Annotated in this window: 53 protein-coding genes, 1 tRNA gene and 2 pseudogenes (2 of these 56 only partly in view); 15 read left to right on the top strand and 41 right to left on the bottom strand. The window is 60.7% G+C overall.

Annotated features, from left to right (window positions below; genetic code table 11):
- From M8Q45_RS02385 to M8Q45_RS02360, 6 genes and pseudogenes are all read right to left on the bottom strand, one after another.
- Nucleotides 1-474 carry the 5' portion of a helix-turn-helix transcriptional regulator gene (locus tag M8Q45_RS02385; RefSeq protein WP_249873431.1) on the bottom strand. The gene continues 51 nt to the left of window position 1, outside the view, so 474 of the gene's 525 nt are visible here — the first part of the coding sequence; it begins with the start codon at nucleotides 472-474; its stop codon lies beyond the left edge, outside the window.
- A gap of 4 nt (nucleotides 475-478) precedes the next feature.
- A pseudogene (locus M8Q45_RS02380) lies at nucleotides 479-753 on the bottom strand (hypothetical protein).
- Between the two features lie 388 nt (nucleotides 754-1141).
- Nucleotides 1142-2719, bottom strand: a complete 1578-nt coding sequence (guaA, locus tag M8Q45_RS02375) for a glutamine-hydrolyzing GMP synthase (protein WP_045155136.1) — start codon at nucleotides 2717-2719, stop codon at nucleotides 1142-1144.
- Nucleotides 2720-2845: 126 nt separating this feature from the next.
- On the bottom strand, nucleotides 2846-4315 hold the full coding sequence (guaB, locus tag M8Q45_RS02370) for an IMP dehydrogenase (protein WP_181286984.1): 1470 nt from the start codon (nucleotides 4313-4315) through the stop codon (nucleotides 2846-2848).
- A 294-nt stretch (nucleotides 4316-4609) separates the two neighbouring features.
- A complete protein-coding gene (locus tag M8Q45_RS02365; protein WP_249873430.1) occupies nucleotides 4610-5158 on the bottom strand; it encodes a sugar ABC transporter ATPase in 549 nt (182 codons plus the stop codon).
- A gap of 62 nt (nucleotides 5159-5220) precedes the next feature.
- Nucleotides 5221-5945: pseudogene (locus tag M8Q45_RS02360) on the bottom strand (sulfite exporter TauE/SafE family protein).
- Nucleotides 5946-6206: 261 nt separating this feature from the next.
- Between M8Q45_RS02360 and xseA the strand changes: the two are divergent.
- The 4 genes from xseA (at nucleotide 6207) to ltrA (ending at nucleotide 12358) form a co-directional block, all read left to right on the top strand.
- Entirely contained in the window at nucleotides 6207-7586 is a 1380-nt protein-coding gene (gene xseA / locus M8Q45_RS02355; RefSeq protein ID WP_249873429.1) for an exodeoxyribonuclease VII large subunit, read from the top strand.
- A 3-nt stretch (nucleotides 7587-7589) separates the two neighbouring features.
- Nucleotides 7590-8411, top strand: coding sequence for a peptidoglycan DD-metalloendopeptidase family protein (locus M8Q45_RS02350; protein WP_249873428.1), 822 nt, complete (start codon nucleotides 7590-7592; stop codon nucleotides 8409-8411).
- Between the two features lie 467 nt (nucleotides 8412-8878).
- The gene (gene leuA / locus M8Q45_RS02345; RefSeq protein WP_249873427.1) at nucleotides 8879-10558 is read left to right on the top strand and encodes a 2-isopropylmalate synthase; all 1680 of its coding nucleotides are present in this window, start codon (nucleotides 8879-8881) and stop codon (nucleotides 10556-10558) included.
- 507 nt (nucleotides 10559-11065) lie between these two features.
- The gene (ltrA, locus tag M8Q45_RS02340) at nucleotides 11066-12358 is read left to right on the top strand and encodes a group II intron reverse transcriptase/maturase (protein WP_249873426.1); all 1293 of its coding nucleotides are present in this window, start codon (nucleotides 11066-11068) and stop codon (nucleotides 12356-12358) included.
- A gap of 222 nt (nucleotides 12359-12580) precedes the next feature.
- Here the strand turns inward: ltrA and M8Q45_RS02335 are convergent, their stop codons facing one another.
- The 22 genes from M8Q45_RS02335 to trmJ all read right to left on the bottom strand — a co-directional run bounded on the left by M8Q45_RS02335 (nucleotide 12581) and on the right by trmJ (nucleotide 32015).
- The gene (locus M8Q45_RS02335; RefSeq protein WP_249873425.1) at nucleotides 12581-13000 is read right to left on the bottom strand and encodes a hypothetical protein; all 420 of its coding nucleotides are present in this window, start codon (nucleotides 12998-13000) and stop codon (nucleotides 12581-12583) included.
- Between the two features lie 63 nt (nucleotides 13001-13063).
- Nucleotides 13064-13858, bottom strand: coding sequence for an amidohydrolase (locus M8Q45_RS02330; protein ID WP_249873424.1), 795 nt, complete (start codon nucleotides 13856-13858; stop codon nucleotides 13064-13066).
- On the bottom strand, nucleotides 13846-14994 hold the full coding sequence (locus tag M8Q45_RS02325) for a pyridoxal phosphate-dependent aminotransferase (protein WP_249873423.1): 1149 nt from the start codon (nucleotides 14992-14994) through the stop codon (nucleotides 13846-13848). The genes M8Q45_RS02330 and M8Q45_RS02325 overlap by 13 nt, the downstream gene beginning before the upstream one ends.
- Nucleotides 14995-15140: 146 nt before the next feature.
- Nucleotides 15141-16613 (bottom strand): ribosome biogenesis GTPase Der, encoded by a 1473-nt coding sequence (der, locus tag M8Q45_RS02320; RefSeq protein WP_249873422.1) that lies wholly within the window; start codon nucleotides 16611-16613, stop codon nucleotides 15141-15143.
- A gap of 203 nt (nucleotides 16614-16816) precedes the next feature.
- Nucleotides 16817-17968: an outer membrane protein assembly factor BamB gene (bamB, locus tag M8Q45_RS02315; RefSeq protein WP_030139586.1), complete on the bottom strand. Its 1152-nt coding sequence runs from the start codon at nucleotides 17966-17968 to the stop codon at nucleotides 16817-16819.
- On the bottom strand, nucleotides 17961-18602 hold the full coding sequence (locus tag M8Q45_RS02310; protein WP_249873421.1) for a YfgM family protein: 642 nt from the start codon (nucleotides 18600-18602) through the stop codon (nucleotides 17961-17963). Before M8Q45_RS02310 ends, bamB begins: the two co-directional genes overlap by 8 nt.
- Nucleotides 18603-18642: 40 nt before the next feature.
- On the bottom strand, nucleotides 18643-19932 hold the full coding sequence (gene hisS / locus M8Q45_RS02305; protein ID WP_249873420.1) for a histidine--tRNA ligase: 1290 nt from the start codon (nucleotides 19930-19932) through the stop codon (nucleotides 18643-18645).
- A gap of 22 nt (nucleotides 19933-19954) precedes the next feature.
- A complete protein-coding gene (gene ispG, locus M8Q45_RS02300; protein ID WP_003185136.1) occupies nucleotides 19955-21064 on the bottom strand; it encodes a flavodoxin-dependent (E)-4-hydroxy-3-methylbut-2-enyl-diphosphate synthase in 1110 nt (369 codons plus the stop codon).
- Between the two features lie 3 nt (nucleotides 21065-21067).
- On the bottom strand, nucleotides 21068-22111 hold the full coding sequence (locus tag M8Q45_RS02295; protein WP_249873419.1) for a RodZ domain-containing protein: 1044 nt from the start codon (nucleotides 22109-22111) through the stop codon (nucleotides 21068-21070).
- Nucleotides 22111-22869 carry a type IV pilus biogenesis/stability protein PilW gene (pilW, locus tag M8Q45_RS02290; RefSeq protein ID WP_181287930.1) on the bottom strand — a complete coding sequence of 253 codons (759 nt, stop codon included), beginning with the start codon at nucleotides 22867-22869 and terminating at the stop codon, nucleotides 22111-22113. Before pilW ends, M8Q45_RS02295 begins: the two co-directional genes overlap by 1 nt.
- 12 nt (nucleotides 22870-22881) lie before the next feature.
- On the bottom strand, nucleotides 22882-24030 hold the full coding sequence (gene rlmN, locus M8Q45_RS02285) for a dual-specificity RNA methyltransferase RlmN (RefSeq protein ID WP_249873418.1): 1149 nt from the start codon (nucleotides 24028-24030) through the stop codon (nucleotides 22882-22884).
- A 28-nt stretch (nucleotides 24031-24058) separates the two neighbouring features.
- On the bottom strand, nucleotides 24059-24484 hold the full coding sequence (gene ndk, locus M8Q45_RS02280; protein ID WP_030139592.1) for a nucleoside-diphosphate kinase: 426 nt from the start codon (nucleotides 24482-24484) through the stop codon (nucleotides 24059-24061).
- A 179-nt stretch (nucleotides 24485-24663) separates the two neighbouring features.
- Entirely contained in the window at nucleotides 24664-24861 is a 198-nt protein-coding gene (gene iscX / locus M8Q45_RS02275; RefSeq protein WP_186705400.1) for a Fe-S cluster assembly protein IscX, read from the bottom strand.
- A 14-nt stretch (nucleotides 24862-24875) separates the two neighbouring features.
- Nucleotides 24876-25217 carry an ISC system 2Fe-2S type ferredoxin gene (fdx, locus tag M8Q45_RS02270; protein WP_249873417.1) on the bottom strand — a complete coding sequence of 114 codons (342 nt, stop codon included), beginning with the start codon at nucleotides 25215-25217 and terminating at the stop codon, nucleotides 24876-24878.
- A 3-nt stretch (nucleotides 25218-25220) separates the two neighbouring features.
- Nucleotides 25221-27083, bottom strand: coding sequence for a Fe-S protein assembly chaperone HscA (gene hscA / locus M8Q45_RS02265; protein WP_249873416.1), 1863 nt, complete (start codon nucleotides 27081-27083; stop codon nucleotides 25221-25223).
- A 50-nt stretch (nucleotides 27084-27133) separates the two neighbouring features.
- On the bottom strand, nucleotides 27134-27655 hold the full coding sequence (gene hscB / locus M8Q45_RS02260) for a co-chaperone HscB (RefSeq protein ID WP_030139596.1): 522 nt from the start codon (nucleotides 27653-27655) through the stop codon (nucleotides 27134-27136).
- An 8-nt stretch (nucleotides 27656-27663) separates the two neighbouring features.
- Entirely contained in the window at nucleotides 27664-27987 is a 324-nt protein-coding gene (iscA, locus tag M8Q45_RS02255) for an iron-sulfur cluster assembly protein IscA (RefSeq protein WP_030139597.1), read from the bottom strand.
- A gap of 24 nt (nucleotides 27988-28011) precedes the next feature.
- Nucleotides 28012-28398, bottom strand: coding sequence for a Fe-S cluster assembly scaffold IscU (gene iscU / locus M8Q45_RS02250; RefSeq protein WP_003185157.1), 387 nt, complete (start codon nucleotides 28396-28398; stop codon nucleotides 28012-28014).
- Nucleotides 28399-28441: 43 nt separating this feature from the next.
- Complete coding sequence (locus M8Q45_RS02245; protein WP_030139598.1) at nucleotides 28442-29656, bottom strand: IscS subfamily cysteine desulfurase; 1215 nt, start codon at nucleotides 29654-29656, stop codon at nucleotides 28442-28444.
- Nucleotides 29657-29706: 50 nt separating this feature from the next.
- The gene (gene iscR / locus M8Q45_RS02240) at nucleotides 29707-30198 is read right to left on the bottom strand and encodes a Fe-S cluster assembly transcriptional regulator IscR (RefSeq protein ID WP_030139599.1); all 492 of its coding nucleotides are present in this window, start codon (nucleotides 30196-30198) and stop codon (nucleotides 29707-29709) included.
- Between the two features lie 268 nt (nucleotides 30199-30466).
- Complete coding sequence (gene cysE, locus M8Q45_RS02235; protein ID WP_181287927.1) at nucleotides 30467-31243, bottom strand: serine O-acetyltransferase; 777 nt, start codon at nucleotides 31241-31243, stop codon at nucleotides 30467-30469.
- A gap of 1 nt (nucleotide 31244) precedes the next feature.
- Nucleotides 31245-32015, bottom strand: coding sequence for a tRNA (cytosine(32)/uridine(32)-2'-O)-methyltransferase TrmJ (gene trmJ, locus M8Q45_RS02230; RefSeq protein ID WP_249873415.1), 771 nt, complete (start codon nucleotides 32013-32015; stop codon nucleotides 31245-31247).
- 144 nt (nucleotides 32016-32159) lie between these two features.
- Here trmJ and suhB point away from each other — a divergent pair, with 144 nt between their 5' ends.
- On the top strand, nucleotides 32160-32978 hold the full coding sequence (gene suhB, locus M8Q45_RS02225) for a type III secretion system regulator SuhB (RefSeq protein WP_003185165.1): 819 nt from the start codon (nucleotides 32160-32162) through the stop codon (nucleotides 32976-32978).
- Nucleotides 32979-33774: 796 nt separating this feature from the next.
- Here the strand turns inward: suhB and M8Q45_RS02220 are convergent.
- The 6 genes from M8Q45_RS02220 to queA form a co-directional block, all read right to left on the bottom strand.
- Complete coding sequence (locus M8Q45_RS02220; RefSeq protein ID WP_018607449.1) at nucleotides 33775-34323, bottom strand: glycine zipper 2TM domain-containing protein; 549 nt, start codon at nucleotides 34321-34323, stop codon at nucleotides 33775-33777.
- 117 nt (nucleotides 34324-34440) lie between these two features.
- Entirely contained in the window at nucleotides 34441-35355 is a 915-nt protein-coding gene (secF, locus tag M8Q45_RS02215) for a protein translocase subunit SecF (RefSeq protein WP_249873414.1), read from the bottom strand.
- A 9-nt stretch (nucleotides 35356-35364) separates the two neighbouring features.
- Complete coding sequence (gene secD / locus M8Q45_RS02210; protein ID WP_249873413.1) at nucleotides 35365-37233, bottom strand: protein translocase subunit SecD; 1869 nt, start codon at nucleotides 37231-37233, stop codon at nucleotides 35365-35367.
- Between the two features lie 63 nt (nucleotides 37234-37296).
- A complete protein-coding gene (gene yajC / locus M8Q45_RS02205) occupies nucleotides 37297-37632 on the bottom strand; it encodes a preprotein translocase subunit YajC (protein WP_007982729.1) in 336 nt (111 codons plus the stop codon).
- Between the two features lie 43 nt (nucleotides 37633-37675).
- Complete coding sequence (gene tgt / locus M8Q45_RS02200; RefSeq protein WP_249877255.1) at nucleotides 37676-38791, bottom strand: tRNA guanosine(34) transglycosylase Tgt; 1116 nt, start codon at nucleotides 38789-38791, stop codon at nucleotides 37676-37678.
- 14 nt (nucleotides 38792-38805) lie between these two features.
- The gene (queA, locus tag M8Q45_RS02195) at nucleotides 38806-39855 is read right to left on the bottom strand and encodes a tRNA preQ1(34) S-adenosylmethionine ribosyltransferase-isomerase QueA (RefSeq protein ID WP_249873412.1); all 1050 of its coding nucleotides are present in this window, start codon (nucleotides 39853-39855) and stop codon (nucleotides 38806-38808) included.
- 108 nt (nucleotides 39856-39963) lie between these two features.
- Here queA and M8Q45_RS02190 point away from each other — a divergent pair.
- The 4 genes from M8Q45_RS02190 (at nucleotide 39964) to M8Q45_RS02175 (ending at nucleotide 42675) form a co-directional block, all read left to right on the top strand.
- Nucleotides 39964-40048: transfer RNA gene (locus M8Q45_RS02190), tRNA-Leu, on the top strand.
- 349 nt (nucleotides 40049-40397) lie between these two features.
- On the top strand, nucleotides 40398-40727 hold the full coding sequence (locus tag M8Q45_RS02185) for a hypothetical protein (protein WP_249873411.1): 330 nt from the start codon (nucleotides 40398-40400) through the stop codon (nucleotides 40725-40727).
- Between the two features lie 149 nt (nucleotides 40728-40876).
- Complete coding sequence (locus tag M8Q45_RS02180) at nucleotides 40877-42004, top strand: AAA family ATPase (RefSeq protein ID WP_249873410.1); 1128 nt, start codon at nucleotides 40877-40879, stop codon at nucleotides 42002-42004.
- A complete protein-coding gene (locus M8Q45_RS02175; protein WP_249873409.1) occupies nucleotides 42001-42675 on the top strand; it encodes a DUF4276 family protein in 675 nt (224 codons plus the stop codon). The genes M8Q45_RS02180 and M8Q45_RS02175 overlap by 4 nt, the downstream gene beginning before the upstream one ends.
- A 209-nt stretch (nucleotides 42676-42884) precedes the next feature.
- On the opposite strand, the gene M8Q45_RS02170 is transcribed toward M8Q45_RS02175, so the two are convergent.
- Together M8Q45_RS02170 and M8Q45_RS02165 are read right to left on the bottom strand one after the other, a co-directional pair.
- Nucleotides 42885-43244, bottom strand: coding sequence for a DUF6124 family protein (locus tag M8Q45_RS02170; protein WP_249873408.1), 360 nt, complete (start codon nucleotides 43242-43244; stop codon nucleotides 42885-42887).
- A gap of 670 nt (nucleotides 43245-43914) precedes the next feature.
- Complete coding sequence (locus tag M8Q45_RS02165) at nucleotides 43915-44202, bottom strand: DUF2442 domain-containing protein (protein ID WP_249873407.1); 288 nt, start codon at nucleotides 44200-44202, stop codon at nucleotides 43915-43917.
- A 256-nt stretch (nucleotides 44203-44458) separates the two neighbouring features.
- On the opposite strand from M8Q45_RS02165, the gene M8Q45_RS02160 reads away from it, so the two are divergent.
- Nucleotides 44459-45544, top strand: a complete 1086-nt coding sequence (locus tag M8Q45_RS02160; protein WP_249873406.1) for a sensor domain-containing diguanylate cyclase — start codon at nucleotides 44459-44461, stop codon at nucleotides 45542-45544.
- On the opposite strand, the gene M8Q45_RS02155 is transcribed toward M8Q45_RS02160, so the two are convergent.
- Genes M8Q45_RS02155 through M8Q45_RS02145 form a run of 3 tightly spaced genes read right to left on the bottom strand, consistent with a single transcriptional unit; the run spans nucleotide 45528 to nucleotide 51098 of the window.
- Nucleotides 45528-47876, bottom strand: coding sequence for a TonB-dependent receptor (locus tag M8Q45_RS02155; protein WP_249873405.1), 2349 nt, complete (start codon nucleotides 47874-47876; stop codon nucleotides 45528-45530). The genes M8Q45_RS02160 and M8Q45_RS02155 overlap by 17 nt on opposite strands.
- Before the next feature lies 1 nt (nucleotide 47877).
- On the bottom strand, nucleotides 47878-50229 hold the full coding sequence (locus tag M8Q45_RS02150; RefSeq protein WP_249873404.1) for a hybrid sensor histidine kinase/response regulator: 2352 nt from the start codon (nucleotides 50227-50229) through the stop codon (nucleotides 47878-47880).
- Nucleotides 50230-50264: 35 nt separating this feature from the next.
- On the bottom strand, nucleotides 50265-51098 hold the full coding sequence (locus M8Q45_RS02145; RefSeq protein ID WP_249873403.1) for a response regulator transcription factor: 834 nt from the start codon (nucleotides 51096-51098) through the stop codon (nucleotides 50265-50267).
- Nucleotides 51099-51261: 163 nt separating this feature from the next.
- Between M8Q45_RS02145 and M8Q45_RS02140 the strand changes: the two genes are divergently transcribed.
- The 3 genes from M8Q45_RS02140 (at nucleotide 51262) to M8Q45_RS02130 (ending at nucleotide 54644) form a co-directional block, all read left to right on the top strand.
- Entirely contained in the window at nucleotides 51262-51666 is a 405-nt protein-coding gene (locus tag M8Q45_RS02140) for a DUF488 domain-containing protein (RefSeq protein WP_249877254.1), read from the top strand.
- A gap of 404 nt (nucleotides 51667-52070) precedes the next feature.
- Complete coding sequence (locus tag M8Q45_RS02135) at nucleotides 52071-53042, top strand: IS110 family RNA-guided transposase (protein ID WP_249873132.1); 972 nt, start codon at nucleotides 52071-52073, stop codon at nucleotides 53040-53042.
- 108 nt (nucleotides 53043-53150) lie between these two features.
- Nucleotides 53151-54644: a hypothetical protein gene (locus tag M8Q45_RS02130; protein ID WP_249873402.1), complete on the top strand. Its 1494-nt coding sequence runs from the start codon at nucleotides 53151-53153 to the stop codon at nucleotides 54642-54644.
- Between the two features lie 219 nt (nucleotides 54645-54863).
- On the opposite strand, the gene M8Q45_RS02125 is transcribed toward M8Q45_RS02130, so the two are convergent.
- Nucleotides 54864-55409 (bottom strand): DUF4256 domain-containing protein, encoded by a 546-nt coding sequence (locus M8Q45_RS02125; protein ID WP_249873401.1) that lies wholly within the window; start codon nucleotides 55407-55409, stop codon nucleotides 54864-54866.
- A gap of 176 nt (nucleotides 55410-55585) precedes the next feature.
- On the opposite strand from M8Q45_RS02125, the gene M8Q45_RS02120 reads away from it, so the two are divergent.
- Nucleotides 55586-55867, top strand: a complete 282-nt coding sequence (locus M8Q45_RS02120; protein WP_249873400.1) for a DUF695 domain-containing protein — start codon at nucleotides 55586-55588, stop codon at nucleotides 55865-55867.
- Nucleotides 55868-56026: 159 nt separating this feature from the next.
- Here the strand turns inward: M8Q45_RS02120 and M8Q45_RS02115 are convergent, their stop codons facing one another.
- Complete coding sequence (locus M8Q45_RS02115; protein ID WP_283938996.1) at nucleotides 56027-56371, bottom strand: TIM barrel protein; 345 nt, start codon at nucleotides 56369-56371, stop codon at nucleotides 56027-56029.
- A 265-nt stretch (nucleotides 56372-56636) separates the two neighbouring features.
- Here M8Q45_RS02115 and M8Q45_RS02110 point away from each other — a divergent pair, with 265 nt between their 5' ends.
- Nucleotides 56637-56917: the beginning of a hypothetical protein gene (locus M8Q45_RS02110; RefSeq protein WP_249873399.1), read on the top strand. 769 nt of this gene lie beyond the right edge of the window; 281 of the gene's 1050 nt are visible here — the first part of the coding sequence; it begins with the start codon at nucleotides 56637-56639; its stop codon lies beyond the right edge, outside the window.

Below are 56917 nucleotides of genomic sequence, written 5' to 3'. Positions count from 1 at the left end.
CCCTTCTTTCGCAATGTTGACCCGCAACGCCACCTGGGCCACCTCCATCACATTCTTGGTAAGCGAATAGCTGCCCCTGGCCTGCAGCCAGGTCAGCACGTCTGCTAAATGCCAGATAGATGCACTCCCCTCGTGCACCGGCGTCGGGAAGCTGCCTGGATGAGCCAACATCAGTTTGCGCATGTTCTGCCGAGACACACCTACGATCTCCGCTACGTCAGTCAGCCCGACCAAATCAGGTGCCACCTCGATCAATTTGGCCGACGGCACCGCCCGATGGACATCGGCCAGAGCGCTAAGCACCGCCTTGGCCGCATCAGGCGCATCGCGAGTGAACTCAAGCGCCAGCCGCCCCGGCTGCCCGATGCCGACCAGGGCATCGTCGCAACCCGCTTCTCCCAGCCGCTCCACCAGTTCATCCACGGCACAGCCATCGTCAGCAAGCTGATATTTCAAGGTAAAAATATAGTCCATTGTTCTATTCCTCATCATCGCCTTCAGCGTCGCGCCTATTGCGATGCGCAGTGCAATTGTCCACGACGCGTCGCAATGCTCGCGCGTGGTTGCAGGATTCTTCGGCGTGCTCCATATCGATGTAATACAGAATTCGCCACAGCGGCATTCCGCGTCTTTGTACGGGCAATAAACCCGCCCCCAGGCGTGACTGCCACCAGCGTCTACGCGCCACCCCTGCCCTTCGGCATACCTAAGCGTTTCTTCGATTTCTTTCTTCGGGTGCGTTGGACGAATCATCCGTTATTTCCAGTATTCGCATGATCAGCAAGGTTGTCAAATGACAACCTATGCATCCCCTTCAAGCGGCGCCACTCAGCAGCGTCTCAAACGAGGAGATAGGTTGGTATGTGACAGATCCTCGTGAACCGTACGATGAAATACTCTTGGGGCCATGCCGCCCGATGATAAGCGTTTCCGGAAAACCGCTAAGGCGGGTAATCGTAGCGAAAGGTGACGGCACCGCCCTCCCATTACCGTCACGCTAGGGCACTACGGGCGGAAGCTGACGAAGCCTGGAATTGAGCCAAAATGAAAAAAGCCCCATGGAAGTTATCCACAGGGCTTTTGTTCAAAACGGGCGCCAGGGCCAATAGCGGCCGTCAGCAGTCAGATATCTAAGCCTGACTCATTCCCACTCAATCGTCGCCGGCGGCTTGCTCGACACGTCATACGTTACGCGAGAGATACCTTCGATTTCGTTGATGATCCGCCCGGAAACAGTTTCCAGCAGTTCGTAGGGCAGGTGTGCCCAGCGCGCGGTCATGAAATCGATGGTTTCCACGGCGCGCAGGGCCACGACCCAGGCGTAGCGACGGCCGTCGCCGACCACGCCCACCGATTTCACCGGTTGAAACACCACGAACGCCTGGCTGACCTTGTGGTACCAGTCGGCCTTGCGCAGTTCTTCGATGAAGATGTGGTCGGCGCGACGCAGCAGGTCGGCGTATTCCTTCTTCACTTCACCGAGGATCCGCACGCCCAGGCCCGGGCCCGGGAATGGGTGGCGGTAGACCATGTCGTACGGCAGGCCCAGTTCCAGGCCGAGGCGACGCACTTCATCCTTGAACAGTTCGCGCAGCGGCTCGACCAGCTTGAGGTTCATCTCTTCCGGCAGGCCACCGACGTTGTGGTGGGACTTGATCACGTGGGCCTTGCCGCTCTTGGCGCCGGCCGACTCGATCACGTCGGGGTAGATGGTGCCCTGGGCCAGGTACTTGATGTTGTCCAGCTTGCAGGATTCGGCATCGAACACGTCGATGAAGGTACGGCCGATGATCTTGCGCTTCTTCTCCGGGTCGGACTCACCGGCCAGGTTGTTCAGGAACTGCTCTTCGGCGTTGGCGCGGATCACCTTGACGCCCATGTTCTCGGCGAACATGGCCATCACTTGCTCGCCTTCGTGCAGGCGCAACAAGCCGTTGTCGACGAACACGCAGGTCAGCTGGTCGCCGATGGCCTTGTGCAGCAGCGCGGCAACCACCGAGGAGTCGACGCCGCCGGACAGGCCCAGCAACACGTTGTCGGTACCGACCTGGGCGCGGACCTGGGCGATGGCGTCTTCAGCGATCTTCGACGGGGTCCAGAGGGCTTCGCACCCGCAGATGTCGAGGATGAAGCGCGACAGGATGCGGCCGCCCTGCTTGGTGTGGGTCACTTCAGGGTGGAACTGCACGCCATAATAGCGACGATCATCGTTGAACATGCCGGCGATCGGGCAGCTCGGAGTGCTGGCGAGGATGTGGAAGTCTTCCGGCATCTTGGTGACCTTGTCACCGTGGCTCATCCACACGTCGAGGCCGAACAGGCCATCAGCGTCGACGTGATCTTCGATGCCGTCCAACAGGCGGCTCTTGCCGACCACGTCGACGCGGGCATAACCGAACTCACGCAGGTCCGAACCTTCGACCTTGCCGCCCAGCTGTTCAGCCATGGTCTGCATGCCGTAGCAGATGCCGAAGACCGGCACGCCCAGGTCGAACACGGCTTGCGGGCAGCGCGGGCTGTCGGCTTCGTGCACGGACTCGGGGCCGCCAGCGAGGATGACGCCTTTAGGCGCGAATTCGCGAATCGCTTCGTCATCCATGTCGAACGGATGCAGTTCGCAGTACACGCCGATCTCACGCACGCGGCGGGCGATCAGCTGGGTGTACTGGGAACCGAAGTCGAGGATCAGGATGCGGTGAGCGTGAATGTCGAGGGCCATGGAAGAAACTCTATAAAGCAGTTGCAAGCTTCGAGCTGCAAGCTGCAAGTAATCGGAGGCTGCGCGGTAGCTGTATGAACACAGCCCCGCTTGCAGCTTATAACTTGTGGCTTATAGCTGTCGGCGTCAGCCGACCCGATAGTTCGGCGCTTCCTTGGTGATCTGCACGTCGTGGACATGGGACTCGGCCATGCCGGCGCCGGTGATGCGCACGAATTCCGGCTTGGTGCGCATCTCTTCGATGTCAGCGCTGCCGGTGTAACCCATGGAAGAACGCAGGCCGCCCATCAGTTGGTGGATGATGGCGCTCAGGGTGCCCTTGTACGGCACGCGACCTTCGATGCCTTCCGGCACCAGCTTCTCGGCCCCTGCGGAGGAGTCCTGGAAGTAACGGTCGGAAGAACCCTGGGCCTGGGACATGGCGCCCAGCGAGCCCATGCCGCGATAGGCCTTGTAGCTACGGCCCTGGAACAGCTCGATCTCGCCCGGTGCTTCTTCGGTACCGGCGAACATCGACCCCATCATCACGCAGTAGGCACCGGCGACGATGGCCTTGGACAGGTCACCGGAGAAGCGGATACCGCCGTCGGCGATCAACGGCACACCGGTGCCTTCAAGGGCGGCGGCGACGTTGGCGATGGCGCTGATCTGCGGCACGCCGACACCGGCGACGATGCGGGTGGTGCAGATCGAGCCAGGGCCGATACCGACCTTGACGGCGTCGGCGCCGGCGTCGGCCAGGGCCTTCGCGGCTGCGCCGGTGGCGATGTTGCCGCCAATCACCTGGACGTCAGGGAAGTTCTGCTTGACCCAGCGCACACGGTCGATCACGCCTTTGGAGTGACCGTGGGCGGTGTCAACCACCACCACGTCAACACCGGCGTTGACCAGGGCCGCGACGCGGTCACCGGTGTCCTTGCCGGTGCCGACGGCGGCGCCGACGCGCAGACGACCTTGGTCGTCCTTGCTGGCCAGCGGGTAGGCCTTGGCTTTTTCGATGTCGTTGACGGTCATCATGCCCTTGAGCGCGAACTTGTCGTCGACGATCAGCACACGTTCGATGCGGTGCTTGTGCAGCAATTCGCGGACTTCGTCCTTGCTGGTGCCTTCCTTGACCGTGACCAGGCGCTCTTTAGGCGTCATCACTTGGCGGACGGTGGCATCCAGGCGGTTCTCGAAACGCACGTCGCGGGAGGTGACGATGCCGACCAGGTCGCCATCGTGCAGCACCGGAACGCCGGAGATGTTGTGCATGCGGGTCAGTTCGAACAGATCCCGGACCGTGGCGTCAGCCTCGATGGTGATCGGATCCTTGACCACGCCAGCCTCGAACCGCTTGACCTTGCGCACTTCGGCGGCCTGCTGTTCGATGGTCATGTTCTTGTGGATGATACCGATACCGCCTTCCTGGGCCATGGCAATGGCCAGACGGGCTTCGGTCACGGTGTCCATGGCGGCGGAAACCAGGGGGATATTCAGTTCGATGCCACGGGTGAGACGGGTTTTGAGACTGACTTCGTTAGGCAGTACTTCGGAATAACCGGGCACTAGGAGAATGTCGTCGAAGGTCAGAGCTTCTTGGCTTATACGCAGCATCGCGGGGGCTCCCGAGCGGGAAAATGGAAGCGCGCCATTATACTCATGCACCCCGTCTGGCTCAATGTAAAACTCTGTCTATTATTGCGGGGGTGATTGACGGGGCTAAAACCAACAATTCTTGTTGTACACCAAACCCTGTGGCGAGGGGATTTATCCCCGCTGGGGCGCGAAGCGGCCCTAAACCCAGACCATGCGGTACATCTGGCAGATTGAGTCGACTGCTTGGGGACTGCTGCGCAGCCCAGCGGGGATAAATCCCCTCGCCACAAAAGCATCCTGTGGTGTACCTATCTACAACTCCACCTTCACCCAACTCACCGGCTGATCCAGCCAATCGGCGAATTCATCGATAAAGCCCTGCTTGAATCCCGCCTCCAGCCAGTTGTTGAAGATGAAACCCAGGTTGGAGAAAGCGCAGGGTTGCAGGAACAGGAAGCCATTGATGTCATCCTCATGCCCGCATTCAGGGCAGGTGAAATTATCGGTGCGCCCCGGCATCCAGTCTTCCAGGCTTTCGAACAGCGCTTCGCCAATCTCCTTGCGACACTCGGCACAACCCGCCTCTTCGAGAAAGCCCTTGGCCGGCGTATAGATGCAGCGCTTGGTGATGATCTCCAGGCCGTTGACCGGTTCGCCGAACGGCAACGCGTCGGGATGCAGGACCACGTCGCGGGCACCCGGGGCGATGGCGTGGGCCATGCGATTGCCGGTACGCCCGCAGGTGGTCAGTTGTTCCTCGACGATGTTCTTGCGCACCAGCCAGCGCACGATCGCCCGCGCTCGAGGCTCGTGGACCGGCAGGGTGGAAATTTTCGGGACGATGATGCTTTGCGAATTCATGGCGAGGCCTGGCGGTTTCCCTGCGGATCTAGGCCGGCAGCTTAATCCCTGGCGGGATCAGGTCAAGCACTCAGGTACCGTCCGATCAACGCGAGGCCACTGGCGAGCACCAGCCACGTGACCAGGCGCACGAAGGCCTCTCGCGACATTTCATGGTCAGACGACGCCCCACCCACAACCCCAGCGCCATGGCCGGCATCAAACACAGCGCCAGTACCAATAAGGGTAGCTCGGCATACACGCCCGCGATAACGAACAGGCTCAAGCGTACCACCGTGCTGCAACTGATCAGCGCACTCTGGGTCGCCCGCGCCGCCTCCTTGGACAAACGGCTGTTCAGGTAGATCGCATACAAAAAGCCGCCACTGCCAAACAGCGCACCGAACAATCCGCCCACCGTGCCCATCGGGATCGACCACAGCGCCGATAGCTGCGCCGGTCGGGTCTTTATCAACAAGCTGTAGATCGCATAAGCGCTGATAAACAGCCCCATCAATAGCAGCAACAGATCGGACTTGAGGTTGAGCAGGAAGATCACGCCCAAGGTGCAACCCACCGCCATGCACGGCAATAGCCGCAGCAACTCAGGCCGAGCAACGTCCCGACGCGACGGTAACAGATTGCCGAACGCCGCGACGAAATCCAGCAAGACCAGCAGCGGGACGATCTTCGACAGGGGCATGAACAGCAGCAGGATGGGCGCCGCCACCAGCGCCGTACCGAACCCGGCGATGCCGAAGACGATGTAGGCCAGGGCGATGGCCGAGGCGATCACCAGCCATTGCATCGGGGCAAAGGCCCACTGGCCCAACCATGACAGAAGATCCATCCGGCACTTCCTTGATATGGAGAGCGGGGACTTTAGCCAGATGATGGGGGGACATCCAGCATTTGTGGTGATCGGTCTGTCGCTATCGCGAGCAAGCTCGCTCCCACATTTGATCTTCGGTGCGACATGGATCCCCTGTGGGAGCGAACTTGCTCGCGATGCAGACAACCCGGTCTAATTGTCTGCACACCCTTGGCGAATCCCCTTATCATGCCGCCCATGATTAAAGATCCCTTTGCCCGACTGGGCCTGGACCGCGAGGTCCTGACTGTCAGCCAGCTCAACGGCCGTGCGCGGGTGTTGCTCGAAGACGTGTTCAGCAACATCTGGGTCGAGGGCGAAATCTCCAACCTCGCCCGCCCCGCCTCCGGCCATGTGTATTTCACCCTCAAGGACAGCGGAGCCCAGGTGCGTTGCGCGCTGTTCCGGCAGAACGCCGCACGGGTGCGCCAGGCCTTGAAGGACGGGCTGGCGGTGAAGGTGCGCGGCAAGGTCTCGCTGTTCGAGGGCCGTGGCGACTATCAACTGATCCTCGACACCGTGGAGCCGGCCGGCGATGGTGCCCTGCGCCTGGCCTTCGATGCCTTGAAGGAAAAGCTCAGTGCCGAAGGCCTGTTCAGCGCCGAGCGCAAGGTACCGTTGCCGGCCCATCCGCAACGCATTGGGATCATCAGCTCACCCACCGGCGCGGTGATCCGCGACATCATCAGCGTATTTCGCCGCCGCGCGCCGCAGATTTCCCTGACCTTGATTCCCACCGCCGTACAGGGCCGCGAGGCGACTGCACAAATCGTCCGCGCCTTGAAACTGGCCGATGCCCGGGGTTTCGACGCACTGATCCTGGCCCGGGGCGGCGGTTCGCTGGAAGACCTGTGGTGTTTCAACGAAGAAGCCGTGGCCCGGGCGGTGGACGCCTGCGTCACGCCGATCGTCAGCGCCGTCGGCCATGAGACCGACGTGTCCATCAGCGATTTCGTCGCGGACGTGCGCGCGCCGACTCCGTCCGCCGCCGCCGAACTGCTGGCGCCTGATGCCGGCGACCTGGTGCGCCGGGTCGAGAGCCTGCATCGCCGGCTGGTGATGCGCATGCGCGACCGGCTGATGCGCGATCAATTGCGCCTCGAAGGCCTCACTCGCCGCCTGCGTCATCCCGGCGAACGCCTGCGCCAGCAAGCCCAGCGCCTCGACGACCTGGACATGCGCATGCGCCGGGCCTTCGAACGCAGCCTCAATACCCGCCGCGAACGCCTGATCCGCCTGGAAACCCGCCTGGCCGGGCAACATCCGGGCCGACAGTTGGCCATGCTGCGCCAACGCCTGGACAGCCTCGCCGAACGCTTGCCCCGGGCCATGCGCGAAGGCCTCAAGACGCGACGCGTCCAGCTACGAAACCAGATGCAGACGCTGCACATCGTCAGCCCGCTGGCGACCCTCGGTCGTGGCTACAGCATCCTGCTCGACGAGCGTGGCCATGCGATCCGTAGCGCCGGGCAAACCCGGACTGGCCAGCGCCTGACCGCCAAGCTCGGCGAAGGCGAACTGCTGGTGCGGGTCGAAGACAATCACCTGACGCCGGTCACCCTTTCTTTACTGGATTGATTCATGCCGCGATATCTCGCCTCCTTGTTCCTGCTGTGCCTGACCTTCAACGCCCACGCCGACAGTTACATCACCCGCTTGTTGAACAAACCGGTGCCCGGCGGTGTGGCCGTGGTGGACCTGGGCAGCGCGGCCCAGGCACCCAAAGCCACGTACCAGGGCAAACCTGTGCTGGTGGTCAAGGAACAGCAGAACTGGCTGGCGATTGTCGGCATCCCGCTGACGGTCCAGCCCGGCACGCAGCAGATCAGCAGTGGCGGCGGCACCCAGCCTTTCGTGGTCGGCTACAAGAAATATCCCGAGCAGCACATCACGCTGACGAACAAACGCCAGGTCAACCCGAACCCGGCGGACCTCAAGCGCATCAACGCCGAGCTGGCGGTGCAGTTGAAGGCCTACCGCAGCTTCAGCCCGAACATCCCCAGTAACCTGTTGCTGGACAAACCGGTCAACGGCCCGCTGTCGAGCAAGTTCGGCGTGCGCCGCTTCTTCAACGGCGAAGAGCGCAACCCCCACGCCGGCCTGGACTTCGCCGTGCCCGCCGGCACGCCGATCAAGACCCCAGCCGCCGGCAAGGTAATCCTCACCGGCAATTACTTCTTCAATGGCAACACCGTGTTTGTCGACCACGGCCAGGGCTTTATCAGCATGTTCTGCCACATGTCGAAGATTGACGTGAAGGTCGGCCAGCAACTGGCCCGGGGCACCGTGGTGGGCAAAGTCGGCGCCACGGGCCGGGCGACGGGGCCGCACATGCACTGGAACATCAGCCTGAACGATGCGCGGGTGGATCCGGCGATTTTTATCGGTGCTTTTCAACCCTGAGTATTTTGCGTTGAGACTACTGGCCTCATCGCGAGCAAGCTCGCTCCCACATTGGATCTGCGGTGAACACAACATTGGCAACCACCAGAGATCCCCTGTGGGAGCGAGCTTGCTCGCGATGACGGCAGCCGCATCACCACCCTCCCGAAAATTGCCAAGCTCAAAACATCGACGCAATTTCTGACATTCATACCTGACACATGCGCGATTAAATCGCGCAAATCCACCCAAAAGCAGAACTTCTCCCAATTTTTTCCGACTGCTTGCAACCCCCCGTCCACGCGGTTAGGGTTGAGGGCATGAAAACCTCTCACACCCTCATCCAGCTTCGCCAGCACCGCAGCCTGTGCCTCGTCAGCGCACGACTGCCGGGCTGAATCGCGGCACCTCGTCCCGGCTGAAGAGCCACCCCATTCGAAACACCGGCAGGCCGCCTTTTTCCGGCCACGACAATAAGGATTCCGCCCATGAGCATGCTCAAAGACCCGTCTTCGAAATACCGCGCGTTCCCGACCATCAACCTGCCGGATCGCACCTGGCCGTCGAAGACCGTCACCGCCGCGCCGATCTGGTGCAGTTCCGACCTGCGCGATGGCAACCAGTCGTTGATCGAGCCGATGGACGCGGCCAAGAAGCTGCGTTTCTGGAAAACCCTCGTTGCAGTCGGCGTGAAGGAAATCGAAGCATCGTTTCCAGCGGCGTCGCAGACCGACTTCGACTTCGTGCGCACCCTTATCGAAGAAGGCCATATCCCGGACGACACCACTATCCAGGTGCTGACCCAGGCCCGTGAAGACCTCATCGCCCGTACCTTCGAATCCCTGCGCGGCGCGAAGAAAGCCATCGTCCACCTGTACAACGCCACCTGCCCGTCGTTCCGCCGCATCGTGTTCAACCAGGACAAGGAAGGCGTGAAGGAAATCGCGGTGAACGCGGCCAAGCTGTTCGTCAAATACGCCGCCCAGCAGCCGGAAACCCAATGGCAGTTCGAATACTCGCCAGAGACTTTCAGCGCGACCGAGCTGGAGTTCGCCAAGGAAGTCTGCGACGCCGTGATCGAAGTGTGGAACCCGACGCCTGAGCGCAAGGTAATCCTCAACCTGCCGGCCACCGTGGAAGTCGCCACCCCGAACATCTACGCCGACCAGATCGAGTGGTTCCACCGCAACATCACCCGTCGTGACAGCGTGCTGATCAGCCTGCACACCCACAACGACCGTGGCACCGGCGTGGCCGCCACCGAGCTGGGCCTGATGGCCGGCGCCGACCGTGTCGAAGGCTGCCTGTTCGGCAACGGCGAACGCACCGGTAACGTCGACCTGGTGACCGTGGCGCTGAACCTCTACACCCAGGGCATCAACCCTGAACTGGACTTCTCCGACATCGACGGCGTGCGCAAAGTGGTCGAAGAGTGCAACCAGATTCCGGTGCACCCACGTCACCCGTACGTCGGCGACCTTGTCCACACTGCGTTCTCCGGCTCGCACCAGGACGCCATCCGCAAGGGCTTTGCCCAGCAGAAACCGGACACCCTGTGGGAAGTGCCGTACCTGCCGATCGACCCAGCCGACATTGGCCGCAGCTACGAGGCAGTGATTCGTGTGAACAGCCAGTCGGGCAAGGGCGGCATCGCCTACCTGCTGGAGCAGGAATACGGCATCAGCCTGCCGCGTCGCATGCAGATCGAGTTCAGCCAGGTGGTGCAGCGCGAAACCGATCGCCTGGGCCTGGAAATGACCGCCCAGCAGATCCATGCCTTGCTGCAGCGTGAATACCTGCAAGCCAACACCCCGTACGCGCTGGTCAGCCATCGCCTGCAGGAAGAAAACGGCAACAGCGCCGTGGAAGTGGAAGTGGCGAGCAAAGGCCAGGGCGAAACCAACCTGCACTGGCGCGGCAAGGGCAACGGCGCCCTGGAAGCCCTGGTGGCCGGCCTGCCGATTCCGGTGGAGATCATGGACTACAACGAGCACGCCATCGGCGCCGGCACCAACGCCAAGGCGGCGGCGTACATCGAGCTGCGAGTCAATGGCGAGCGTGCGGTGCATGGCGTGGGCATTGATGAAAACATCACCACGGCGAGCTTCAAGGCGCTGTTCAGCGCACTGAACCGCTCGCTGAGCCAGCCGGAAGCCAAGGCGGCTTGATCCAAGACTGAAATGCAAAAAGGCCCTGGGGTGTGAACCCTGGGGCCTTTTTTGTTGTGCGCCCAGCATGGGCGCAATCTTGTGGGTGAAAGTCCCACCGTGAGCTGACCACAGCGAACGAAGTGAAGCGCAACTGCATGAGGGCGACCGAGTGTGGGGAGGAAGCGTGAATCGAAACCGCGAGCCGATGAACAAGAACTGGATATAAGGCGATGCTGACCAGGGCGAGCGAGCTGCAAATCGCGAAGCTCTTGTGGTCAAAGGGCGGCAGCGTAAATTCGGCGGTTGTGCGGGGAAGGATTGCGTTCTTACCTGGGGAGATCTCGCCTTGTGCCTGAAAGGGCGACGGTGAAAAAAACCGGAGCGAGAAGTCAGCAGAGGCCGTAGTAGTCTTTTTTGACGAAGGGCCGAACGAGAGAAAGCGTTATAGGCCATGTTGATGCGAGAAACCGGAAGTCAGAAGCCTGCCAAACGCGGGGCGGATGTGAGGACGCGAGCGGTGAAGCCGTGAGAAGCCCCATCAGCGACGAGGTCAATTGCCCGCAAAATGAAACCGACAACGCAGGGCAAGGGCTGCTGGAACGGGCCTTTGCGAGAGCAAACCTGAAACGAGCCTGGAAACGAGTCAGGGCTAACAAAGGGGCGGCAGGAGTCGACGGTTTGGACATTGAACAGACCGCGAAACTTTTGCAGACCCGATGGCCTGTGATCTGTGAACAGCTTCTCTCAGGCGTCTACCGGCCCAGTCCGGTACGACGCGCGGTCATCCCCAAGCCTGACGGCGGCGAACGCGAGTTGGGCATTCCAACGGTCACCGACCGGTTGATCCAACAAGCATTGCTGCAAGTCCTGCAGCCACTGCTCGATCCAACCTTCAGTGAACACAGCTACGGTTTTCGTCCGGGGCGCAGTGCGCAGGACGCCATTTTGGCGGCTCAGCGACATGTGTCTTCGGGACGCAAAGTGGTAGTGGATGTTGATTTGGAGAAGTTCTTCGACCGGGTCGACCACGACATTTTGATTGATCGTTTATGCAAGCGGATTGCGGATCGGGCGGCTATCCGGCTGATTCGGGCGTATCTGGATGCGGGAACGCAGATCAATGGAGTAGTCGAGAAAAGCCGCTGCGGGGCGCCGCAAGGCGGTCCGCTGTCGCCGCTGTTGGCGAATGTGCTGCTGGACGAAGTGGATCGAGAGCTTGAACGTCGGGGCCATTGTTTCGTGCGTTATGCCGATGATGCGAATGTGTACGTTCGCAGCAAGAAGACTGGGCAGCGAGTGATGGTCCTGCTGAAGCGTCTGTATGAAAAACTGCACTTGAGTGTCAACGAGAGCAAGAGTGCGGTGGCGAGTGCATTTGGTCGCAAGTTTCTGGGCTATGCCTTTTGGGCGTCACCCAAAGGCGTCAAGAGAACGGTGTCGGTCAAGGCGCGCAAGCAGTTCAAGCAGCGAATACGCGTGCTCACCCGTCGCTCAGGGGGACGCAGCATGGGGCAGGTTGTCGAAAACTTACGTCCTTATCTCTTGGGCTGGAAAGCTTATTTTGGGTTATCGCAAACACCGAAGGTCTGGCGAGAGCTGGACGAATGGATACGACACCGACTGCGAGCGATCCAGCTTAAGCAATGGAGGCGTGGACCGACGATCTATCGCGAACTGCGGGCTCTGGGGGCCAGTGCTCAAACCGCACGGAAAGTGGCGGCTAACTCATGTAGTTGGTGGCGTAACAGCCGCTTTGAGCTTAATCGAGTGCTGGATGTGGCCTGGTTCGACAGGCTGGGTCTGGTGCGACTCTCATAACCTCAATCTCTCGAACCGCCCGGTGCGGACCCGCATGCCGGGTGGTGTGGCAGGGGAGCGGCCTGTGAAAAGGCCGACCCCTATGCCGATTGGCTGATGGTTTTGTGCGCCTGTTCCGGCCCCTTCGCGAGCAAGCTCGCTCCCACACTGGATTTTCAGTGGGACCGAAATCCTGTGGGAGCGAGCTTGCTCGCGATGGCGGCCTGTCAGACAACCAAAATGTCAGGCATGGGTATCGATCGAAATAGTCATCGCCTGCAACAGCGCGGCCTGCAAGGTTTGCAAAGTCGCCTGGGTCGCCATGATCTGGGTCTGGATCGCCATGGTTTCCTGGGCTTTCTGCTCTTCATCGGCCCGGCTTTTTTGCACCCGGGCTAGCTGGGCTTGCTGTTCGGCCAGCAATTTTTCGGTTTGTTCGATCTGCTTCTTCAGTTGTTCGATGACATTGCCGCTGCCGCTGCTGCCACCCGCACCCGCGATATTCGCGCCGCTGGTGTCGACTGCGAGTTTCTTGTCCTTGTCTTCGCTGCTGTCAGTCGGTGTCACCGGACTGACTGCCTTCTCTTCTTCAGCCCCGCGAATGGAGACTTTGGGCGCTGACAGCGGATAAGGGTTTACGGTCGTTGCGCTGATACTGGTCATAGAGACTCCTCCTTGGCTGACCGGTTATCGGCACGCAACAGCGCTTCTTGAGGCTGAATCGTTTCAATAGATGAACTCGAAACGATCGGCGTCGAGGTTGGCCGGAAACCGCGTGCGATACGCGGCCAGGTCCGCCGCGTTCAGGCACGCCGTGAACACACCATCGGCTTCGCCGGCGCTGAGCAGGGTTTCGCCCTGGAAATCCAGGACCTGGCTGTCGCCGGTATAAGCGAAGCCTTTGCCGTCGGTGCCAATACGGTTGACCGCCGCCACGTAGCACAGGTTTTCGATGGCCCGCGCCGGCAGAAGCCGGTTCCAATGCTGGCGCCGGGCGCCCGGCCAGTTGGCGGTGTACAGCAACAGGTCGGTGTCCTCGGCGTCGCGACTCCACGCAGGGAAGCGCAGGTCGTAGCAGATCAACGGCCGGATCCGCCAGCCCTTGAGTTCGAACAACACCTGCTGGTCGCCCGGCGTGTAATGGTTGTGCTCGCCCGCCATGCGAAACAGATGCCGCTTGTCGTAATGCAGCACTTCGCCGTCCGGACGCGCCCACAGCAGGCGATTGCGGTGGCTGCCATCGGCGGCCTGGATGATCACGCTGCCGGTGATCACGGCATTCAGTTTCGCCGCCTGGTCTTTGAGCCATTTGCTGGCGGGGCCGTTTTCAGGCTCCGCCAGGGTCTCGGACTCCATGGAAAAACCGGTGGTGAACATCTCCGGCAGGATGATCAGGTCCGCCCCGCGCGCCTGCTCGAGCAACGCGTCGAAATGCTCCAGGTTGGCCCGGCGGTCGTGCCAGGCCAAGGTGGTCTGGATCAAGGCAACATTCAGGTTGGGCAAGGTGCTCAGATCACGCATAGTTTTTCCGCCGCTTCGCGCAGCGTCTCCTCGCGCTTGGCAAAGCACAGGCGCACCAGGCGCTGGCCCTGCGGCGGGTTCTGGTAGAACACCGAGATCGGAATGGTCGCCACGCCGTGTTCGCGGGTCATCCACAGCGCCATGTCGACGTCGTTGAGGTCTGGGCGGATCTGCGAGTAATCGACCAGTTGGAAGTAAGTGCCGGCGACGCGCTTGAAGCTGAACCGTGACGGTGCCAGCAGATCGCAGAACAGGTCGCGCTTGGCCTGGTAGAAGCCTGGCAGTTCATCGACGTGCTCGGGGTGCTCGGCCATGTAGTCGGCCAACGCATACTGCAACGGCGTCACGCCGCAAAAGCTGACGTACTGATGCACCTTGCGCAGCTCAGCCGTCAGGGCCGGTGGCGCGACGACGTAGCCGGTTTTCCAGCCCGTGACGTGGTAGGTCTTGCCGAACGAACTGACCACGAAGGCGCGGCGATACAGTTCCTCATGGGCAAGCACACTGACATGAGGCACGCCGTCGAACACCAGGTGCTCGTAGACTTCGTCGCTGATCAGGTAAATGTCGCGATCTCGGATCAAGGCCGCCAACTGGTCCAGCTCGGCACGGCTGATCAACGCTCCGCTGGGGTTGTGCGGCGTGTTGAGGATGATCATGCGCGTGCGCGGGCTCAGGGCTTCGCCGAGCTTCTGGAAGTCGATGGCGAAATCGTCCAGGCCCAGTGGCACGTGCACGCAACGCCCGCCGGCCAGTTGCACGGAAGGTTCGTAGCTGTCGTAGGCTGGGTCGAAGACGATGACTTCGTCGCCACGGTTAACCACCGCCGCAATAGCGCAGAAAATCGCCTGGGTCGCGCCAGGGGTCACGGTGACTTCCTGATCGGCATCGACGCTGGCGCCATAGCTGCGGGCGATCTTCGCCGCGATCTGCTGGCGCAGCACCGGCAGGCCGGTCATGGGGGAATATTGGTTGTGGCCTTGGGCGATGTGCCGGCCGACCGCATCGCGCAGGGCTTGCGGGCCATCGAAATCGGGAAACCCCTGGGACAGGTTCAGCGCGCCGGTCTGTGCGGCGAGCTGGGACATCTGGGTGAAAATCGTGATGCCGACGTTCGGCAACTTGCTGGTGATCATCGAGGGTTCCCTGGGTCTGCACCCGGCTCTGGTGCGGCGCGGGAGAGGTCGAGGATAGCCCAAAAAAAAGCTGCCAGCAGCAAGCTCCAAGCTACAAGCCGGTGCGCCGGAACTTGAAGCTTGCAGCTCGCAACTTGCAGCTGCTTTTATTTCTTGTCGCGGCGCTTCTTGTCGGCCTTCTTGTGGTGCGACATCAAGCGGCGCTTCTTGTTGACCTGGCGGTCGGTGAGCGTGTTCTTGTTGCCTTCGTACGGGTTCTCGCCGCCCTTGAACTCGATGCGGATCGGCGTGCCGACCAGCTTCAGGACGCGACGATAAGTGTTCTCCAGATAGCGCACATACGACTTGGGCACTTTCTCGATCTGGTTGCCGTGGATCACGATGATCGGCGGGTTGGCACCACCCAAGTGGGCGTAGCGCAGCTTGATCCGACGATTGTTGACCATCGGTGGCGCGTGCTCGCCAACGGCGTCTTCGAGGATCTGGGTCAGGCGGTTGGTCGGCCAGCGGGTAACCGCGGACTTGAACGAGTTCTGCACCGAAGCGTAGAGGTTGCCCACGCCCGTGCCGTGCAGGGCCGAGATGAAGTGGATGTCGGCGAAGTCGACGAAGAACAGCCGGCGCTGCAATTCGACCTTCACGTAATCCCGTTCGCTCGGCGTCATGCCGTCCCACTTGTTGATCGCGATGACCAGTGCACGACCGGCTTCCAGGGCAAAGCCCAGCAGGTTCAGGTCGTGATCGACCACGCCTTCGCGGGCGTCCATCACGAAGATCACCACGTTGGCGTCCTTGATCGCCTGCAGGGTCTTGACCACGGAGAACTTTTCGACTTCCTCGTGGATCTTGCCGCGCTTGCGCACACCGGCGGTGTCGATCAGCGTGTACTTCTCTTCGTTACGCTCGAAGGGAATGTAGATACTGTCGCGGGTGGTACCGGGCTGGTCGTAGACGATGACCCGGTCTTCGCCGAGCATACGGTTGACCAATGTCGATTTGCCGACGTTCGGACGGCCGATGATCGCGATCTTGATCCCGTCTTTTTCGCTCGGGCCCGGAATGCGCTTGGCTTCCTCGCCCTCGGCAACGACTTCTTCCTCGCCCTCTTCCGGCTCGTCTTCGTCATCCTTGGGGAAATCAGCCAGGGCGATTTCCAGCATCTGGGTGATGCCACGACCGTGAGCACCGGCGATCGGGATCGCCTGGCCCATGCCCAACGGCGCGAACTCGGCGCGGGCCATGTCCGGGTCGATGTTATCGACCTTGTTGGCGACCACGTAGGAACGCTTGTTACGCTTGCGCAAATGCTCGGCGATCATCTGGTCGGCGGCGGTAAAACCGGCCTTGGCGTCTACCAGGAACAGCACTACGTCGGCTTCTTCGATGGCGAGCAGCGACTGCTCGGCCATTTTTTCGTCCATGCCGTGTTCATCACCGGAGATGCCGCCGGTGTCGACCAGAATATAGGTACGCCCTTGCCACTTGGCCTCACCGTATTGGCGATCACGGGTCAGACCGGACAAGTCGCCGACGATGGCGTCGCGAGTCCTGGTCAGGCGGTTGAACAAGGTGGACTTGCCGACGTTCGGTCGGCCCACCAGGGCGATTACGGGAACCATGCGGCTCTCCACTTCGTTATTTCAGAAAATACAAAAGCCGCTGCGAGGCAGCGGCTGGTGCTCGGGGGCCACCTTGTGGGAGCGAGCCTGCTCGCGAAAACAGTGGGGGCAGTCGCCATACAGACCGCTGATCCACCGCATTCGCGAGCAGGCTCGCTCCTACAAAACTGGAGCCGCTTGGGGGATTAGCCCCAAGCATAGTCTTACTTGATGGTCAGGGCTTCCAGTTTGCCGCTGTTGCCATACACATAAATCATGCTGCCCACCACCAGCGGACGGGCACGCAGGCCGTCGCTGTCGATGCGCTCACGGCCGACGAAACGACCGTCCACCTGGCTGAGCAGGTGCAGGTAACCTTCCAGGTCACCCACTGCAACGTAGCTGGAGAACACTTCCGGGGCCGACAGTTGACGACGGGCTAGGGAATCGTTGCTCCACAACGCGGTGGTGGAACGCTCATCGACGCCTTCGACCGTGCCCGAGGACAGGCTCACATAGACGCTGCCAAAACCCTGGGCGACACCGGCGTAGCTGGACGCATCGCGCTGCCACAGCACCCGGCCGCTTTCCAGGTCCAGTGCCGCAACGCGACCCTGGTAGCTGGCGACGTACAGCGTACCGCCGGACAGCAACAGGCCGCCGTCAATGTCGACCACACGTTCCAGTTCCGAACGACCTTGAGGGATCGCTACACGCTGTTCCCAGACCGGCACGCCGTTGGAAATGTCCAGGGCAACGACTTTACCGGTCGACAAGCCAGCCACCGCGAGGCGGTTGGTGACGATCGGCGCGCTGGTGCCGCGCAAGGTCAGTACCGCCGGAGTGCTGTCATACAACCAGCGCTGGTTGCCGGTGGCGGCATCCAGGCCGATCAGGCGGTCATCCTGGGTCTGGACCACGACCACGTCGCCGTTGGTGGCGGGCGGTGCGAGGACTTCACTGGTCACGCGGGCGCGCCATTTCTCTTCACCGCTGCTCGCGTCCAGGGCGACGATCTCACCCTTGAGCGTGCCGATCATGACCAGCCCGTAACCCACGCCAACGGCGCCGGACACAGGCAGCTCGAGATCTTTTTCCCACTTCACGTCGCCGTTCATGCGATCCATGGCCATGACGACGCCAGTCACGTCGCCGGCATAAATGGTGTCGCCGTCGATGGCCGGCACCAGCATGTTGTAGGTTTCACCCTGGCCGTCACCGATGGAACGGCTCCATTGCTTCTGCAGCACGACTTCTTCTTTGAAGTCGGTCAGTTCGGCCGGAGGCAATTCTTTCTTGCTGTTGCTGCTGCAACCCGCGGCCAGAATGGCCAGGGCCAGCAATGCTGCATGTTTCCAACGGATCACGTCACGCATCCCCTTTGGCCAGGTCGTCCAGCTTGATTTGCAGGCCACCGACCGCGGCTTCATCCGACAGCGCAGCCTTGGCTTTTTGGTAGGCCGCATGGGCCTCATCGGCACGGCCCAGCTGTACCAGCAGGTCGCCCTTGAGTTCTTCGCGAGTCGCCAGGAACGCCTTGTCGGCGTCGCCGTCGAGCAGCTTCAAGGCGTCTTCGGCCTTGTTCTGTGCCGCCAGCACCTGCGCCAGGCGCTGACGCGCGACTTCGCCCAGGGTCGGGTTGGCCGGCTTGTCGACGATCGCCTTCAGCTCGGTGGCTGCGTCGTCCAGCTTGCCGCTGTCTACCGCGACCTTGGCCACGAACAGGCTGCCGTACTGGGCGTAGGCGGTGCCGCCAAACTCTTTGTTCAGCTTGCCGGCCAGGTCCGCCACGCGCGCCGCGTCAGGCTTGCCGTCCGGGGTCAGGGTGGTTTCCAGCAATTGCTGGTAGAGCATCGAGGCGCCCTGCGACTGGTTGCCCTGGTATTTCTGGTAGGCCTGCCAGCCGAACACGATGACCAGCGCCAACAGGCCGCCAGTGACCAGCGGCTTGCCGTTGCGCGTCCACCAGTCCTTCAAATCCGCCAGCTGTTCATCTTCGGTACTCGACACCCCAATACTCCTTAATCGCTAAATCGGCTGTTTGACAGCTTCAACCCTGCACGACGCAGGTGGCCAGGTGTGCAGCAAGCGCATCCCAGGCAATGCTTTGTTGTTCGCCCTGGCCACGCAGGGGTTTGAAACCTACCACTTGTTGGGCCAGTTCGTCGTCACCGAGGATCAATGCGTACAGCGCACCGCTCTTGTCGGCCTTCTTGAATTGGCTCTTGAAGCTGCCGGCACCGGCGTTGACCTGCAGGCGCAGGTTGGGCAACTGGTCGCGAACCCGCTCGCTCAACGACAGGGCCGCCAGCTCGGCAGCCTCGCCAAAGGCGCACAGGTAGACGTCGACCTGACGGGACAGCTCTTCAGGCACCTTGTCCAGTGCTTCAAGCATCAGCACCAGGCGCTCGATGCCCATGGCAAAGCCCACGCCCGGGGTCGGCTTGCCGCCCATTTGCTCGACCAGGCCGTCGTAGCGGCCGCCGGCACACACGGTGCCCTGGGCGCCGAGCTTGTCGGTGACCCATTCGAAGACGGTCTTGCTGTAGTAGTCCAGGCCGCGAACCAACTTCGGGTTGATCACGTAAGGGATGCCCACGGCGTCGAGGCGAGCCTTCAGCCCTTCGAAGTGCGCACGGGACTCCTCGTCGAGGTAGTCGGCCATTTTCGGCGCGTCCACCAGGATCGCCTGGGTTTCCGGATTCTTGGTGTCGAGCACGCGCAGCGGGTTGGTCTTCATGCGGCGCTGGCTGTCTTCATCCAGCTTGTCCACGTGTGCGGAGAGAAACTCCACCAACGCTTCGCGGTAGCGACCACGGGATTCGCTGGTGCCCAGGCTGTTGAGTTCGAGCTTGACCGCATCACGCAGCCCCAGCTCACCCCACAAGCGCCAGGTCATGACGATCAGCTCGGCGTCGATGTCCGGCCCCTCGAGGTTGAACACCTCGAGACCGATCTGGTGGAACTGGCGATAACGACCTTTCTGCGGGCGCTCGTGGCGGAACATCGGGCCCACGTACCAGAGTTTCTGCACCTGGCCGCCGCCGGTGATGCCGTGCTCGAGCACTGCACGCACACAGGCCGCCGTGCCTTCGGGGCGAAGGGTCAGGGAATCGCCGTTGCGGTCGTCGAAGGTGTACATCTCTTTTTCGACGATGTCGGTGACTTCACCAATCGAGCGCTTGAACAGCTCGGTGAACTCGACGATCGGCATGCGGATCTGCCGATACCCGTAGTTATCCAGCAAACGCGCCACGGTGCCCTCGAAATAACGCCACAGCGGCGTCTGCTCGGGCAGGATGTCGTTCATGCCACGAATGGCTTGCAGAGACTTGCTCACATGTATTCCTTAATCTTGCGACTTAACCGCGCGCGATGACCGCTGCGTCGGCTTCGACCTTTTCGGCCGCTTTCTGGCGGATCAGCCGTTCCAGCTCATCCACCAGATTGTCATTCGTCAGTTTCTGCGACGGCTTGCCGTCGATGTAAATCAGGTTCGGTGTACCGCCAGTCAGGCCGATATGGGCCTCCTTGGCTTCGCCCGGCCCGTTGACCACGCAACCGATCACCGCGACATCCAGCGGCACCAGCAGGTCTTCAAGGCGCCCTTCCAGCTCGTTCATGGTCTTGACCACATCGAAGTTCTGCCGCGAGCAACTCGGGCAGGCGATGAAGTTGATGCCACGGGAACGCAGGTGCAGGGACTTGAGAATGTCGTAGCCGACTTTCACTTCCTCGACCGGATCGGCCGCCAACGAGATGCGGATGGTATCGCCAATCCCTTCGGCGAGCAGCATACCGAGGCCGACGGCGGATTTCACCGTACCCGAACGCAACCCACCGGCTTCGGTGATGCCCAGGTGCAGTGGCTGGACGATTTCCTTGGCCAGCAGGCGGTAGGCTTCGACGGCCATGAACACGTCGGACGCCTTCACGCTGACCTTGAAGTCCTGGAAATTCAGGCGTTCGAGGTGCTCCACATGGCGCAGGGCCGACTCCACCAGCGCGGCCGGGGTCGGTTCGCCGTATTTCTTCTGCAGGTCTTTTTCCAGGGAACCGGCGTTCACGCCGATGCGGATCGGAATGCCGCGGTCGCGGGCGGCATCCACCACCGCGCGCACACGGTCTTCACGACCGATGTTGCCCGGGTTGATGCGCAGGCAATCGACGCCCAACTCCGCCACGCGCAAGGCAATGCGGTAGTCGAAATGAATGTCGGCCACCAACGGGACCTTGACCAATTGCTTGATCTTGCCGAACGCCTCGGCGGCGTCCATGTCCGGCACGGAGACACGCACGATGTCGACGCCGGCGGCTTCCAGGCGGTTGATCTGCGCGACCGTGGCGGCCACGTCATTGGTGTCGCTGTTGGTCATGCTCTGCACAGCGATTGGCGCATCGCCGCCCACGGGCACGTTACCGACCCAGATTTTCCGGGATTCGCGACGCTTGATTGGAGATTCGCCGTGCATGACTTATTGACCCAACTTCAGGCGAGCGGTCTCGCCACTGGTGAACGGAGCGATGTCGACCGGCTGGCCGTTGTAGCTGACCTGCGCGCCACGGGCGTAACCCAGGCGTACGGCAAACGGTGGCTTGCCGTTGACAGACGCGCTGTCGCCCTTGCGCTTGAGGCCGCTGAACAGGACTTTGCCGTTGCCGTCGGTAATCTGCGTCCAGCAATCGGCGGTGAACTGGATCTGTACCTGGCCGTCACCCGCCGCCGGGGCCGCTGGCGTAGCGGGTACTGCCGGGGTCGCCACGGCAGGTGCTGGCGTGGCAGGCACAGCAGCAGGAGCTGTCGGAGCGGCCGGAGTGCTGCCCGTATGGGGCGCAGGAGCAGCAGGTGTTGTCGGAGTGCTGCCGGCATGGGCCGGAGCCGTTGGCGCGGCAGGCGTGGGAACAGGTGCCGGCGCGGCTGGTTCGGTGCCGGCAGCGGTATCGGCCTCGGTGCCCTCCTGGCCCTGAGGCAACGCCAGTGCGGTTTCGCCTTCGGCAACAGCCTGGTCTTCCGGCTCATCCAGCGGATGGATCTGGGTGGTGCCGTCGGCGCCTTCGACTTCGACGTGCTCGGTGTTCATCGCAACCGGCTCCTTGGTACGCAAGGACGCCTGGTCCTGCCACCAGACAAAACCGCCGCCAATCACCGCGATCAGCAGCAACAGGCTGACGATGCGCAAAATGGTATGGGAAACACGCACGGGCTCCTCGATGCGGCCCAGGCTGTGCACGTTGCTGCCCTGGGCGTCAGAACCGGTGTATTGGTCGAATTGCTGGACCAGCACGGTCTGGTCCATGCCGAGCAATTTGGCATAGGCGCGGATGTAGCCCCGGGCGAAGGTGTGCCCTGGCAATTTGTCGAACGCGCCGGCTTCCAGATTGCTCAGGGAAGTCACGGTAAGATTGAGCTTGTGGGCCACTTCGGCCAGCGACCAACCATTGCTTTCGCGGGCTTGACGCAGGGTCTCACCGGGATTTACGCGAGTCGCTGCTACAACTTCGGGATGCGCCGCTTTCATCATTGCTCCGACAGGTATTGCTGATATTCCGGCGTACCGGGATAGAGTCTTTTGAGTTGCAGGCCGTAACTTGCAGCCTTGTCGCGATCTTCAAACACATGTGCCAGCCGAACGCCGAGCAATAGACTACGTGCATTTTGCTCACTCAGCAGGCTAAAACGCTCGTAGTAGTCACGCGCGGGCACATAATGCCTGTCTTCGTAAGACAACTCAGCCATTTCCAGCAATGCACGCGGTTGTTGGCGGTTGAGCCGCAGCGCCTTCTCAAGCTGCTGGCGGGCCAGGTCGCGCTGGCCGAGTTTCGCGGCCGTCATGCCGAGGTTCTCGAAAACCCGCGAACGCTCGGGATAAAGGGTATCGGCGGCCGCTTGTTCGAAACGTTCGTAGGCTTCCTTGTAACGGGCCTGTTCGTAGAGAAAACTGCCGTAGTTGTTCAGGATACGGGCATCTTGCGGCCGGGCCGACAGCGCCTTGCGAAAATGCTCGTCAGCCAGGTCCGATTCCAGCTCGGCCTGGAACACCAGCGCCAGTGCCGCATTGGCATCGGCGTCGGAGCTGTCCAGCTCCAGGGCTTTCTTGAGGGGCACCTTGGCCCGCTCGGTCATGCCCTGTTGCAGATAGCCGATGCCCAGTTGCACATAGGCCTGGCGGGCTTCGTCGCGCCCTTTGCTGGTCTTCATCGGGTTGTAGTCACCCGACAGGACACAACCGGAACAGAGACCGGCCAGCAGCAAAACGAGCGCGAAGCGCAGGGACATAGAGTTCCTCTCTTAGTGACTGTTCGCAGCGTTCTGCACGGCATCGTCGGTGGCGTTCAGTTCGCGCACGGCGATGTAGCGTTCGCTGCGACGGGTGCGATCCAGCACCTGTCCTACTAATTGGCCACATGCGGCGTCAATGTCTTCGCCGCGGGTGGTGCGCACGGTGACGTTGAAGCCAGCGTGGTGAAGCTGATCCTGGAAGCGACGAATCGCGTTGTTGCTCGGACGCTCGTAACCGGAATGCGGGAACGGGTTGAACGGGATCAGGTTGATCTTGCACGGGATGTTCTTGAGCAACTCGATCATCTCGACCGCGTGTTCAACCTTGTCGTTCACATCCTTGAGCAAGGTGTACTCGATGGTCAGCACGCGCTTTTCGCCCAGGGACGACATGTAGCGCTGGCATGACTCGAGCAGCATCTTGAGCGGATATTTCTTGTTGATCGGCACCAATTGGTTACGCAATGCGTCATTGGGTGCGTGCAGCGACAACGCCAGGGAGACGTCGATGTGCTTGGCCAGCTCATCGATCATCGGCACCACGCCGGAGGTGGACAGGGTCACGCGGCGCTTGGAAATGCCGTAGCCCAGGTCATCCATCATCAAATGCATGGCGGAGACGACGTTGTCGAAGTTCAGCAGCGGCTCGCCCATGCCCATCATCACCACGTTGGTGATGGCACGGTCGACGGTTGCCGGGACGCTGCCAAAGGATTTGTTGGCAATCCACACCTGGCCGATCACTTCGGCGGCGGTGAGGTTGCTGTTGAAGCCTTGCTTGCCGGTGGAGCAGAAACTGCAGTCCAGGGCACAGCCTGCCTGGGACGAAACGCATAAGGTGCCACGTTTGCCCTGGGGGATGTAGACGGTCTCGACGCAGCTGCCGGACGCCACGCGCACCACCCATTTACGGGTGCCGTCGCTGGAAATGTCCTGGCTGACCACTTCGGGGCCGCGAATCTCGGCAACAGCCTTGAGCTTTTCGCGCAGGGCCTTGCCGACATTCGTCATGGCGTCGAAGTCGTCGACGCCAAAGTGGTGAATCCATTTCATCACCTGGCCGGCACGGAAACGCTTCTCCCCGATCGAGTCGAAGAATTTCTCCATTTCCGGCTGGGTCAGGCCCAACAGGTTGGTTTTGCCGTTCGATGTAGTCATGGATTCACCTTCACTCAAAAGCCTGGGCTTAGCGAGTGGTTACTTCAGTAGCGGAGAAAAAGTAAGCGATTTCGCGAGCAGCGGCGGCTTCGGAGTCCGAACCGTGGACGGCGTTGGCGTCGATGGATTCAGCGAAGTCAGCACGGATGGTGCCAGGAGCAGCTTCTTTAGGGTTGGTAGCGCCCATCAGCTCACGGTTGCGAGCGATGGCGTTTTCGCCTTCCAGCACCTGAACGACAACCGGACCGGAAGTCATGAAGGCAACCAGCTCACCGAAGAAACCGCGCTCGCTGTGCTCGGCGTAGAAGCCTTCGGCTTCGGCTTTGGACAGTTGCTTCATTTTCGAAGCTACAACGCGCAGGCCAGCGTCTTCGAAGCGGGTAACGATCTTGCCGATCACGTTTTTAGCAACGGCGTCAGGCTTGATGATGGAGAAAGTACGTTGAACAGCCATGGTGTAACTCCAGAAACGGTAATTTGCGAAAAATTAAACCCGCGAATTATACGCGGGTTCTTAGGTATTGCCTAACTGCGTTCGGCGGTAGGAGCTGCCGCAGGCTGCGATCTTTTGATCTTCCGCTCAATATTCAACTGCCCCGGGCAAGATCGCAGCCTCGCTGCGCTCGTCAGCTCCTACACCTCTTCGATCCAGGCCGCCTGGATGGCTTCAAGCACCTTCTCGCCACCACGGGTCGGATCATCGTTGAACTCCGGCAATGCCAGCACCCATTTGTGCAGATCGACGAAATTCACGTAACGGGGGTCTACATCTGGTTTGGATTCAACCAGCTGGATTGCGATTTCCAGTACATCAACCCATTTCAGACTCATTGTAGCTTCCTGAATCAGTGCGGCGCTTCGGCCGCATGGTTAAGCGAATATTTCGGGATTTCGACGGTCAGGTCTTCGGTGCCGACGATGGCCTGGCAGGCCAGGCGCGATTGCGCTTCCAGGCCCCAGGCCCGATCGAGGAAATCCTCCTCCAGATCGTCCGCTTCTTCCAGCGAATCGAACCCCTCACGGATGATGCAATGGCAGGTCGTGCAGGCACAGACACCGCCACAGGCACTTTCCATTTCGATGTGGTGTTCATGGGCCAGGTCAAGAATGGACGTTCCGGGCTCGGCTTCCACGACCATGCCGTCCGGGCAGAACTTCTCGTGGGGCAGAAAAATCACCTGCGGCATCAGTTATTCCTCGATTTCATTCAGGTTGCGCCCCGCCAGGGCGGCTTTCACCGTCGAGTCCAGGCGGCGGGCAGCAAAGGCATCGGTGACCTGCGACAGACGCTTGGTCTGCTGCTCGATGGCATAACCATCGGTGCCCTTGATCAATTCGGAGAGTTCTTGCATCTGCATTTCGATGACCATGCGTTCTTCAGCGTCGAGCAAGCGGTCGCCGTCGGCTTCTAGGGCGGCTTGCACGGCTTCGATCAGGCGCTGGCCGTCAACCTGCTGCTCGCGCAGCACACGGGCGACCTTGTCGTCGCTGGCGTGCTGGAACGAATCCTTGAGCATTTTGGCGATTTCGCCGTCGGTCAGGCCATAGGAAGGCTTGACCTGGATGCTCGCCTCCACGCCTGAACCCAGTTCGCGAGCGGAGACGTTGAGCAAGCCGTCGGCGTCGACCTGGAAGGTCACGCGGATCTTCGCCGCACCGGCGACCATGGCCGGGATGCCGCGCAATTCAAAACGAGCCAGGGAACGGCAGTCGCTGATCAGTTCACGCTCGCCTTGCAGCACGTGGATCATCATGGCCGACTGGCCGTCTTTATAAGTGGTGAAATCCTGTGCGCGGGCAACCGGGATGGTGGTGTTGCGCGGAATCACCTTCTCCATCAGGCCGCCCATGGTTTCCAGCCCCAGGGACAACGGGATCACGTCGAGCAACAGCAGTTCGCCGCCGTCGCGCTTGTTGCCGGCCAACGTATCGGCCTGGATCGCGGCGCCGATGGCGACCACCTGGTCCGGGTCGATTTCGGTCAGTGGCTCGCGGCCGAAGGCTTCGGCAACGGCTTCGCGAACCCGAGGCACGCGGGTCGAACCACCGACCATGACCACGGCCTTGACGTCTTCGAGCTCCACGCCGGAATCGCGCACCGCGCGGCGGCAGGCCTTGAGGCTGCGAGCGACCATGGGTTCGATCAGGGCATCGAAGGCTTCGCGGGTCAGGGAGGCTTTCCACTCGCCATAAGCGACTTCCACTGCAGCGGCGTCGGTAAGGGCTTCCTTGGCGGCGCAGGCGGTTTGCAGCAGATGGCGCTGGGCACCCGGATCGAGGTCGGCGCAGAGGCCGGCCTGCTCGATGATCCAGCCGGCAATGGCGTGGTCGAAATCGTCGCCGCCCAGGGCACTGTCGCCGCCGGTAGCGAGGACTTCGAAGACACCGCCGGTCAGGCGCAGGATCGAAATATCGAACGTACCGCCACCCAAGTCGTAGATCGCGACGAGGCCTTCGGCATGCTGGTCCAGGCCGTAGGCGACGGCCGCTGCAGTCGGCTCGTTGAGCAGACGCAACACGTTCAGGCCGGCCAGCTTGGCGGCGTCCTTGGTGGCCTGGCGCTGGGCGTCATCGAAATACGCCGGGACGGTGATCACCGCGCCCACCAGTTCACCGCCCAACGCCGCTTCGGCACGCTGGCGCAGGACCTTGAGAATGTCGGCGGAAACCTCGACCGGGCTTTTCGGCCCTTGCACGGTTTCGATGAACGGCATATGGGATTCGCCGCCAACGAAGCGGTACGGCAGCTGTTCGCCCAATTGCTTGACGTCGGACAGACCACGACCCATCAAGCGCTTGACCGAGACAATGGTATTCAGGGGATCGCTGGCTGCGGCCAGCTTGGCCGACTCGCCCACTTCGACGCGATCGGCGTGGTAGCGCACGGCGGACGGCAGGATCACCCGCCCCTGCTCGTCGGCCAGCGGTTCGGAAAGACCGCTGCGCAAGGCAGCGACCAGGGAATTGGTGGTACCCAAGTCGATCCCGACAGCCAGGCGACGCTGGTGCGGTTGTGGACTTTGGCCGGGTTCGGCGATCTGCAGTAGGGCCATCGTAATCAGGACTTATCTGTAATCAGGCGTGCGACCGGAGCGGCACTGGGTTAATCGTCGAGGCGCTCTTCGAGCTGGCGCACTTCGTGGGTGAGCTTGTCGAGGAATTGCATGCGCCGCATCAGGCGTTCGGCCTGTTCGCGTTGCGCGGCATCGTTCCAGCAGGCTGCGAAGCTTTCGTTCAGTGTGTGCTGGGCGTCTTTCAGGCGGCGCTTGAACACCGCGACACCGGCCAGGTCGGCGCTGTCCTGCAGGTCTTCAAGCTCCTCGCGCCATTGCATCTGCTGCAACAGGAACTCGGGATCGTGGACCGTGACTTCCAGAGGCAGCTCATGACCGCTGATGGCGAGCAGGTAACGCGCGCGCTTGGCCGGGTTCTTGAGCGTCTGGTAAGCCTCGTTGAGGTTCGCCGACTGCTCGAGCGCCCGCCGCTGCTCCGCCTCGGAGGCATCGGCAAAGCGATCGGGGTGGACACCACGGGCCAGTTCCAGATAACGCGCGGACAACTGATCAAGGTCCAGCTGGAAAGCAGGCTGCAACTGGAACAACGCAAAATGACAAGGAGTACCCACGAGCAGCCTCAGATGTTGAAGCTTTCGCCGCAGCCACATTCACCGCGCACGTTGGGGTTGTTGAACTTGAAGCCTTCGTTCAACCCTTCCTTGACGAAATCCAGCTCGGTGCCGTCCAGGTACGTCAGGCTCTTCGGGTCGATGATCACTTTCTGACCATGACTTTCGAACACCTGGTCGTCTTCACCGACTTCGTCGACGAATTCCAGTACATAGGCGAGGCCGGAACAGCCCGTGGTGCGCACACCCAGGCGGATACCCTCGCCCTTGCCACGCCCTGCAAGAGAGCGTTGCACATGCTTAGCTGCCGCTTCTGTCATCTGGATAGCCATGGAAACTCCTTACCGTAACGCGGATCAGATCAAGCCTTTCTTCTGCTTGTAGTCGCGAACGGCGGCCTTGATGGCGTCTTCAGCGAGTACCGAGCAGTGGATTTTCACTGGCGGCAAGGCCAGTTCTTCGGCCAGCTGGGTGTTCTTGATGGTTTCGGCTTCGTCGAGGGTCTTGCCCTTCATCCACTCGGTGGCCAGGGAGCTGGACGCGATGGCGGAGCCGCAGCCGTAGGTCTTGAACTTGGCGTCTTCGATGATGCCTTGTTCGTTGACCTTGATCTGCAGGCGCATCACGTCGCCGCACGCCGGGGCGCCGACCATGCCGGTGCCGACGTCAGGATCCTGCGCGTCCATCTTGCCGACGTTGCGCGGGTTCTCGTAGTGGTCGATGACCTTTTCGCTATATGCCATTTGCTTCAATCCTCATCAGTGGAGCCGCTCTGGTGGCGACTTCTCAGTGCGCCGCCCATTCGATTTTCGAAATGTCGACGCCGTCTTTGTACATGTCCCACAGCGGCGACAGAGCGCGCAGCTTGGTCACGGCCTCGCAGACTTTCTGCGCGGCGTAATCGATTTCTTCTTCGGTGGTGAAACGGCCGAAGGTGAAGCGGATGGAGCTGTGGGCCAGTTCGTCGTTGCGGCCCAGGGCACGCAGTACGTACGAAGGCTCAAGCGACGCCGAGGTGCACGCCGAGCCGGACGACACGGCCAGATCCTTGAGCGCCATGATCAGCGACTCGCCTTCAACGTAGTTGAAGCTCAGGTTCAGGTTGTGTGGGACGCGGGCGGTCATGCTGCCGTTGACGTAGAGTTCTTCGAGGTGTTCGACCTGCTTGAAGAAACGGTCGCTCAAGGCCTTGATGCGCACGTTCTCGGCCGCCATGTCTTCCTTGGCGACGCGGAAGGCTTCGCCCATGCCGACGATCTGGTGGGTCGCCAGGGTACCGGAACGCATGCCACGCTCGTGACCACCGCCGTGCATGGTCGCTTCGAGGCGCACACGCGGCTTGCGGCTGACGTACAGGGCGCCGATGCCTTTAGGACCGTAAGTCTTGTGGGCGGAGAACGACATCAGGTCGACTTTCAGCTTGGACAGGTCGATGTCGACCTTGCCCGTGGACTGCGCCGCGTCGACATGGAACAGGACGCCCTTGGAGCGGGTCAGTTCGCCGATGGCGGCGATGTCGTTGACGGTGCCGATTTCGTTGTTCACGTGCATGATCGAAACCAGGATGGTGTCGTCGCGCAGGGCGGCTTCGACCATGGCCGGGGTGATCAGGCCGTCTTCACCGGGCTCGATGTAGGTGACTTCGAAGCCTTCACGCTCCAGTTGGCGCGTGGTGTCCAGGACAGCCTTGTGCTCGATCTTGGAGGTGATCAAGTGCTTGCCCTTGGTGTGATAGAAATGCGCGACACCCTTGATTGCCAGGTTGTCGGACTCGGTGGCACCGGAGGTCCAGACGATTTCACGCGGGTCGGCGTTGACCAGGTCGGCGACTTGGCGACGGGCGTTTTCCACCGACTCCTCGGCCTTCCAGCCGAAGACGTGGGAACGGGACGCCGGGTTACCGAAGTTTCCGTCGACCAGCAGGCATTCACTCATCTTTTGCGCGACACGCGGATCAACCGGGGTGGTCGCAGAGTAATCAAGGTAAATCGGCAATTTCATGGACTCTCTCCTAAATCAGGCTGGCTGGCGTTCCGCGTGCTCTGCGGCGGTCATTCGACGGCGGACGCTTCGATCTTGTCCAGGTGCGGCGCCTTGCCATTGCAACGGCGCTGGTCCTGACGCTGGGCTACTTCTTGTACCTCACGGCGAGTCACAAGGTCGGCCAAGCTGATACCACTCAGAAATTCGTGAATCTGCAGGCTCAGGTCGCACCACAGATGATGGGTCAGGCAAGTATCGCCGCCATGGCAATCGCCCAGCCCCTGGCATTTGGTCGCATCGACCGATTCGTTCACGGCATCGATCACCTGGGCGACCTGGATGCCTTGCATCTCGCGCGACAGCTGGTAGCCGCCACCGGGGCCGCGAACGCTGGAGACCAGGTTGCTACGGCGCAGCTTGGCGAACAGCTGTTCGAGGTAGGACAGGGAAATGCCCTGGCGCTCGGAGATATCGGCGAGGGACACCGGCCCGTGCTGCGCATGCAATGCCAAATCGAGCATTGCGGTCACGGCGTATCGGCCTTTTGTAGTCAGTCGCATGGACAATTACCACGGAGTTCAGAATGGGGGCGAGTATGCAATTCCCGAGTATTTAAGTCAAGTATAAGACCTAGTGCTTTACTCGGGTTTACCCGCAAAAGAGCGCGCGCATGATAGCAAAGGTAGGCGGCTAACGACCAGCGATACCGCGTTATCGTTCTTCGCGAGCAGGCTCGCTCCCACAGGGATCATGGGTGGGCACACAATGGGCTATCCAACACAGATCCAATGTGGGAGCGAGCCCGCTCGCGAAGGGGTCGACCGGGGTTCAGCTGGCCTGGGTCTCATCCTTGTCCTTCACGCACGCGAAATCCTCTTCGCGCAGTTCAGGCAGGTCCTTGGCACAATAATTACTCCCCAGCTCCTTCAACGCGCCGCACATCCCCTCCAGGCGCCCGTCCACTGCTTGCAGGTGGTCGAGCAACTGGTTGATGGCGCGCGCGACCGGGTCGGGCATGTCCTCGCCGACACCGTAGGCGTCGAAGCCGATCTTCTCGGCCATGGCCTTGCGCCGGGCGTCCTGCTCGTCATCGGACTTGACGATGATCCGCCCCGGAATGCCCACCACTGTCGCACCAGGCGGAACAGCCTTGGTCACCACCGCATTGGAGCCGACTTTCGCCCCGGCCCCGACCGTGAACGGCCCGAGCACCTTGGCACCGGCACCCACGACAACGCCATCCTCCAGCGTCGGATGGCGCTTGCCTTTGTTCCAGCTGGTGCCGCCGAGGGTCACGCCTTGATACAGCGTCACGTCGTCGCCGATCTCGGCGGTCTCGCCGATGACGATGCCCATGCCGTGGTCGATGAAGAACCGGCGACCCACCTTGGCACCCGGATGGATCTCGATCCCGGTCAGCCAGCGCCCGAAGTTCGAGACCAGCCGCGCCAGCCATTTCCAGCCCATGTTCCACAGGGCGCCGGACAGGCGATGGATCCAGATGGCGTGCATCCCCGGGTAGCAGGTCAGCACTTCAAAGGCATTGCGCGCCGCCGGGTCACGATGAAAGACGCTCTGGATATCTTCACGCAAACGTTCGAACATTTTATTCCTTCCGCTTAATCAGCTCGCCACGGGCCGCCTTCTGGGTTTCCGTGAGGATGCCGCGCAATATATTCATTTCCGCCCGGCTCACCGAGCTTCGTCCGTACAACCGACGCAGGCGCGCCATCAAGTGCCGAGGCTTGTCCGGGTCGAGGAATTCGATGTCCACCAGGGTCTGCTCCAGGTGTTCATAGAATCGCTCCAGCTCGTCCATGGTCGCCAGTGTCTCACTGCGCGGCGACGTCGCCTCGTATTTTTCCAGCTTGCTGGGCTGGCCCTCGGCTTGCAGCCAGGCCATGCGCACTTCATAACTCAACACCTGCACCGCCGCCCCGAGGTTCAGCGAGCTGAAACCGGGGTCGGAAGGGATATGCACGTGGAAATGACATCGCTGCAGCTCTTCATTGGTCAGGCCGGAATCTTCACGGCCAAACACCAAGGCGATCTGCCCGCCCTGCCCGGCTTCCCCGATCACTTTGGTGCCGCATTCGCGGGGATCGAGCAGCGGCCAGGGGATACGGCGGTCGCGAGCGCTGGTGCCGAGCACCAGGTTGCAACCCACCAGGGCGTCTTCCAGGGTGGCGACGACCTCGGCATTGGCCAGGATGTCATTGGCGCCGGACGCGCGGGCATCGGCTTCGTGATGGGGAAACGAGCGAGGCTCGACCAGCACCAGCCGCGACAGGCCCATGTTCTTCATGGCCCGCGCAGCTCCGCCGATGTTTCCCGGATGGCTGGTATTGACCAGGACGACACGAATGTTCTGCAACAAGGGAGGCGCTCTCGAACACGACAAAGGGAGCAAATCTTACCTAAGCACCTACCGTTAAGCTATGAAAGCGAACACCAACCTTCTCCTGAGAAAAAGTTCTGATAGAATGCGCGGCTTTCTTTAACAACCTTAGGTGACACATCCATGCAGCCCATGCTGAATATCGCGCTGCGCGCCGCCCGCAGCGCCAGTGAACTGATCTTCCGCTCCATCGAGCGCCTGGATACCATCAAGGTCGATGAAAAAGACGCCAAGGACTACGTGTCCGAGGTGGATCGCGCCGCCGAACAGAAAATCGTCGACGCCCTGCGCAAGGCTTACCCGAACCACTCGATCCTCGGTGAAGAGACCGGCATGCATGCCGGTACCGGCATCGAAGGCGAAGAATACCTGTGGATCATCGATCCGCTGGACGGCACCACCAACTTCCTGCGCGGCATTCCTCACTTCGCCGTCAGCATCGCCTGCAAGTACCGTGGTCGCCTGGAACACGCCGTCGTGCTGGACCCGGTTCGCCAGGAAGAATTCACCGCCAGCCGTGGCCGTGGCGCCCAACTGAATGGTCGTCGCCTGCGCGTCAGCGGCCGCACCAGCCTCGACGGCGCCCTGCTGGGTACCGGCTTCCCGTTCCGTGACGACCAGATGGACAACCTGGACAACTACCTGGGCATGTTCCGCGCCCTGGTCGGCCAGACCGCCGGCATCCGCCGCGCCGGTGCTGCCAGCCTGGACCTGGCTTATGTCGCTGCCGGTCGTTTCGATGCGTTCTGGGAGTCGGGCCTGTCCGAATGGGACATGGCTGCGGGTGCCCTGCTGATCCAGGAAGCTGGCGGCTTGGTGAGCGACTTCACCGGTGGCCACGACTTCCTTGAGAAAGGCCACATCGTTGCCGGCAACACCAAATGCTTCAAGGCTGTGCTGACGGCTATCCAGCCGCACCTGCCGGCTTCGTTGAAGCGTTAAGCAGTTCGGCTAGAAAAAAAGCACCTTTCGGGGTGCTTTTTTATGCCTGTTGCAACCACTCAGTTCAGATGTGAACACTCCGTGGCGAGGGAGCAAGCTCCCTCGCCACAATGAATTACACCTTGGACATCGATGCAGGCTGAACCACCGCCATCGCGAGCAAGCTCGCTCCCACAAGGAGATTTGGGGTAGGCATAAGATTTGTGCCCACCGCAGATCCAATGTGGGAGCGAGCTTGCTCGCGAAGAGGCCGGCACATTCGATATCGATGCAAGCTGAGCCACCGCCATCGCGAGCAAGCTCGCTCCCACAAGGAGATTTGGGGTAGGCATAAGATTTGCGCCCGCCGCAGATCCAATGTGGGAGCGAGCTTGCTCGCGAAGAGGCCGGCACATTCGATATCGATGCAAGCTGAGCCACCGCCATCGCGAGCAAGCTCGCTCCCAAAAGGAGATTTGGGGTAGGCATAAGATTTGTGCCCACCGCAGATCCAATGTGGGAGCGAGCTTGCTCGCGAAGAGGCCGGCACATTCGATATAGATGCAAGCTGAGCCACCGCCATCGCGAGCAAGCTCGCTCCCACAAGGAGATTTGGGGTAGGCATAAGATTTGCGCCCACCGCAGATCCAATGTGGGAGCGAGCTTGCTCGCGAAGAGGCCGGCACATTCGATATCGATGCAGGCTGAACCACCGCCATCGCGAGCAAGCTCGCTCCCACAGGGGATTCTGGGTGGCGCGTGAACTGTGGGCATAAAAAAAGCACCCCGAAGGGTGCTTTTTTTCATAGCGGTTGGATCACTGGGCCGGCTCGTTCTGGCCCAGGATCAGTTGGCCTTCCTTGCTCACCGGGATCTGGTTGCCCGGGTCGCGGTCCATGCGGACTTTGCCTTCCTTGCCGTCGAGCATGTAGCGAACGTCATAGCCTACAACCTTGTCGCTGATGTCATTGACCGTGTTGCAGCGAGTCTGGGTGGTGGTGTAGGTGTCGCGTTCCTGCATGCCTTCCTGGATCTTGTTACCGGCATAACCACCACCGGCCGCACCCGCCACGGTAGCGATCTTCTTACCGTTGCCGCCGCCGATCTGGTTGCCCAACAGGCCACCGGCCACAGCGCCCAGCACGGTGCCGGCGATCTGGTGCTGGTCCTGGACGGGCTTCTGCCGAGTCACGGTGACGTCCTTGCATACTTCACGCGGGGTCTTGATTTGGGTCTTGACCGGTTCCACGGCCAATACTTGCGCATACTCAGGGCCACTTTTTACCAAGCTGTAGGTGGCGACCGCACCACCGGCTGTTACACCGACAGCACCCAATACCGCACCAACCAGCATCGATTTGTTCACTTGAACCTCCTGACCATCACAAGCGGAATAATCCGCGCTTCTCCCAGCCTTGGAGCACAAAAAAAGGCGCGAGTTCAACTCGCGCCTTTTCAGCGGTGACGGACGGAAAACCGAGCCTTACGGACGGTCGTCCACCTCGGTGTCAGTGGCCGCAGGAGGAATCAGATCCTCGGAGCTCAGGTTCAGCCAGATCAACACCACGTTGGCGATGTAGATCGACGAGTAAGTACCCGCCATCACACCGATGAACAGCGCGATGGAGAAACCGAACAGGTTGTCGCCACCAAACACCAGCAGCGCGACAATCGCCAGCAAGGTGGAGATCGACGTCGCCATGGTCCGCAGCAGGGTCTGGGTGGTCGAGATGTTGATGTTCTCGACCAAGGACGCCTTGCGCAGCACACGGAAGTTTTCACGCACCCGGTCGAACACCACGATGGTGTCGTTGAGCGAGTAACCGATGATCGCCAGCACCGCCGCCAACACCGTCAGGTCGAAGGTGATCTGGAAGAACGACAGGATGCCCACGGTCACGATCACGTCGTGGATCAGCGAGATAATGGCGCCCACCGCGAACTTCCACTGGAAGCGGAACGCCAGGTAAAGCATCACGCCGCCCAGGGCCAACAGCATGCCGAGGCCACCCTGGTCGCGCAGCTCTTCACCCACTTGCGGGCCAACGAACTCCACACGCTTGACCTGAGCCGGGTTGTCGCCGCCAGCCTTCTGCAAGGCCTCGGCGACCTGATGGCCCAATTGCGGGTCTTCACCCGGCATGCGCACCAGCAGATCGGTGGTGGCGCCAAAGCTCTGCACGACAGCATCGGCATAACCCGAGCTCGCCAGTTGCTCACGCACCTTGGTGACGTCGGCCGGACGCTCGTAGGTCAGCTCGATGAGCGTACCGCCGGTGAAGTCCAGGCCGTAGTTCAGGCCCTTGGTGGCCCAGCTGAACAACGCCAGGGCCGTAAGGAACAATGTGACGCCGAACGCAATGTTGCGAACGCCCATGAAGTTGATTGTACGTAACATGGCAGCCCCTTAAATCCACAACTTCTTGACGTCACGACCACCATAAATCAGGTTGACCATTGCACGGGTCACCATGATGGCTGTGAACATCGAGGTAAAGATCCCGAGGGACATGGTCACTGCGAAACCCTTGACCGGGCCGGTGCCCATGGCAAAGAGAATCCCGCCGACCAGCAACGTGGTCAGGTTGGAGTCGATAATCGCAGTGAATGCGCGGCCGAAGCCTTCGTTGATTGCCCGCTGGATCGACATGCCCGCGGCGATCTCTTCACGTATCCGCGAGAAGATCAGCACGTTGGCGTCCACCGCCATGCCCATGGTCAAGACGATACCGGCGATACCCGGCAGGGTCAGCGTGGCGCCCAGCAAGGACATCAGGGCCAGCAGCAGCACCATGTTCACCGCCAGCGCAACCGTGGCGATGATGCCGAAGAAGCGGTAGATGGCGATGATGAACAGCGACACGAACAGCATGCCCCACAGGGAGGCATCGACGCCCTTGGTGATGTTGTCGGCACCCAGGCTCGGGCCGATGGTGCGCTCTTCAGCGAAGTACATCGGCGCGGCCAGGCCACCGGCACGCAGCAGCAGGGCCAGCTCCGAGGATTCGCCCTGGCCGTTCAGGCCGGTGATGCGGAACTGGCTGCCCAGCGGCGACTGGATGGTCGCCAGGCTGATGATCTTCTTCTCTTCCTTGAAGGTCTGGACCGGTACGTCTTTCTCGACGCCGTTGACCACTTGCTTGGTGTAGGTGGTGGTCGGCTTCTGCTCGATGAAGATCACCGCCATGCTGCGACCGACGTTGCTGCGCGTGGCGCGGCTCATCAGTTCGCCGCCATGGCCGTCCAGGCGAATGTTCACCTGCGGACGACCCTGCTCGTCGAAGCCCGCCTGGGCGTCGGTCACCTGGTCACCGGTGATGATCAGGCCACGCTCGATCTGCGCCGCCGGACGACCGCCTTCACGGAACTCGAAGCTCTCGGAAGTGGCCTTGGACGCACCCGGCTCAGCGGCCAGGCGGAATTCCAGGTTGGCGGTCTTGCCGAGGATACGCTTGGCTTCGGCGGTGTCCTGCACGCCCGGCAGCTCAACCACGATGCGGTTGGCGCCCTGGCGCTGCACGATCGGCTCGGCCACACCCAGCTCGTTGACGCGGTTACGCACCGTGGTCAAGTTCTGCTTGATGGAGTATTCGCGGATTTCCGCCAGCTTGGCCGGGGTCATCGCCAGACGCAGCACCGGTTGGCCATTGAGGTCGGCCGGCACAATGTCGAAATCGTTGAAGCTCTTGCGGACCAGCGCGCGGGCTTGTTCGCGGGTGTCTTCGTCGCTGAAGCCCAGCTGAATGGCACCGTCGAACTGTGGCAGGCTGCGATAACGCACGCGCTCTTTGCGCAGCAGGCTCTTGACGTCGCCTTCGTAGACTTTCAGGCGTGCGTCGAGGGCTTTTTCCATGTCCACTTCCAGCAGGAAGTGCACACCACCAGACAAGTCCAGGCCCAGCTTCATTGGGTGGGCGCCAAGATTGCGCAGCCACTGCGGGGTGGTCTGGGCCAGGTTCAGGGCCACCACGTAATCGTCGCCCAACGCCTTGCGCACCACATCCTTGGCCGGCAGTTGGTCTTCAGCCTTGACCAGGCGCAACAGACCGCCCTTGCCATTCTCGGCAATGGACGCAGCCTTCACATCGATATTGGACGCCTTGAGCGCAGCGCTCGCACGGTCCAGATCGGCCTGGGTGACCTGCAGCGCAGTGCTTGCGCCACTGACCTGAATGGCCGGGTCATCCGGGTATAGATTGGGAGCGGAATAAATCACACCGACCGCCAGCACCGCCAGGATCAGTAGGTATTTCCACAGAGGGTATTTGTTCAGCATCACGCCGCCCGCTTATGACGCGGGGCGCCTTGCGCGCCCCGTCGATTGAAAAGAAGTGGTTACTTAGATCGCTTTCAGCGTGCCTTTTGGCAGCGTGGCCGCGATGGCGCCCTTCTGGAACTTCATTTCAACAGTGTCGGACACTTCCAGTACCACGAAGTCATCAGCCACTTTAGTGATCTTGCCAGCGATGCCGCCGGTGGTGACCACTTCATCACCTTTTTGCAGGCTGCTGAGCAGGTTCTTCTGCTCTTTGGCGCGCTTGGCCTGTGGACGCCAGATCATCAGGTAGAAGATGACCAGGAAGCCGACCAGGAAAATCCACTCGAAACCACCGCCCATAGGGCCGGCAGCCGGTGCAGCCGCGTCAGCCATGGCGTTAGAGATAAAAAAGCTCATTTAGCACTCCAGTTGCAAGTATTGAATCTAGGGATCGGAAAACTCAGTCCAAAGGCGGAACAGGCAACCCGCGCTTGGCATAGAAGGCCTCGACAAAGGCGGCCAATGTACCCTGTTGGATAGCCTCGCGCAAACCAGCCATAAGCACCTGATAATGGCGCAAATTGTGGATGGTATTGAGCATGCTGCCGAGCATTTCGCCGCACTTGTCCAAATGATGCAGATAAGCGCGGGAGAAGTTCTGGCAGGTATAGCAATCGCACGTCGGATCGAGCGGCGAATCATCATGGCGATGGAACGCGTTACGGATCTTCAGCACGCCAGTGTCGATGAACAGATGCCCATTGCGGGCATTACGGGTTGGCATCACGCAATCGAACATGTCCACCCCGCGGCGCACACCCTCAACCAGATCTTCCGGTTTGCCAACGCCCATAAGGTAACGAGGTTTGTCAGCCGGCATCTCGCCCGGCAGGTAATCGAGCACCTTGATCATCTCGTGCTTCGGCTCGCCCACCGACAGGCCACCAATCGCCAGGCCGTCAAAACCAATCTTGTCCAGGCCTTCGAGGGAGCGCATGCGCAGGTCGCGGTGCATGCCGCCCTGGACGATGCCGAACAGCGCCGCCGTGTTCTCGCCATGGGCGTTCTTCGAACGCTGGGCCCAGCGCAACGACAGCTCCATGGACACCCGCGCCACGTCTTCATCGGCCGGGTACGGCGTGCATTCGTCGAAGATCATCACGATGTCCGAGCCCAGGTCGCGCTGCACCTGCATCGACTCTTCCGGCCCCATGAACACCTTGGAACCGTCCACCGGAGAAGCGAAGGTCACGCCCTCCTCCTTGATCTTGCGCATCGCACCCAAGCTGAACACCTGGAAGCCGCCGGAGTCGGTCAGGATCGGGCCTTTCCACTGCATGAAATCGTGCAAGTCGCCGTGGGCCTTGATCACTTCCATGCCCGGGCGCAGCCACAGGTGGAAGGTGTTGCCGAGAATGATCTCCGCGCCCGTGGCGACGATGTCACGCGGCAGCATGCCCTTGACCGTGCCGTAAGTGCCCACCGGCATAAACGCAGGGGTTTCCACGCTACCGCGGGGGAAGGTCAGACGACCGCGACGAGCCTTGCCATCGGTGGCGAGCAACTCGAAGGACATGCGACAGGTGCGACTCATACTGTTTCCTCGGGTCCGCGTGGCGCGGGGTTACGGGTGATGAACATCGCATCACCGTAGCTGAAAAAGCGGTATCCATGCTCGACGGCGGCCTTGTAGGCGGCCATGGCTTCGGGATAACCGGCAAACGCCGAAACCAGCATCAACAGCGTGGATTCAGGCAAATGAAAGTTAGTGACCAGGGCATCGACCACATGAAACGGCCGGCCCGGGTAGATAAAGATATCGGTGTCGCCACTGAACGGCTTGAGCACGCCATCGCGCGCGGCACTTTCCAGGGAGCGCACGCTGGTGGTCCCCACTGCCACCACTCGCCCGCCGCGCGCGCGACAGGCCGCCACGGCGTCAACCACTTCCTGGCTCACTTCCAGCCATTCGCTGTGCATGTGGTGGTCTTCGATGCGATCCACCCGCACCGGCTGGAACGTCCCCGCGCCGACGTGCAGCGTCACGAACGCCGTCTCCACGCCCTTGGCGGCAATGGCCTCCAGCAACGGCTGGTCAAAATGCAGCCCCGCCGTCGGCGCCGCCACCGCCCCCAGGCGCTCGGCGTACACGGTCTGATAACGCTCGCGGTCCGAACCTTCGTCCGGGCGGTCTATATAAGGAGGCAACGGCATGTGCCCGACGCGGTCGAGCAGCGGCAACACCTCTTCGGCAAACGCCAGCTCGAACAACGCATCATGCCGAGCCACCATCACCGCCTCGCCGCCGCCGTCGATCAAGATCGACGAACCCGGCTTGGGCGACTTGCTCGACCGCACATGGGCCAGCACGCGATGACTGTCCAGCACCCGCTCCACCAGAATCTCCAGCTTGCCGCCGGAGGCCTTCTGGCCGAACAACCGCGCCGGAATGACTCGGGTATTGTTGAACACCATCAAGTCGCCCGGGCGCAAATGCTCGAGCAAATCAGTGAATTGACGGTGAGCCATGGCACCGCTGACCCCGTCCAGGGTCAACAGTCGGCTGGCGCGACGCTCGGCCAGCGGGTGGCGAGCGATCAGCGAATCCGGGAGTTCGAAGGTAAAGTCAGCAACACGCATGATGGGGTTCGTCTAGCAGGGCCGGAAAGTCTAGCGGAAATATTAAAAATTCACCATGAAACGTGATTGACCAACGGTAGGCACCTCTCTATACTTCGCCGCCATTGAGCCCTGATGGCGGAATTGGTAGACGCGGCGGATTCAAAATCCGTTTTCGAAAGGAGTGGGAGTTCGAGTCTCCCTCGGGGCACCATCTTAAAGAAAGACCTTGAAATTCAAGGTCTTTTTTTTCGTCTGTAGAAAAGTGGTTTGGCCCATGATCAACACAAAGCTCATCTGACGGCGATCCCTTTTGTGGCGAGGGGATTCATCCCCGCTGGGCTGCAAAGCAGCCCCCCAAGACCAGCCCAGTCACAAGGAAGAACCTGCGATAAGAGAGAACCGGTACCAGGAAAAACCCCGTGGCGAGGGAGCTTGCTCCCGCTTGAGCGCAAAACGCTCACAAAATAGTCACCCCCGACACCGATACTCCGACTTTTAGCACTCGCCAAACCCTCAATCCAACTCCACCCTCCTCACCCAGTCACAAAGGATTTCACCCCATGGAATTGCTGCTGGAAACGGTCGCTCTTTACTCGCTGAAGCTGGCTTATGAGACAGAGGGGCATAGTCCGATTTTGCGGGATGATCCGTTGATGGGCGGATGTGATCGGGAGGTGTTTGGGTTGTTGGTGCGTAAAGGCGACACAGGCGAAATTCGAAACAAGGTGAATCATTGCCTGGAGCTGGCACTTCAAGCAGTCGGCGGCGCCGGCACCGCCCTGGGTCGCGAACTGGATCGTTTAGCAGCGGATTTCAGCGCTGCACGGACAATGGACCGGTTTGAAGATCCACTGGTGGCGCTTAAGGGGTATTTGAAAGACGCTCAGTGAGCGGCGTTACTCAAGGGCTGGTATTAGCTAGAAAAGATTAGGGTTAGGATGAAACAAGCCAGCCCCTGAAATCAGTGGCAAACTCTGAAAAGCTATTCGTGAAAGCGGCTGCGATTCACAAGCCAGTACCGCTAAGGAACGACGCATCAATGAGCAAGAAAAACGATATCCGCCGGCTAACAATCAAGGGTTTCAAGTCCATCAAGCACCTGGACGACATGAGCCTGGGCAGCTTGAACGTACTTCTGGGTGCCAATGGCGCCGGCAAAAGCAGCTTCGTATCTTATTTTCGTATGCTCAGCGAGATGATGGAGTTGCGCCTGAAAAGATGGACGACCCAGCAGGGCTCCGCAGATCGCATTGTCAGTTTCGGTGTGAAAGAAACCCGGAAGATTGAGTCCTTCGTCCAGTTTGGCCTAAATGGTTACCGGTTCGAGCTGGAGCCGACGGTGGATGGGGATTTTGTATTTGCCTCTGAACGGCTTTTCTTCAAAGGCCCGCAGTATGGTGAAGAATGGATTACGCTGGGTTCTGGACATCAAGAAGCGAAGCTCAAAGAAGCTTTCACCACCAAAAAATTTCAAACGCCCTACAAAAATGACGTCGTGGCTTACTGTTACGAATCGATCTCCAGCTGGAAAGTCTTTCACTTCCACGACACCAGCGACACGGCAAGCGTCAAGCGCTTTGGCCCCGCTCATATCAATGACTACTTGCGTCCTGATGCTTCAAACCTCGCGGCCTATCTTTATCGCCTGACGATAGAAGCGCCGGATGTATACGAACAGATCCGCAAAACCATCCAGCTGGCTATACCTTTCTTTGATGATTTTGTACTCAGACCTCGGCGCCTGGATACGGAAGAAGAGCTGATCAATCTGCTGTGGCGTCAAAGCGACAGCGACTATGTCTTTTGGCCCAGCCAGCTCTCGGACGGCTCGATTCGTTTTATGTGCTTGGTCACCGCGCTCCTACAACCCGATCCGCCGTCGACCATCATCATCGATGAACCTGAACTGGGCCTGCACCCTTACGCCATCACGTTGCTGGGCTCACTGCTTAGGTCGGCCTCGACAAGAATGCAAGTAATTGTCTCGACGCAGTCCGTACCACTGGTCAATGAATTTCCCATCAGCGATCTGATCATTGTCGAACGGGAAAAGGGCGCGACGGTATTCAAGCGATTGGATGAAGACGATTTCGAGACTTGGTTGGACGACTACTCGGTTGGTGAACTCTGGGAGAAAAACATCCTTGGCGGGAGGCCGCGTAAATGATTCGAGTCCATGTCATTTGCGAAGGCCAGACAGAGGAAATGTTCATCAACGAGGTGCTTGCCGCAGCCTTCCATCATTTGGGCATTTATCTAGTGCCTGCGTTGATTGGCAAACCGGGACATAAAGGTGGCAACTTCCGCTTCGAGCGCCTGCTGACTGATCTTGAAAAACGACTGCTCGGTGATCGCCAAGCCTACTGCACCACTTTTTTCGATTTCTACGGCCTGCCCGAAGCGTTTCCCGGCAAGGCCGAGGCTAGCAACAAAGAGACCATGGATGGAAAGGCTGATTGCCTGCTTGAAGCCATGGTGGAGAAGCTGCGGCAGAAGCTCGGCGACGAAGCGATGCGTCGATTCATTCCGTATGTTCAGATGTACGAGTTCGAGGGATTACTGTTCAGTTGCCCCAAAGGGCTAGCCCTGGGAATCAACCAGCCAACCCTCGAAGACAAACTGCTGCGCATACGAAACGAGTTCGACACACCGGAAACCATCAACAACAGCCCGGTCACAGCGCCGAGCAAACGACTCCTGAAACTTTACGAAGGCTACGAAAAACCGCTGCACGGCTCGCTCGCGGCAATTGAGATCGGGCTGCCCGCAATACGCTCGCAGTGCGCTCGATTTGATGCTTGGCTCAGGCACATGGAAGCGTTGCAACCGATTGCTTAATCAGCAAAGCGAGAGATTTTTGTGGAGCTTCAATCCTGCCCAAGGCCCGGTATTGGACTGGATTAGAGCCAAAAGCTTTATGACAACTCAGGATGTGGTTCTAGTTAGTCGCTTGCGGAATAAAATGGACTAACTCTCCCGCGACAAGGTAACGGATTTACAAATAGGTCTTGCAGAGCAAGACCTATTTGTATTTCACCAGCTAAGCGCTACCTCACCTCAACAATATCCAAAGCCCGATTCGCCAACAGCTCACTCACCTCAATCACCTGCAAAATCCCCAACGCAACCCGCCTTCGCGAGCCATCCAGATCGAACGCAAGATCGCTGATCATCGCATTCGCCGAAGCGAGGTTCTCACTCAGATTCGCCAGCAAACACTCAGAATCCACACCCGGATCAATCCGGAAAATGGAGTCGGTTTTGTCTGACTTTTCGTCCTTAGGCTTGGGCTTCAGGTAGTAATCCAACGCCCGCGTGGCAGCGTCATCAATCTTCTTCTTACGCGCAGACTGAGCGCGTGACACGTGTTCATCGGTAACTGGGGGATTCGGTGTAATTTTGACCATGGTCCTAGCTCTCTTTTGGTTGAGGCCACGACCCGTTCGCGACTAAACGATTGGGAGGCAGCTGTACGCAGGTTAGTCGACCGACGAGCTAAGAAATCGGCGCGCCCGGAGGCGCCCTGCGCACAGCCACCATCGAGTGCAGGGATGGGGATACCTGACTGACGGACGCCTGAGCGACTTAGCTACGGCGGGCGACTAAACCCGATCACTGATGAGCAGTGACAGGACCCAAACTACCGACGCAACCCCAGGCGCACAAGCCGGCGGATTCTGGCGTAGTTGTAGGCAAAGGCGCAAGGCGCTGTGGGCTGGCGAGGCCTTGTTGGCGGTGTCTGTCGGGCGTTACTGACAGAGCTTCATTTGGCTGGCGTGAGCGGTTGGCCGATGGATGAAGAGGGGCTGCTGCGCAGCCCAGCGGGAGCAAGCTCCCTCGCCACGGGGTTCGGCGTTTACTCAACTGAGCAGCGTAGTGATAAATAGATCTGCTCTTTCGGACATGGGGCGGGTTTCGTTCTGTGAGGTTGGGTCCGCTTGAATACTCGTTGACTGACACACCGCTATCGCGAGCAAGCTCGCTCCCACAATGAGAGCGTTGTGCCGGGATTTATTGGACATCCGGTTATCCCGTGGCGAGGGAGCTTGCTCCCGCTGGGCTGCGCAGCAGCCCCAATCAACCAGTGGCCGGGTCTGGGTCGTCGGGGGGGCTTGTCGTTCGACATCCAGCACTCAAATGCCTGTTGGCAACCTCACCGGCTTGCTCCAGCGCCAACCGATGCAAGGTGACAGCGGCCAGTTCCAAACCATCACCCCAGCGCACATCAAAGCCCCACTCGCCGGCTTGGGCGGTGCCGAACAAGGACGGATCGTCCAAGGGCTTCAGCACCGAGAACTGTCGGATGTGTGCCTGCAGGTCAACGTCATAGCGCTTGCCGTTGGCAAACTCCACCTGCAAATGCACGTTGGCCCGGGACAGGCTTCACGCTGTTGATTCTGGCTTCGCAGGTCATGGGGCAACGTCTCCGGTTCTGTTCATTCCACACGCTTTGCGGGTCGGCCTTGTGATTCGTTGCCAAGGCTACACCCAAAATCTTCCCACTCCATCCTCTCCCGCAAAGCCCCCATCCCCTCCAGCAAACACCCCGCCAATCCCCCCACCTCGATAATCCCCCGCCTTCACCCACCCCAAGCGCTACAACCGAGCACCGCGCCCCCCCATGAACCTACGCACCTTCATTCGCAGCTACTGCCTCAACGCCAGGCTCGCCACGAATGCCCTGACCCGCTTGCACAAATCGCTGTCCTCCCTGGTCGCCTATCTGGCCCAGCAAGGCTTCGATTCCAACATTTGGCCCGCCACCCGTGACGAAGCCGCGCTGGACCGTCACCTCAACAGCCTGTGCCCAGAGCTGGCGGCTTCCGTGTTCAGCCACGCCCGCGAAGGCATCATCCTGGTCGATCCCTTCGGCCGGGTCATCGCCGTGAACGAGGCCTTTACGCGTCTCACCGGTTACGGACAAGAAGAGCTACAAGGCCGCGAGCTGAATGCCCATCGCATGGTCCGTCGCCTCACTGCCTTCTACGCGCCGATGAAAAACGCCCTGGATTTCCACGGCCATTGGTCCGGCGAGATCCAAAGCAACCACAAGGACGGCCGTGAAATGACGTCGCGGATCAGCGTCAGTGCGGTGCATGACCGTCACGGCAATGTCCGGCACTACGTGGCGCTGTTCAGCGACATGACGCAGATGAAGCAGCGTTTGCAGTTGCTGGAGCGGGATGCGCGGTATGACGCGCTCACGCAGTTGCCCAATCGGTTGTTGTTGGCCGAGCGGATGCGGCAGGCGTTGGGCAAGGCGCGTATTTATCAGCAGAAGGTGGCGATCGCGTTTATCGACCTCGATGGGTTCAAGGCGTTGAACGACAGTTATGGCCATGACTGGGGGGATCGGGTGTTGCAGATTGTCGCGGCGCGGATCAACGCGACGTTGCGCGACGGCGATACGTTGGCCCGGCTCGGGGGTGATGAGTTTGTCGCCGGGCTGGTGGGGTTGCACGCGGAGGAGGACAGCGAGCCGTTGCTCAAGCGGATGTTGGCGGCGGCGAATGCGCCGATTGTGATTGGTGCGCAAAAAGTAGAGATCGCGGCGAGTATCGGGGTGGCGTTTTACCCTGACCATGGGCACGAGATCGACGGGCTGATCAGCAAGGCGGATCAGGCCATGTACCTGTCGAAGAAGGCTGGTGGTAATCGCCTGGCATTTTGTCCGACGCGGTGTATTTCACTCAATAGCGAAACCTGACGGTGGTGCCGACGGTGCGTTCGCTGCCGGGCATGACGCCGTAGTCGCCGGCGCCGAGCAATGAGTAGACGGCGGTGATGTAGTTGCGGTCGAAGACGTTGCGCACCCAGCCTTCGACGTCCCAGGCACGGTCCTGGCTGCGCAGGCCCAGGCGCAGGTTGGTCAGGCCGTAGCTGGGTTGGTAGCTGCCCTCGCCGCCTTCGAGCGTGCCGGAGTAGCCGGTGCGAAAGCTGTAGTCGATGCCGCTGTAGGCTTCCAGGCCGTAGGGCAGCGGGTGGGTGTGGTCGAGGCCGCTGCTGAGGGTCCATTCCGGCGCGTTGTAGAGGCGCTCGCCGCTGAGGTCGCAGGTCCATTGGCCCGAGGCCGGTGGGCATGGCGCGTTGGGGAAGCTGCGGTAGCGGGCATCGCTCCAGGCCAGGCCCAGGCGCCCGGTGAGTCGGGGGGTGAGTTGCCAGGCGGAATCGAGTTCGATGCCGCGCAGGCGGACTTTGCCGACGTTGATCAGGTTATCCCGCTGGGGTGGCGCGAACAGCGAGGTGGGCGGGCTGTAGGTGAGCGCTTGGTAGTCGTCGACGTCGGTCTGGTAGACGGCGAGATCGAGCATCGCGCGCTGGTCCCAGAACCGCGTCTTCATGCCCACTTCCAGCGACGTGGCGCGCTCCGACTCGAAGGTGGGCGCGGTGAACGGGCCGATCACGTCGAAGTTGATGCCGCCGGCCTTGTAGCCCCGCGACCAGCTGACGTAGCCCATCACCCCGTCGTTGAAGCGATAGCTGGCGCTGAGCAGGCCGGAGACGTTGTCTTCTTTGATCGAGTCTTCGCGGTAGTAAGCACGGCCGAGGGCGATGTCGCGCAGCAATTGCCCTCCCACTTGGAACACTGGAGGCAAGCCGGTCAGCGGGGCGAGGTTGCCGACGTCGCGGGAGATCCAGCCGTCCTTGCGTTCCTGGCTGTAGCGCAGGCCGCCGGTGAGTTCCAACGGGTCGATCGGGCGCCAGGAGAGCTGGCCGAAAACGGCGCGGCTGTCGCCCTTCTGCTCGCCGTCGTAACGTTGCCGGGCGCCGTCCAGCAGCAGGGCTGGCACCTGGCTCGGATCGGTGATGTTGATGCCCAGTTTCTTCAGTTGCTCCAGTTGGTCGCCGACGAACCAGGGCGCGGCGTCCTTGCCGAATTCGTTGTCAGCCTGCCGGTCGAGCTGCTGGCGCAGGTAGTAGAGGCCGGCGACATAATCGACGGACGAGCCGGCGGTGCCGGACAGGCGCCATTCCTGGCTGAACTGCCGATGGCCCAGCTCGGTTTCGGATTGGGCCGCCGACAGCGCGGTGCTGTCGATGTCGCGGCTGGCGCGGTAGTCCCAGTCGCGGTAGGCGGTGATGCTGGTCAAGCGCATGGCCTCGTCGAGGTCCCAGTTCAATTCCAGCGAGACACCGTTCTGCAGGGTTTGCGGATGTCCCGGCGCGTCGATGCGGGACTCGCGTTTGTAGGGGTCGGGCTCGGCCAGCGGATAGCCGAGGAATTTGGCGCGCTTGCGGGTTGGCTCGCCGTAGTGATTGACCAGCAGGACGTTGCCGGCTTCGTTCTGCTCGGCGTAGTCGGCGATCAGGCGGGCGCGGAAGTCGCTGTTCGGTGTCCACAATAATTGGCCGCGCAGGCCTTGGCTGTCGGCGTCGCCGAGGCGGCTGCCGTCTTGCAGGTTTTCCACGGCGCCATCGGAGGCGCTGTGGAAAACGTTGAGCCGGCCGGCGAGCACGTCGTCTCGCAGCGGCCCGGAAATCGTCCCGCGATATTCCCGCAGGCCGCGCTCGCCGTAGCTGGCTTCGAAGTTGGCTTCGGGCTGGAAGGTCGGCTGGCGGGTGATGATGTTCAGCGCGCCAGCGGTGGTGTTCTTGCCGAACAAGGTGCCTTGGGGCCCGCGCAAAACTTCGATGCGCTCGATGTCCATCAATTCGGTGAACGCCATGCCCTGGCGCGCCTGGTAGACGCCGTCGACATAGGTGCCGACGCTGCCTTCCAGGCCATCGTTGTAGGCCGTCGCACCGAAGCCGCGCAGGCCGAAGCCGGCGTAGCGGGCGTCGTGGCCGGACACGATCAGGCCGGGCACGCGTTGTTGGACGTCTTGCAGACGATGCAGGCCGGCCTCGTCCAGTTGATCGCCGTAGACGACGTTGATCGGGATCGGCACGTCTTGCGGATCTTCTTCGCGGCGGCGGGCGGTGACGGTGGTTTCGTCGAGCGTGAGGGCGCTGGGCGCCTCCTGTGCGGCAGGGGCGGACGCCCAGGGTAACGCGCAAAGGCTGCCGAGCAAGAGCAGCCGATAACCCAGACCCGGCATGCTAGAACTCCCGAGCCATCGTGCGATGCACCGTGTCCTGGCAAACCAGCGCCCTGATCCGCGCCAGCAATTCGCGGCTGTCGGCGGGCTTGAGCAGCACCGCGTCGAAGGCCAGGTCTTCTGGGTAATGCTGCGGTCTGCGGGGCGGGACTGCCGAGTAAAGCATCACCGGCAGATCATGCTCACGGTCGCGCACCTGTCGCAGCAGTTCCCAACCGTCCATGCCGGGCATCATCTGGTCGCTGATCAGCAGGTCGATCGGTTGCTCCGCCAGGCGGGCCAAGGCGTCTTCGCCGTTCGTTGCAATGCTGACATCGAAACCGTAGCCGGCCAGCAGGTCGTAGAGCCATTCGCTGTTCTGCTCGACGTCGTCCACCAGCAGCACATGTTTGCCTTGGCCATCCAGCGGCGTGACGTTGTTGTCGACGATGCCGTTTTCCAGGTCGTGTTCCTGGGCGCATTTGAGTTGCAGGCGAAAACTGAAGTGGCTGCCCTGCCCCGTGGCCTGGGGTTCGAGGCGGCTGTCCATGTGTTCCAGCAATTGGCTGACGATGGACAGGCCCAGCCCGCTGCCTTCGTAGCGTTGTGCGTTGCGGCCACGGCGGAACGGTTGCAGCAGTTGTTCGAATTCATGCGGGTCGATGCCGATGCCGGTGTCGATCACGCTGAAGCGCAGCGCCACGGTGTCAGCGGTTGTTCCGGGACAACAGCTCACTTCGAAACGGATCTGGCCGTCGCGGGTGAATTTCGCCGCGTTCGCCAACAGGTTCATGAGCACCTGCCGAAGCCGCTTGAAGTCGGCTTCCACCAGGGGCGGCAGGTCTTGCGCCAGTACCGCGTTGAAACTGTTGCCCTGGCGCGCGGCGAGGAAGCCAGCCTCGTCGGCGATCTCTTGGAGGAAGCCGTACAGATAGGCGGGCGCGAGGGTCAGTTGCATCTGCTCCAGTTCACCACGGGAGAACTCGAGCATCTCGTCGATCAGCTCCAGTTGCTGGCGGGCGTTGCGCTCGATGGTGGCTTGATAGTCGCGGTTCGGCCCAGCGTGGAGCAGGCGCGCATAGTCGATGATACGCACCAGCGGCGAGCGCAGGTCGTGGCTGATCCGCGCCATCAACGCGCTGCGCGCCGCCAGGGACTCGCGCAACTGCGAGGTGCGCAGCGCCACGGTGCTTTCAAGGCGTTCGTGCTCGGCCTGGCGTTGTTGGTCGAGGGTGGACAGGGCGTGTTTTTCGCGGTTGCGGCTGCGGGCAACTTCCATGATCAAGGTGCACACCAGCAACACCACGCCCGGTAATGTGGACGACAGGCTGTATTTGCTTTGCGGCGACTGCCAGGGCAACTGCTCCTGGGGGAAGAACATCCGTATCAACAACTGCGCCAGCATCAATCCCGACACCAGCCACGCCATCCAGTGGTAGGACAGCCGCTTGCGCCAAGCCATGACCCATGTAGCGAGCAGTGCGCCGTAGAAACTCATCAGGAAGACCTGGACGATTTGCCCGCCCTGGACTGGATCGATCTTCAGCCACCAGAGGCGGCCGACGACACAGCCCAGCAGCGGCGCCCAATAACTCCAGCCAATGATCCTGGGCAGCTGTGAAACCTGCAACAGCACGCGGAAGTAGCCCAGGAACAGCACGAACGAGAGAGCGCTGGCGCCGGTCAGCACCTCGCGCGTCCAACCCAGCGCCGAAGGCCAGTAGATCAGGTAGCCGTTGAGGATGCAGGTCAGCAGGATATAACTGAGTACCGCGCCGGCATTCACGGTGAGCAGTCGGGATCGAAGGATCCAACCAACGATCAGGCCGAACGGCACGACCAGCAGGACGATGCCGAGGGTCAGTCCGTCGCTCAGGTAGGTCTGTTGCTGGCTGCGCAGCAGCGCCGGCTCGGACCAGAGTTCCGGTTCCAGCAGCATCTGGAAGTTGCTTGCCACCCGAACGTACACCGTGGCGCTCTCCCCTGCCGCCAGCGTGACTGGAAACGCCGGTTGGCGCGTTGCTGGCTGGGGCCACTCGCTGACGGGGTAGGCGGCTCCGGCGTGGGTCTCATGCCCCGTTTGGTAGACACGGATGTCTTCCAGGCGCGGCGCGCCGAGCACCAGCAGGCGCGAGCACGCCACGGCGCCTGAATGGGTGAGCTGGAATTTCAACCAGAAGGCGGAGCGGCTATAGCCTTGGGTCGGCCAGCCAGGGGTTGGGGCGTTGAAATGTGTTTCGGGCAGTTGCGCGATTTCTTCCAGGCTCAGCCTGGCCTGGGTGTCCTCGAAGATCTGTATCGCAGGCATCAGGTCCAGATGCTCAACCCGGCAGATATCCACAGGCGCGGCGCGCAGCAAGCCTGTGGATAACATAGTTATCGCCAGCAATAAAAACTGCAGGAGCCGCATCAGGCGCGCCCGGCCGACTCGGTTTCAACGAGGCCCAGGGCGTGCTGGCGAAACTGGCTGGGCGTCATGCCGATTCGCTGGCGGAAGGCCGTGGTGAAATTGCAGGCGTTGCGAAAGCCCACCAGCTCGGCGACGTCCTGCACGCTCATGGCGCTTTCGCAGAGCAGATCCTGGCCGCGTCGCAAACGCGCGTCGCGAATATAGGCGAACACTGTCATGCCCAGGTGCTCGCGAAAGATCGCGGTGAGACGTTTTTCATGGGTGCCGACCTTTTGCGCGAGGCTGGCCAGGGACGGCATGTCGTCCAACTGGTTTTCAATCAGTCGCATCGCTGCGCGCAGGACGATTTCATCGCCTTCCGGTTCCGGATCGGCCGGGCTTTGAGGCATGGCCGGTGGCGCGCGCCAGGTCAACTGCAGGTGGATCTTGATGCGTGCGAGCACTTCTTCCGGGGCGCAGGATTTAGGAATGTAATCGACGCCACCGACGGTCAAGCCTTCAAGGCGTTCCATCGAGCTGTTGGCCGACGACAGAAAGAGAATGGGCGTCTGCCGGGTCGCCGGCGCCTCGCGCAGAAGCCTGCACAGGCTGAAACCGTTCATATGCGGCATGTGCACGTCCAGCACGATCAGGTCCGGGCGCAAGGCCAATGCGCGCTGATAACCCTGGAGGGCATCGCTGGCCAGGGAAACGCGCCAGGGCTGCTGTTTCAGCAGGATGATGGTTGCGCGGATGTCCTCCGGAACGTCGTCGATCAGCAGAATATGCGGCTCGGACGACGCCGCCGCGCCACCCGTTATAGCCGCTCGCCCTTCGAATCGTCCGTCGTCCATTCGCCAGGTTCCCTTCTCGTGCTTTTGCCAATCGTGGATCGGTAAAAATCGTTACACCAATAGCGGCAGCTCGGGCGAAGACTTGAAGGCGACGAATTGTCCATGGTCGTCCCATCGCGGCCGACCTATGCTGAAGCGGTTCCACTTCGACAGGCAAATCATGATGATCCAATGCAAACGCGTCTATGAAACAGCCAGCGCCGAAGATGGTGTTCGGGTGTTGGTCGACCGGTTATGGCCGCGCAATTGCCGCAAGGATGCGCTGGCAATTGCGCAATGGCTGCCGGAGGTTGGACCGTCCCATGAATTGCGCAAGGCGTTCAAGGCGGGGGCGGTTTCCTTTGCCGAGTTTAGCGCGGCCTATCAGCAGGAGCTGGCGGCGCGGCCGGAGCATTGGTGGAAATGGATGGATGTTGCGCGGGGTGGGCTGTTGACGCTGGTGTATGCCGCCAAGTCGACGGTCGAGAATAATGCGGTGGTGTTGGCGCAGTGGTTGGAGGATGAAGTGGAGAAGCGGGCTGGGGGGAGTTCGCCGGTTTGTTATCTGGATGAGTTCCCGGAGCTCTGAGATGGGCTTGCTTTGACCCGTGGCGAGGAAGCTAGCTCCCGCTCGGCTCTGTAGGAGCTGGCGAAGGCTCGGGCCGCGTTCGGACGATCTTTTGATCCTGATCTTTCGCTTGTGGGCTCAATTGGCAGCGCAAAGATCGCAGCCTCGTTGCACTCGGCAGCTCCTTGTATCTCGACTATCGCTCCGTCAGGAGCGATAGTTCTCGACTGATCATCGAGGGAGGGACTTGGAAGCCGCGCAGCTCCTTAGGCTTTTTGCCTGTGATGTAGATCGTGCTCCAGCCCTCCACACTCACTCGTACAGTTCGCACGGTATCTTGGGCCCGCCTCCGGCTAGAGCCCGCATTCGCAAGGTTGGACCGAGTGACGTGATGATCGCAAAAGGGAACAAGTGGAGAAACGATCATGTCTGGTTTCGTTGGCGTCGACGTTGCAAAGAACACTTTTGATATCGCTACACACCTGCCCAACGGCAAGCACAAAACCAAGGCCAAGCTGGCCAACAATCCAAAAGGTTTTAAAGAGTTTGAGGCTTGGCTAGACACAAACGTCGAGCGTTCGGCCCTGATCGTGATGGAAGCCACCAGCGTCTACCACTTGGAGCTCGCCGAGTTCGTTTACAACAAAGGCTTCCGAATCTGCGTCGTGAACCCGGCTACGACCAAAGCGTACGCTGACAGCGAGCTGCGCCGCATCAAGACCGATAAAAGCGATGCCAAACTCATCGCCGACTTCGCCCGGGAAAAGGATCAGAAGCTTCAGCCATGGGCACCTGAGCCACTGAAGTATCGCCAGTTGAAAGCTATGGTGCGCCGCCTGGATGACCTTCAGGAAATGGAACAAATGGAGCTTAATCGTCTGGACGTGTCTGACGAAAAGGTCAAAGACTCGATCAACTCCGTTCTGCGCCATATCGAAAAAGAGATCGTTGAAACACATAAGGCGATCAAAAAGCACATCGATGACGACCCGGATATGCGTCAGATGCGGGATCTGATCGTAACCATCGACGGTATCGGACAAAAAACGCTTGAGCGATTGCTAGCCGAACTGGGCGACTTGCGCAAATACAGCGATCCTCGCCAATTGGTCGCCGCTGCGGGGCTGAATCCCAAGCTGCAAGAATCAGGAAAGCTTAAAGGTCATACCCTAATTTCGAGAATCGGGTCAGCACGGCTTCGTGCAGGCCTTTACATGCCTGGCATGGTGGCGCTGAAACACAATAAGGCGATCATGGCGATGAAAGAACGCCTGGAGGCCAACGGCAAGGCCCCCAAACAAATCATCTGCGCGGCAATGCGCAAACTGCTGCACTTCGTTTACGGAGTGCTCAAGTCAGGACTGCCATATGACCCGAAACTTGCGCTTGCCCGGTGAGACTTAAGACGGTATCTACAGGGCAGCCCAGCGGGAGCAAGCTCCCTCGCCACGGGTTACTGATTTGCCTAAGATCGGCGCAGAGAAATCACAAGGAAGACCACCGTGATGCAATCGCAATTTGATCCGCTGGTTCATATCGATTGGAAAACGCCGGGCGGCGAGTGGCTCGGGCTTATGCAGGACGCCTATCCCGAGGTGTTTACCGGGCAGGCGTTCGAGGCGCTGTTGGATGAGCTGTTCAATGAGATGCCCGAGGTTTGCTTCGAGGCGCTGGCGGCGGTGTTGGCAGGTCAGGGTTATGACCTGTGGAACCTGGACGCCGGTGGCGATGATTATCGGCCGGTGGTTTTCCCTTCCGATCAGCGCGAGGCGTTTGCCAGGCATTGGCAAAGCCCACGTGGCGAGCCGAGGTTTACGGCGGCCTTGATCGAGCCCCCTGCGGTGAAAGCGCGCAAACCGGCCAAACCCAAGCGCAGCAAGCTGAAATGGTTGCAGGAAGTCCATGACTACCCCGGCCCCACCTACGTGCATGAATACAACTACCGCAACGGCTGGGCTGCAATCACCGAACAGGATGAAGATCGCTGGCTGTGCTTTTTGATCGACTACCACCAGTGGCCGCCCGCCGAACAGGACATGCTCGAACAACGCACCGATGAAGTGGATGGCGCGGACCTGCGGCTGATCGACGCCAACGCCCAGCGGAGCCTGTGGAGACGCCAGGTCAGACGCGGCGATTACAGCGCGGACGATCGATTCACATACGAGATTCGCCGGGGCGATGCCATCGAGGACTTCGGTCCTGCCGGGCAGGAGTGGCCGGCATTCGAAGAGCCTTGCGTCGTGGTGGACGAGGCGATTTTCGAGCGCCAGCGCATTTACGAACCCAAGCATTTGACGCGGATCTGGCGGACCACGGCGGACAGCAGCGAGGTGATTTTCGAAGATTCGGACGAGCTCACCATCCTGCCTGTCGGCGGGCGTCGGTTGTTGTTCATGCAGCACAACGGCAAGCGCTGCTGGGTCTGGCACCAGGACACGCAACAGGCCATCGTCGCCAAGCCGATGCCCGCCGAGGCCTATAAGCTACGGGCGGCGACGGCGTATTTGGGCGGCGATGAGGTTTTGCTGTTCAGCGAAGGCGCGCGGCAGAACGTCGAGCATTCGGGTTATCAGGAGACGGTGCTGCTGGCGTGGCGCTTCAATTTCATCACTGGGACAAAGACCCAGGCGACGCTGGACGGTTTCGGCAGTGAACTGCGCCAGGACACGCGCCTGCTCGTCACCCAGCCCAAGCAAGTCATCACGTTGCGCACGTTTCATGGGCAACTTCATGTGTCCCGCGGGCATGGGGATTGGTGGGTGTGGGGTTACCGCGCCAACACCTTTGGTACGCAGACGCTGGCGTGGTTTTGGAATCAACGCAGCCATGAGGTGGTGAAGCTGTCGACCAAGGATATCCCGCGCATCAAGCCGGATATTCGTTACGTGGCGGCGCAGGATCGGTACCTGGCGTTCGAGGCGGATTTTGTGGCGAAGTTGCCGGGATTCGCCCGCATCCGTGAGGCCAAGGGTTGCGAGGTTCTGGTTTTTCAGTGAGGCGATTCTGCGGCGGCGGCGAACTCCGTGGCGAGGGAAGTTGCTCCCGCTCGACTGCGCTGTAGGAGCTGTGTAGGAGCTGTGTAGGAGCTGCCGAGTGAAACGAGGCTGCGATCTTCCCCCAGACACTTGAATATCAAGCGAAAGATCAAAAGATCGCAGGCTGCGCCAGCTCCTACGCAACGCAGCGGGAGCAAGCTCCCTCGCCACGGGTGTGGCTTAAACCTGCAGCACCCCACGAAACCCGCGCGCCGCGTAATACGACTGCACACCGTTGTGGTAGATGAACACCCGGCCATAACGGTAGTCGCCAAAAATCGCCCCATCGAGCGCACGAAGTTCCGGAGGCGTCGCCAGCCAACTGGACGTCTTGGCATCGAACTCACCGAGCGTCTGCAGGGCTCGGTATTGCTCCTCGGTCAACAGGGTTATCCCCATCGCTTCGGCCATCTCGGCCGCGCTGCCTTTGGGCTTGTTCTCCTTGCGTGCATCCAGGGCCGCACGGTCGTAGCAGAGGCTGCGGCGACCGGTGGGGCTTTCCTTGGCGCAATCGCAAAAGGTGACGGCGCCGGTTTTCGGATCATGGCCGATCACGTCGGGCTCGCCGCCAGTGGCGTCCATGGCCTGGAGGGTTTTCAGGGCATTGGGGTTGTTTTCGAGCCGGGTCTGGATGTCGGACCAGAGGATGTCTGGGTGACGGTTCGGGTGTTGTTCGAAGCGGGTTTTCAGGGTTTGGATGAGGCTTTCTTGTTCTTGTTTTTTCATGGTTCGGGTGTCCGCGTGTTAATCGGTCATCCAATGATAGTGACTCTGACGGCATGCGTTGAACCAGCAATAGATCGCCGCACTCGCAGCCCTCTGGCAGAATCGCGCCGCGATTAACCTTGAATGAACAAGACCAGTCTTCAGGAATGAAGTCCCGAGTTAACGGAGTAACCCCGATGGTTATAGAAAAAACTCTATCGGTGATCGTCAGCTGGAAATTTTCCTCCGAGACGGCCTTGCCGACGCCCGAAGACGCGGCCCGGATGAAGAAGGTGGAAGCATTGTTGCTGCCCGCCATACAGGAGAAAGGGTTGGCGAAGTGGCTTTGCACCATCACGTCTGAACATCAGCGGGAATGGCTTTTCCTCACGCGAAACCACGAAGATTTTTTCACGCAGGCGAGGACCGCATTAAATGGGACGTACCCAATCGAGATGAGGGTAAACGGAGCACCGTAGCAAAGGCGAAGGGGTACAAACTCGAACCAGAAACCTAGCCGTTTTTTGTGGGAGCGAGCTTGCTCGCGATGACGGTGTCTCCACCGACCATTTGGTTGAATGTGAATCCGCTATGCGAGCAAGCTCGCTCCCACAAGCGCGCGTATCGCCAGCTTTGTGTCAGGCGCTGAACTGCTTGATCCAATCAAGGCCTGCCACGGTAGAGCCGGTAGGACGGTATTCACACCCGATCCATCCTTTATAGCCACGCTGCTCCAACTCTGCGAACAAGCCCGCAAAATCCATGCTCCCCGTCCCCGGTTCATGACGGCCCGGGCAGTCAGCTATTTGCACATGGACGGTTCGGTCATAGAAACGGGCCAGGATATCCGCCGCGTTCCCGGTCAGCCGTTGCGCGTGGTAAAGATCGAGGATCAGCCCGACACTCGGAAAACGCTCCAGCACCTGTTGCGCCTTGAACTGAAAACCGAGATGAGCGTTGAACTTGAGCATTGGGTAAATCATCCATCCTGGGGAAAAGAAAGCATCCGTTGAGAACAACTTGCGCAGCGCCAGCACCGCCTGTCGGGCGTGGGGCACCGTTCGGATCAAGTTTTTCGCACGGTATCAGATACCTTGATAGCGCGCGCGAAACCTGTTCAAAGCGCCCCCCACAATTGATCATCAGCCTCGCAGCATTTTGTACTACCGGTCTTCTGCGGGCGATGGACGCAATAGTGGCACTTCAGTAGCATTCACCCCACTTCATCGATCTCCTCAAGGATGACCCATGCTCGCCCTGCCTCGCTCTCCTGCCCCCTTGTTAGCGTTGTCCGCGTTGTTTGTATTGCTCGGCGGTTGCAGCGTCAATGGCAGTTACCCCGATGCCATCGAACCGGACGCCGCCAAGTTGCGGTTCGTCGCCAACACCAGCAACGCCACCCTGGATTATTTCGACGCAGCCCATTGCGACGGGCAAACCACGGGCATTCTCAACAACATGCTGCTGAGCGATACCGCGCGGCGGGTGGGGATGAGCGTTCCGGCGCCCAAGGATGCGAGGGGTTACCT

The sequence above is a fragment of the Pseudomonas sp. T1.Ur genome, from assembly GCF_023516725.1.
Classification (GTDB): Bacteria; Pseudomonadota; Gammaproteobacteria; order Pseudomonadales; family Pseudomonadaceae; genus Aquipseudomonas; species Aquipseudomonas alvandae.
Note: the sequence above shows the minus strand (reverse complement) of the source record. Positions and strands in the feature narration are given on the sequence as shown.

Coding starts and splice junctions, on each gene's coding strand:
- suhB (WP_003185165.1), top strand. CDS start 32,160: ATGCAGCCCATGCTGAATATCGCGCTGCGCGCCGCCCGCAGCGCCAGT.
- queA (WP_249873412.1), bottom strand. CDS start 39,855: ATGCGTGTTGCTGACTTTACCTTCGAACTCCCGGATTCGCTGATCGCT.
- pilW (WP_181287930.1), bottom strand. CDS start 22,869: ATGTCCCTGCGCTTCGCGCTCGTTTTGCTGCTGGCCGGTCTCTGTTCC.
- secD (WP_249873413.1), bottom strand. CDS start 37,233: ATGCTGAACAAATACCCTCTGTGGAAATACCTACTGATCCTGGCGGTG.
- M8Q45_RS02120 (WP_249873400.1), top strand. CDS start 55,586: ATGGTTATAGAAAAAACTCTATCGGTGATCGTCAGCTGGAAATTTTCC.
- M8Q45_RS02295 (WP_249873419.1), bottom strand. CDS start 22,111: ATGAAAGCGGCGCATCCCGAAGTTGTAGCAGCGACTCGCGTAAATCCC.
- fdx (WP_249873417.1), bottom strand. CDS start 25,217: ATGCCGCAGGTGATTTTTCTGCCCCACGAGAAGTTCTGCCCGGACGGC.
- iscA (WP_030139597.1), bottom strand. CDS start 27,987: ATGGCTATCCAGATGACAGAAGCGGCAGCTAAGCATGTGCAACGCTCT.
- M8Q45_RS02170 (WP_249873408.1), bottom strand. CDS start 43,244: ATGGTCAAAATTACACCGAATCCCCCAGTTACCGATGAACACGTGTCA.
- rlmN (WP_249873418.1), bottom strand. CDS start 24,030: ATGACTACATCGAACGGCAAAACCAACCTGTTGGGCCTGACCCAGCCG.
- der (WP_249873422.1), bottom strand. CDS start 16,613: ATGGTTCCCGTAATCGCCCTGGTGGGCCGACCGAACGTCGGCAAGTCC.
- iscR (WP_030139599.1), bottom strand. CDS start 30,198: ATGCGACTGACTACAAAAGGCCGATACGCCGTGACCGCAATGCTCGAT.
- M8Q45_RS02130 (WP_249873402.1), top strand. CDS start 53,151: ATGCAATCGCAATTTGATCCGCTGGTTCATATCGATTGGAAAACGCCG.
- M8Q45_RS02115 (WP_283938996.1), bottom strand. CDS start 56,371: ATGATTTACCCAATGCTCAAGTTCAACGCTCATCTCGGTTTTCAGTTC.
- M8Q45_RS02330 (WP_249873424.1), bottom strand. CDS start 13,858: ATGCGTGATCTGAGCACCTTGCCCAACCTGAATGTTGCCTTGATCCAG.
- ispG (WP_003185136.1), bottom strand. CDS start 21,064: ATGCACGGCGAATCTCCAATCAAGCGTCGCGAATCCCGGAAAATCTGG.
- leuA (WP_249873427.1), top strand. CDS start 8,879: ATGAGCATGCTCAAAGACCCGTCTTCGAAATACCGCGCGTTCCCGACC.
- M8Q45_RS02140 (WP_249877254.1), top strand. CDS start 51,262: ATGATCCAATGCAAACGCGTCTATGAAACAGCCAGCGCCGAAGATGGT.
- xseA (WP_249873429.1), top strand. CDS start 6,207: ATGATTAAAGATCCCTTTGCCCGACTGGGCCTGGACCGCGAGGTCCTG.
- ndk (WP_030139592.1), bottom strand. CDS start 24,484: ATGGCTGTTCAACGTACTTTCTCCATCATCAAGCCTGACGCCGTTGCT.
- M8Q45_RS02155 (WP_249873405.1), bottom strand. CDS start 47,876: ATGCCGGGTCTGGGTTATCGGCTGCTCTTGCTCGGCAGCCTTTGCGCG.
- M8Q45_RS02335 (WP_249873425.1), bottom strand. CDS start 13,000: ATGACCAGTATCAGCGCAACGACCGTAAACCCTTATCCGCTGTCAGCG.
- M8Q45_RS02350 (WP_249873428.1), top strand. CDS start 7,590: ATGCCGCGATATCTCGCCTCCTTGTTCCTGCTGTGCCTGACCTTCAAC.
- yajC (WP_007982729.1), bottom strand. CDS start 37,632: ATGAGCTTTTTTATCTCTAACGCCATGGCTGACGCGGCTGCACCGGCT.
- M8Q45_RS02135 (WP_249873132.1), top strand. CDS start 52,071: ATGTCTGGTTTCGTTGGCGTCGACGTTGCAAAGAACACTTTTGATATC.
- M8Q45_RS02245 (WP_030139598.1), bottom strand. CDS start 29,656: ATGAAATTGCCGATTTACCTTGATTACTCTGCGACCACCCCGGTTGAT.
- M8Q45_RS02325 (WP_249873423.1), bottom strand. CDS start 14,994: ATGATCACCAGCAAGTTGCCGAACGTCGGCATCACGATTTTCACCCAG.
- guaA (WP_045155136.1), bottom strand. CDS start 2,719: ATGGCCCTCGACATTCACGCTCACCGCATCCTGATCCTCGACTTCGGT.
- hscA (WP_249873416.1), bottom strand. CDS start 27,083: ATGGCCCTACTGCAGATCGCCGAACCCGGCCAAAGTCCACAACCGCAC.
- iscU (WP_003185157.1), bottom strand. CDS start 28,398: ATGGCATATAGCGAAAAGGTCATCGACCACTACGAGAACCCGCGCAAC.
- bamB (WP_030139586.1), bottom strand. CDS start 17,968: ATGCGTGACGTGATCCGTTGGAAACATGCAGCATTGCTGGCCCTGGCC.
- M8Q45_RS02145 (WP_249873403.1), bottom strand. CDS start 51,098: ATGGACGACGGACGATTCGAAGGGCGAGCGGCTATAACGGGTGGCGCG.
- cysE (WP_181287927.1), bottom strand. CDS start 31,243: ATGTTCGAACGTTTGCGTGAAGATATCCAGAGCGTCTTTCATCGTGAC.
- M8Q45_RS02150 (WP_249873404.1), bottom strand. CDS start 50,229: ATGTTATCCACAGGCTTGCTGCGCGCCGCGCCTGTGGATATCTGCCGG.
- M8Q45_RS02185 (WP_249873411.1), top strand. CDS start 40,398: ATGGAATTGCTGCTGGAAACGGTCGCTCTTTACTCGCTGAAGCTGGCT.
- iscX (WP_186705400.1), bottom strand. CDS start 24,861: ATGAGTCTGAAATGGGTTGATGTACTGGAAATCGCAATCCAGCTGGTT.
- M8Q45_RS02160 (WP_249873406.1), top strand. CDS start 44,459: ATGAACCTACGCACCTTCATTCGCAGCTACTGCCTCAACGCCAGGCTC.
- secF (WP_249873414.1), bottom strand. CDS start 35,355: ATGTTACGTACAATCAACTTCATGGGCGTTCGCAACATTGCGTTCGGC.
- M8Q45_RS02175 (WP_249873409.1), top strand. CDS start 42,001: ATGATTCGAGTCCATGTCATTTGCGAAGGCCAGACAGAGGAAATGTTC.
- guaB (WP_181286984.1), bottom strand. CDS start 4,315: ATGCTGCGTATAAGCCAAGAAGCTCTGACCTTCGACGACATTCTCCTA.
- tgt (WP_249877255.1), bottom strand. CDS start 38,791: ATGTCCTTCGAGTTGCTCGCCACCGATGGCAAGGCTCGTCGCGGTCGT.
- M8Q45_RS02365 (WP_249873430.1), bottom strand. CDS start 5,158: ATGAATTCGCAAAGCATCATCGTCCCGAAAATTTCCACCCTGCCGGTC.
- M8Q45_RS02125 (WP_249873401.1), bottom strand. CDS start 55,409: ATGAAAAAACAAGAACAAGAAAGCCTCATCCAAACCCTGAAAACCCGC.
- M8Q45_RS02180 (WP_249873410.1), top strand. CDS start 40,877: ATGAGCAAGAAAAACGATATCCGCCGGCTAACAATCAAGGGTTTCAAG.